The organism is Frigoribacterium sp. CFBP9030 (assembly GCF_034045195.1).
Taxonomy (GTDB): domain Bacteria; phylum Actinomycetota; class Actinomycetes; order Actinomycetales; family Microbacteriaceae; genus Frigoribacterium.
Window position 1 is genome coordinate 1 of the sequence record NZ_JAXCWG010000018.1, and the last position, 42,372, is coordinate 42,372.

The 42,372-nt window shown below is 72.7% G+C and carries 46 protein-coding genes; 24 read left to right on the forward strand and 22 right to left on the reverse strand.

The annotated features are described in order from the left end of the window. Positions 1-103: 103 nt before the first annotated feature. The 3 genes from SOM13_RS14305 to SOM13_RS14315 all read right to left on the reverse strand — a co-directional run bounded on the left by SOM13_RS14305 (position 104) and on the right by SOM13_RS14315 (position 3,522). Entirely contained in the window at positions 104-1,567 is a 1,464-nt protein-coding gene (locus SOM13_RS14305) for a DHA2 family efflux MFS transporter permease subunit (RefSeq protein WP_192058963.1), read from the reverse strand. Between the two features lie 132 nt (positions 1,568-1,699). Then, positions 1,700-2,575, reverse strand: coding sequence for an ABC transporter permease subunit (locus tag SOM13_RS14310; protein WP_243215812.1), 876 nt, complete (start codon positions 2,573-2,575; stop codon positions 1,700-1,702). After that, positions 2,572-3,522 carry an ABC transporter ATP-binding protein gene (locus tag SOM13_RS14315; protein WP_243215813.1) on the reverse strand — a complete coding sequence of 317 codons (951 nt, stop codon included), beginning with the start codon at positions 3,520-3,522 and terminating at the stop codon, positions 2,572-2,574. Before SOM13_RS14315 ends, SOM13_RS14310 begins: the two co-directional genes overlap by 4 nt. A gap of 182 nt (positions 3,523-3,704) precedes the next feature. Between SOM13_RS14315 and SOM13_RS14320 the strand changes: the two genes are divergently transcribed. Both SOM13_RS14320 and SOM13_RS14325 read left to right on the forward strand, forming a co-directional pair. Then, the gene (locus tag SOM13_RS14320; protein ID WP_243215814.1) at positions 3,705-4,409 is read left to right on the forward strand and encodes a DedA family protein; all 705 of its coding nucleotides are present in this window, start codon (positions 3,705-3,707) and stop codon (positions 4,407-4,409) included. Between the two features lie 33 nt (positions 4,410-4,442). Then, positions 4,443-5,096, forward strand: a complete 654-nt coding sequence (locus SOM13_RS14325) for a histidine phosphatase family protein (RefSeq protein WP_243215815.1) — start codon at positions 4,443-4,445, stop codon at positions 5,094-5,096. On the opposite strand, the gene SOM13_RS14330 is transcribed toward SOM13_RS14325, so the two are convergent. Further along, the gene (locus SOM13_RS14330; RefSeq protein WP_320480099.1) at positions 5,093-6,337 is read right to left on the reverse strand and encodes an FAD-binding protein; all 1,245 of its coding nucleotides are present in this window, start codon (positions 6,335-6,337) and stop codon (positions 5,093-5,095) included. The genes SOM13_RS14325 and SOM13_RS14330 overlap by 4 nt on opposite strands. A 55-nt stretch (positions 6,338-6,392) precedes the next feature. Between SOM13_RS14330 and SOM13_RS14335 the strand changes: the two genes are divergently transcribed. The 4 genes from SOM13_RS14335 to SOM13_RS14350 all read left to right on the forward strand — a co-directional run bounded on the left by SOM13_RS14335 (position 6,393) and on the right by SOM13_RS14350 (position 9,570). After that, positions 6,393-6,851, forward strand: a complete 459-nt coding sequence (locus tag SOM13_RS14335; protein ID WP_320480100.1) for a MarR family winged helix-turn-helix transcriptional regulator — start codon at positions 6,393-6,395, stop codon at positions 6,849-6,851. Between the two features lie 269 nt (positions 6,852-7,120). Further along, on the forward strand, positions 7,121-8,539 hold the full coding sequence (locus tag SOM13_RS14340; protein WP_320480101.1) for a peptidoglycan DD-metalloendopeptidase family protein: 1,419 nt from the start codon (positions 7,121-7,123) through the stop codon (positions 8,537-8,539). 95 nt (positions 8,540-8,634) lie between these two features. Beyond that, the gene (locus SOM13_RS14345; protein ID WP_243215817.1) at positions 8,635-9,153 is read left to right on the forward strand and encodes a GNAT family N-acetyltransferase; all 519 of its coding nucleotides are present in this window, start codon (positions 8,635-8,637) and stop codon (positions 9,151-9,153) included. A gap of 57 nt (positions 9,154-9,210) precedes the next feature. After that, complete coding sequence (locus SOM13_RS14350; protein WP_192058949.1) at positions 9,211-9,570, forward strand: hypothetical protein; 360 nt, start codon at positions 9,211-9,213, stop codon at positions 9,568-9,570. Positions 9,571-9,618: 48 nt separating this feature from the next. Here SOM13_RS14350 and SOM13_RS14355 read toward each other — a convergent pair whose 3' ends face one another. The 3 genes from SOM13_RS14355 to SOM13_RS14365 all read right to left on the reverse strand — a co-directional run bounded on the left by SOM13_RS14355 (position 9,619) and on the right by SOM13_RS14365 (position 12,328). Continuing rightward, positions 9,619-10,455, reverse strand: a complete 837-nt coding sequence (locus SOM13_RS14355; protein WP_320480102.1) for a hypothetical protein — start codon at positions 10,453-10,455, stop codon at positions 9,619-9,621. Between the two features lie 162 nt (positions 10,456-10,617). After that, on the reverse strand, positions 10,618-11,310 hold the full coding sequence (locus tag SOM13_RS14360) for a PadR family transcriptional regulator (protein WP_320477781.1): 693 nt from the start codon (positions 11,308-11,310) through the stop codon (positions 10,618-10,620). A gap of 151 nt (positions 11,311-11,461) precedes the next feature. Next, positions 11,462-12,328 (reverse strand): HpcH/HpaI aldolase/citrate lyase family protein, encoded by an 867-nt coding sequence (locus SOM13_RS14365; RefSeq protein ID WP_371740671.1) that lies wholly within the window; start codon positions 12,326-12,328, stop codon positions 11,462-11,464. Positions 12,329-12,534: 206 nt separating this feature from the next. Here SOM13_RS14365 and SOM13_RS14370 point away from each other — a divergent pair, with 206 nt between their 5' ends. The 3 genes from SOM13_RS14370 (at position 12,535) to SOM13_RS14380 (ending at position 16,061) form a co-directional block, all read left to right on the forward strand. Beyond that, entirely contained in the window at positions 12,535-13,938 is a 1,404-nt protein-coding gene (locus SOM13_RS14370; RefSeq protein WP_320480103.1) for a hypothetical protein, read from the forward strand. A 32-nt stretch (positions 13,939-13,970) separates the two neighbouring features. Next, positions 13,971-14,678 carry a hypothetical protein gene (locus SOM13_RS14375; RefSeq protein ID WP_192058938.1) on the forward strand — a complete coding sequence of 236 codons (708 nt, stop codon included), beginning with the start codon at positions 13,971-13,973 and terminating at the stop codon, positions 14,676-14,678. Positions 14,679-14,783: 105 nt separating this feature from the next. Then, positions 14,784-16,061 carry an Nramp family divalent metal transporter gene (locus SOM13_RS14380; RefSeq protein WP_192058936.1) on the forward strand — a complete coding sequence of 426 codons (1,278 nt, stop codon included), beginning with the start codon at positions 14,784-14,786 and terminating at the stop codon, positions 16,059-16,061. 110 nt (positions 16,062-16,171) lie between these two features. Here the strand turns inward: SOM13_RS14380 and SOM13_RS14385 are convergent, their stop codons facing one another. Next, complete coding sequence (locus tag SOM13_RS14385; RefSeq protein WP_320480104.1) at positions 16,172-17,263, reverse strand: alpha/beta fold hydrolase; 1,092 nt, start codon at positions 17,261-17,263, stop codon at positions 16,172-16,174. A gap of 28 nt (positions 17,264-17,291) precedes the next feature. Then, positions 17,292-17,825, reverse strand: coding sequence for a DUF1990 domain-containing protein (locus tag SOM13_RS14390; RefSeq protein WP_320480105.1), 534 nt, complete (start codon positions 17,823-17,825; stop codon positions 17,292-17,294). A 48-nt stretch (positions 17,826-17,873) separates the two neighbouring features. Here SOM13_RS14390 and SOM13_RS14395 point away from each other — a divergent pair, with 48 nt between their 5' ends. Then, positions 17,874-18,458: an RBBP9/YdeN family alpha/beta hydrolase gene (locus SOM13_RS14395; RefSeq protein WP_320480106.1), complete on the forward strand. Its 585-nt coding sequence runs from the start codon at positions 17,874-17,876 to the stop codon at positions 18,456-18,458. 43 nt (positions 18,459-18,501) lie between these two features. Here SOM13_RS14395 and SOM13_RS14400 read toward each other — a convergent pair whose 3' ends face one another. Continuing rightward, positions 18,502-19,800: a M18 family aminopeptidase gene (locus SOM13_RS14400; protein WP_320480107.1), complete on the reverse strand. Its 1,299-nt coding sequence runs from the start codon at positions 19,798-19,800 to the stop codon at positions 18,502-18,504. 106 nt (positions 19,801-19,906) lie between these two features. Further along, on the reverse strand, positions 19,907-20,335 hold the full coding sequence (locus SOM13_RS14405; RefSeq protein ID WP_320477788.1) for a hypothetical protein: 429 nt from the start codon (positions 20,333-20,335) through the stop codon (positions 19,907-19,909). Between the two features lie 161 nt (positions 20,336-20,496). Here SOM13_RS14405 and SOM13_RS14410 point away from each other — a divergent pair, with 161 nt between their 5' ends. The 13 genes from SOM13_RS14410 (at position 20,497) to SOM13_RS14470 (ending at position 33,249) form a co-directional block, all read left to right on the forward strand. Next, positions 20,497-21,483, forward strand: coding sequence for an iron-siderophore ABC transporter substrate-binding protein (locus SOM13_RS14410; RefSeq protein WP_320480108.1), 987 nt, complete (start codon positions 20,497-20,499; stop codon positions 21,481-21,483). A gap of 95 nt (positions 21,484-21,578) precedes the next feature. Beyond that, positions 21,579-22,571, forward strand: a complete 993-nt coding sequence (locus tag SOM13_RS14415) for an iron chelate uptake ABC transporter family permease subunit (protein WP_320480109.1) — start codon at positions 21,579-21,581, stop codon at positions 22,569-22,571. A gap of 98 nt (positions 22,572-22,669) precedes the next feature. Further along, positions 22,670-23,638, forward strand: a complete 969-nt coding sequence (locus SOM13_RS14420) for a FecCD family ABC transporter permease (RefSeq protein ID WP_320480110.1) — start codon at positions 22,670-22,672, stop codon at positions 23,636-23,638. Between the two features lie 135 nt (positions 23,639-23,773). After that, positions 23,774-24,739 carry a tripartite tricarboxylate transporter substrate binding protein gene (locus SOM13_RS14425; RefSeq protein ID WP_192058919.1) on the forward strand — a complete coding sequence of 322 codons (966 nt, stop codon included), beginning with the start codon at positions 23,774-23,776 and terminating at the stop codon, positions 24,737-24,739. After that, positions 24,736-25,347: a tripartite tricarboxylate transporter TctB family protein gene (locus tag SOM13_RS14430; RefSeq protein WP_320480111.1), complete on the forward strand. Its 612-nt coding sequence runs from the start codon at positions 24,736-24,738 to the stop codon at positions 25,345-25,347. The genes SOM13_RS14425 and SOM13_RS14430 overlap by 4 nt, the downstream gene beginning before the upstream one ends. Positions 25,348-25,356: 9 nt before the next feature. After that, positions 25,357-26,898, forward strand: coding sequence for a tripartite tricarboxylate transporter permease (locus SOM13_RS14435; protein ID WP_320480112.1), 1,542 nt, complete (start codon positions 25,357-25,359; stop codon positions 26,896-26,898). Then, positions 26,895-27,899 carry a sugar phosphate isomerase/epimerase family protein gene (locus SOM13_RS14440; RefSeq protein ID WP_192058912.1) on the forward strand — a complete coding sequence of 335 codons (1,005 nt, stop codon included), beginning with the start codon at positions 26,895-26,897 and terminating at the stop codon, positions 27,897-27,899. The genes SOM13_RS14435 and SOM13_RS14440 overlap by 4 nt, the downstream gene beginning before the upstream one ends. Next, on the forward strand, positions 27,896-29,677 hold the full coding sequence (locus SOM13_RS14445; protein WP_320480113.1) for a dihydroxyacetone kinase family protein: 1,782 nt from the start codon (positions 27,896-27,898) through the stop codon (positions 29,675-29,677). The genes SOM13_RS14440 and SOM13_RS14445 overlap by 4 nt, the downstream gene beginning before the upstream one ends. A gap of 3 nt (positions 29,678-29,680) precedes the next feature. After that, on the forward strand, positions 29,681-30,160 hold the full coding sequence (locus tag SOM13_RS14450; RefSeq protein WP_243216509.1) for a ribose-5-phosphate isomerase: 480 nt from the start codon (positions 29,681-29,683) through the stop codon (positions 30,158-30,160). Next, on the forward strand, positions 30,157-31,194 hold the full coding sequence (locus SOM13_RS14455; protein ID WP_320480114.1) for a 4-hydroxythreonine-4-phosphate dehydrogenase PdxA: 1,038 nt from the start codon (positions 30,157-30,159) through the stop codon (positions 31,192-31,194). The genes SOM13_RS14450 and SOM13_RS14455 overlap by 4 nt, the downstream gene beginning before the upstream one ends. A gap of 2 nt (positions 31,195-31,196) precedes the next feature. Further along, positions 31,197-31,949 (forward strand): triose-phosphate isomerase family protein, encoded by a 753-nt coding sequence (locus tag SOM13_RS14460; protein WP_320480115.1) that lies wholly within the window; start codon positions 31,197-31,199, stop codon positions 31,947-31,949. 50 nt (positions 31,950-31,999) lie between these two features. Then, positions 32,000-32,674, forward strand: a complete 675-nt coding sequence (locus SOM13_RS14465) for a GntR family transcriptional regulator (protein WP_192058905.1) — start codon at positions 32,000-32,002, stop codon at positions 32,672-32,674. Next, positions 32,674-33,249, forward strand: coding sequence for a GrpB family protein (locus SOM13_RS14470; protein WP_320480116.1), 576 nt, complete (start codon positions 32,674-32,676; stop codon positions 33,247-33,249). The genes SOM13_RS14465 and SOM13_RS14470 overlap by 1 nt, the downstream gene beginning before the upstream one ends. 53 nt (positions 33,250-33,302) lie before the next feature. Here the strand turns inward: SOM13_RS14470 and SOM13_RS14475 are convergent, their stop codons facing one another. The 10 genes from SOM13_RS14475 to SOM13_RS14520 form a co-directional block, all read right to left on the reverse strand. Continuing rightward, positions 33,303-33,530: a hypothetical protein gene (locus SOM13_RS14475; RefSeq protein ID WP_192058901.1), complete on the reverse strand. Its 228-nt coding sequence runs from the start codon at positions 33,528-33,530 to the stop codon at positions 33,303-33,305. Positions 33,531-33,637: 107 nt separating this feature from the next. Further along, complete coding sequence (locus SOM13_RS14480; RefSeq protein ID WP_243215694.1) at positions 33,638-34,609, reverse strand: AraC family transcriptional regulator; 972 nt, start codon at positions 34,607-34,609, stop codon at positions 33,638-33,640. Positions 34,610-34,938: 329 nt separating this feature from the next. Next, a complete protein-coding gene (locus tag SOM13_RS14485; RefSeq protein ID WP_320480117.1) occupies positions 34,939-35,550 on the reverse strand; it encodes a histidine phosphatase family protein in 612 nt (203 codons plus the stop codon). 331 nt (positions 35,551-35,881) lie between these two features. After that, positions 35,882-36,796, reverse strand: a complete 915-nt coding sequence (locus SOM13_RS14490) for a DNA-3-methyladenine glycosylase 2 (RefSeq protein ID WP_320480118.1) — start codon at positions 36,794-36,796, stop codon at positions 35,882-35,884. Then, positions 36,793-37,452, reverse strand: a complete 660-nt coding sequence (locus tag SOM13_RS14495; protein ID WP_192058894.1) for a DNA-3-methyladenine glycosylase I — start codon at positions 37,450-37,452, stop codon at positions 36,793-36,795. The genes SOM13_RS14490 and SOM13_RS14495 overlap by 4 nt, the downstream gene beginning before the upstream one ends. Continuing rightward, the gene (locus SOM13_RS14500) at positions 37,449-38,123 is read right to left on the reverse strand and encodes a methylated-DNA--[protein]-cysteine S-methyltransferase (protein ID WP_320480119.1); all 675 of its coding nucleotides are present in this window, start codon (positions 38,121-38,123) and stop codon (positions 37,449-37,451) included. The genes SOM13_RS14495 and SOM13_RS14500 overlap by 4 nt, the downstream gene beginning before the upstream one ends. Continuing rightward, complete coding sequence (locus SOM13_RS14505; RefSeq protein ID WP_320480120.1) at positions 38,120-38,620, reverse strand: sigma-70 family RNA polymerase sigma factor; 501 nt, start codon at positions 38,618-38,620, stop codon at positions 38,120-38,122. Before SOM13_RS14505 ends, SOM13_RS14500 begins: the two co-directional genes overlap by 4 nt. Before the next feature lies 1 nt (position 38,621). Continuing rightward, the gene (locus SOM13_RS14510) at positions 38,622-39,158 is read right to left on the reverse strand and encodes a methylated-DNA--[protein]-cysteine S-methyltransferase (RefSeq protein WP_243215699.1); all 537 of its coding nucleotides are present in this window, start codon (positions 39,156-39,158) and stop codon (positions 38,622-38,624) included. 173 nt (positions 39,159-39,331) lie between these two features. Further along, the gene (locus tag SOM13_RS14515; RefSeq protein ID WP_192058888.1) at positions 39,332-39,610 is read right to left on the reverse strand and encodes an acylphosphatase; all 279 of its coding nucleotides are present in this window, start codon (positions 39,608-39,610) and stop codon (positions 39,332-39,334) included. Between the two features lie 148 nt (positions 39,611-39,758). Then, a complete protein-coding gene (locus tag SOM13_RS14520; protein WP_192058886.1) occupies positions 39,759-40,745 on the reverse strand; it encodes an aldo/keto reductase in 987 nt (328 codons plus the stop codon). Between the two features lie 189 nt (positions 40,746-40,934). On the opposite strand from SOM13_RS14520, the gene SOM13_RS14525 reads away from it, so the two are divergent. After that, positions 40,935-41,387 (forward strand): VOC family protein, encoded by a 453-nt coding sequence (locus tag SOM13_RS14525; protein ID WP_243215700.1) that lies wholly within the window; start codon positions 40,935-40,937, stop codon positions 41,385-41,387. A gap of 47 nt (positions 41,388-41,434) precedes the next feature. On the opposite strand, the gene SOM13_RS14530 is transcribed toward SOM13_RS14525, so the two are convergent. Then, on the reverse strand, positions 41,435-42,372 hold a 938-nt coding region (locus SOM13_RS14530), incomplete at its 5' end, for a carboxypeptidase-like regulatory domain-containing protein (RefSeq protein ID WP_320480121.1).

The window sequence follows — 42,372 nt, forward strand, 5'->3', positions numbered from 1 at the left end:
GCCACGCCCGGCGCCCCGGGCGCCACGCCCGGGGCCCCCGGGCGGGCGCTCCACCAGGGGCCCGGCGCCCCGTGAGCGAGGCCACGGGGCGCCAGGGGCGGGGCTAGTGCGCGACGGGCGGGGCGTCCTGTGCGGGGCGGCGGACGAAGAACGCTCCGACGACGGCGAACACCGAGATGATCGCTCCGACGAGGAACGCCGCCCGCACGCCAGCGCCGGTCGCGGCGACGTCGACCACGCCACCGCGCGCGGCGGCCGTCGTCGCGAGGGTCATGACCGTGATGAACACCGCCGTCCCGGCTGCGCCGGCCAGCTGCTGCACAGTGCCGACGATGGCACTGCCGTGCGAGTACAGGTTCGACGGCAACGAGCCGAGCCCCGACGTGAACAGCGGGGTGAACATCAACGCGAGTCCGATGCTGAGGGCGACGTGCGCGCCGAGGATCATCGGGATCGGGGTCGCCTCCGAGACGGTCGACATGAACCACAGCACGGCGCTGACCAGGATGGTGCCGGGCACCAGCAGGACGGTGGGGCCGTGCTTGTCGAACAGGCGACCGACCACGGGCGACAGCAGCCCCTGCACGAGCCCGCCGGGCAGCAGCAGCAGACCGGTCGACAGCGGGTCGAGGCCGTGCACGTTCTGGAGGTAGATCGGCAGCACGATCAACGTGCCGAACAGTGCGATCATGCCGATGCCGAGCACGGTCGCCGAGATGGTGAAGGTGCGCGACGAGAAGGTGCGCAGGTCGAGCAGGGCGCGGTCGTGGCGCTGCAGCGAACGCTGACGCAGCACGAAGACGACGAGCGCGGCGGCGCCCACGGCGAGCGGCACCCACGCCGGCACGGCCGCCTCGGCGCCCTCGCCGATCGAGCTGAGCCCGAACACGATGCCGCCGAAGGCGAAGGCCGACAGGATCACCGACAGCACGTCGAGCGGCACCTTCTTCGGTGTGGTCACGTTCTTCACGCGGGCCGCTCCGAGCGCCAGCGCGGCGAGCGCGATGGGCAGCACGAGGATGAACATGAAGCGCCACTCGAGCACGCTGAGGATGACGCCCGAGATGGTCGGTCCGATCGCCGGAGCGACCGAGATGACGATCGAGATGTTGCCCATCGTGCGCCCGCGGGTCGCCGGCGGCACGAGGGTGAGCACCGTCGTCATGAGCAGCGGCATCATGATGGCCGTGCCCGAGGCCTGGACGACGCGGCCGAGCAGCAGCACGCCGAACCCGGGTGCGACGGCCGAGATGGCGGTGCCGAGGCTGAACAGGCTCATGGCCGTGATGAACACGGGTCGGGTGTTGAACCGCTGCAGGAGGAACCCGGTGATCGGGATGACGACCGCCATCGTCAGCATGAAGCCGGTGGTCAGCCACTGGCCGGCCGTGACCGTGATGTCGAGGTCGCGGGTGAGGCTCGGCAGGGCCACGCCCATGATCGTCTCGTTCAGGATGACGACGAACGCCGAGACGAGCAGGAGGCCGATGACGAGCTTGTTGCGCGCCGCCGTCCCGTCGTCGTCGAGGGGCTCGGTGGTCGTCGCCGGGGATGTCGCGCTGGTCAAATGGGGCTCCTCGAGGGTGACGGCGGGTGTGCCTGTGCGTCCGAACGCACGAGACGGTCCGGTTCTTCCCGATCCGTGAGGATGGGTCGAACCGGACCGTCCAGAGCGCCGAGGAGGCGCGGTGCGGGTGGGTCAGACGTCGCGGCGCTTGACGAGGGCGAGCCCGGCCGCGAACAGCGCCACGACCCAGCCGACGAGCACGAGCAGCGCCTGCCAGGGCTCGAGTCGGATCGCTCCGTCGACGGCGGGAGCGGTCAGCATAGAGCTGCCGTCGACCACGTACTCGTAGATCCGCGAGGCGGCGGTCGGCGGGATGAACTCGTTGAGCGAGTACACCCAGGTGCCCGAGACGAGGCCCATGGCGATCGAGAACAGGATCGGCACCACGAAGACGACTCCGATGGCCGCAGCGATGGCGCCCGTGCTGTTGCGGATGATCATGCCGAGACCGAACGCGATCATGGCCATGAACGCGACCGAGGCGGCCGCGCCGAGCATCGAGAGCCAGTACTTCCCGTCGGCGAGGTCGAGCTCGATGTCGACGCCGCGCAGCAGGGGCACGGCGAGCAGCGACGTGATGGCGAGGCTGATGGCCGAGACGACGAAGGTGCCGATGGCCACGATGATGAGCTTCGCGATGAGCGCCGGGGTGCGGCGGGGCACGGCGGCGAAGGTCGAGCGGATCATGCCGGTGCCGAACTCGCCTGTGATGATCAGCGCGCCGAGCACGGCGGCGACCAGCTGCGCGAAGGCGACGCCGATGGTGGTGACCGACGCCGCGAGCGACTGCTGCTGCTCGGGCGTGGACTCCATGCCCTCGAAGCCGGAGGCGACGGCGCTGAACAGCGCCCCGAATCCGATGATCAGCACGGCGATGATGGCGAAGCACCACACGGTGGAGCGGAGGCTCCGGAGCTTGATCCACTCGGAGCGCAGGACGCCGCCGAAGGTGACCCCGCCCCCGGCGGAGCGCGGACGGGACTGTCTGGTGGGAGCGCTGGTGCTCATCGCTGGGCCCCTTCGGTGGTGGGGGACGCGGCCGTGGTGGGCGCGCCTCCGGCGTGGTAGTCGACCGAGTCTTGCGTCAGGGTCATGTAGGCGTCTTCGAGCGAGCGGACCAGCGGGGTCAGCTCGTGGAGGACGATGCCGGACGCAGCGGCGAGTTCGCCGACGCGCTCGGCGGTGATGCCGCGCAGCTCGACGAGGCCGGGCTCGACGGGGGTGACGGCGACGTCGTGCGTCTGCGCGAGTCGAACGAGGTCGTCGGCCCGAGGGCTGCGGACGCGCACGGCTTCGCCCGAGGCCTGGGCGATGACGTCGCTGACGGGGGAGTCGGCGAGCACGCGGCCCCGGCCGAGGACGATGAGGTGGTCGGCGGTCTGCGCCATCTCGCTCATCAGGTGCGACGAGAGGAACACGGTGCGCCCCTCGCCCGCGAGGTGCCGCGCCAGGGTGCGCACCCAGACGACGCCCTCGGGGTCGAGGCCGTTGACGGGCTCGTCGAGGATGACCGTGGCCGGGTCGCCGAGCAGGGCCGCCGCGATGCCGAGGCGCTGCCCCATGCCGAGCGAGAAGCCGCCGACGCGCTTCTTCGCCACCGATTCGAGACCGGTCAGGGCGATGACCTCCTTGACGCGGGATCTGCCGATGCCGTGGGTCGCCGCCATGGCGAGCAGGTGGTCCGCCGCCGAGCGGCCGCTGTGCACGGCCTTGGCGTCGAGCAGCACGCCGACCTCGTGCAGGGGTGCGGTGTGGTCGGCGTAGCGACGGCCGTTGACCGTGACCGAGCCGGCCGTCGGCCGGTCGAGCCCGACGATCATGCGCATCGTGGTCGATTTGCCGGCGCCGTTCGGTCCGAGGAACCCGGTCACGAGACCGGGCCTGACGGTGAACGACACGTCGTCGAGGGCGAGCTTGGCGCCGTACCTCTTGGTCAAGCCATGGGCTTCGATCATCGGTGGGATGTCTCCTCTGTCGCAGGTCGTGGGGCCGCCAGCGGCGGCCTCGTCCAGAGGTCAGCCTAGGAGCCGGCCCTCACGGGCGATATCCCTCGGGCGGACGAGATCGGGCGCGGTCGGAGTCCTCCGAAGGGACGAGGAGGCGCGGTGTCCGGAGGCGCGGACGCTACAGTCCTCCGGTGACCACCGCCTCCCTCCTCGCCTCCGCCCTGCCCGCCGCCTCGGGCGGATTCCTGCTGTTCGACCCCGAGTCGCTGCTGCCCGCGCTCGGGCCGTGGGCCCTCGCCGGGATCTCGATCATGATCTTCATCGAATCGGGGGTGCTGTTCCCGTTCCTGCCCGGCGACTCGCTGCTCTTCACCGCCGGGCTGCTGCACGAGGCCCTGGGCCTTCAGGTCTGGACGATCGCGCTCTGCGCCTTCGTCGCGGCGTTCCTCGGCGACCAGGTCGGGTACCTCCTCGGCAACCGCTTCGGCCGGCGCTGGTTCACGCCCGACGCGCGGATCCTCAAGACGGCGCACCTCGAGAAGGCCGAGGCGTTCTTCGCCAAGTACGGCGGCGTCTCGTTGATCCTCGGCCGGTTCGTCCCGATCGTCCGCACCTACGTGCCCCTCGCGGCGGGCACGGCGGGCTACCGCTACCCGAAGTTCCTCCTCTTCAACGTCGTCGGCGCCTTCGTGTGGGCCGTCGGCATGGTGGTGCTCGGCTCGCTGCTCGGTGGCATCCCGCTGATCCGCGACCACGTGGACGTGTGGGCGATCGTGCTCGTGCTGCTCTCGGTGACACCCGTCCTGATCGCCGGGCTGCGGAGCGTGCTGCGGGGCCGCCGCGAGCGCGCCGCGGCCGACGCGGCGGCCGGCGCCACCTCCACCGACCGCCGCTGAGGAGTGTCGGAGGCCCCCTCTAGGGTGGTCGGCATGCGCCTCCTCCTCATCCGCCACGGTCAGACCCCCGACAACGTCGTCGGCCGACTCGGCACCGCCGCACCCGGCCCGGGTCTCACCGATCTCGGTCGACGGCAGGCCGCAGCGGTGCCCGCGGCGCTCGCCGACGAGTCCATCGGCGCCCTCTACGTGAGCACGCTGCGACGCACGCACGAGACGGCGGCGCCCCTTGCCGCAGCGCTCGGCCTCGAGCCGATCGAGGTCGCCGGCTTCCGTGAGGTCATCGCCGGCGAGCTCGAGGCGCGCAGCGATCACGACGCGGTGTCGACCTACCTGGGCGCCGTCGTGTCGTGGGTGTCCGGCGATCTCGACCGGCGGCTGCCCGGCTCCGAAGACGGCCATGAGTTCTTCGCCCGCTTCGACGCCGCCGTGGCGGGCGCCGTCGCCTCGGGTCACGAGACGGTCGCGGTGGTCAGTCACGGTGCCGCGATCCGCGGCTGGTGCGGCTCCCGATCGCACGGGTCCGCCGAGTTCGTGGCGCAGCATCCGCTCGAGAACACCGGTGTCGTCGTGCTCGAGGGCGATCCGGCGTCGGGCTGGCGGCTCGTCGCCTGGCAGGGCGCCCCGGTCGGCGGCCCCGAGCTCGACGACGACACCGACGCCGACCCCACCGGCGAGGGCTTCTAGCCGAGCAGTCGGTCCATGTAGGGGCTGCGGAACGTGCCACCCGGGTCGACGTCGCGCATCAGCTCGACGAACGAGCCGAACCGCGGATACCGCGAGACGATCGACGCGGGCGGGAGAGACGTCAGCTTGCCCCAGTGCGGGCGCGGTGCGAAGGGACGCAGCGCCTCCTCGACCCGCTCGACGAGGGCCGCCACCTCGACGGGGTGCTTCCGCCACGTGAACGCGATGGCGAGGCTGTCGACGGGGGTGGGGCTCAACCACAGGTCGTCGCCGGCGACCGTGCGGGTCTCGCAGGTGTGCAGGTGCGGGCGGAGGTCGTCTCCGAGCAGCTGGACGGCCCGCAGCGCCACCGCACCGTCGCCGAGTGCGACGAAGTGCTCGCTCTGCAGCTCGGACCCGTTCGACGGCGTGGCATCGAGGCGGAAGTGGGGCAGCCGGTCGAGCCACGCGCCGACGCTGCCGTCCATCGGCGTCTGCGAGCCGCCCGTCACCTCGGCGTGCTCGTCGACCGGAGCCCGGGAGGCGCCGAAGAGTCGCCGGGGCACCGTCACGTCGTGCGCATCGGCCGGCACCCGGGACTTCACGAGCACCTCGCGGATGCGGTCGTCGAACTCATGGAAGAACGAGACGCTCGCCCCGGCCGACATGACCTCGACGAGGTGGTCGTCGACGCTCGACCAGGGCAGCCCCACGAAGGTGTCCTGCCGCATGCGGTACGAGGGCTCGACGTCGAGGGTGATGCGGACCACGACCCCCAGCACCCCCAGCGCGACGACGCTGCCGGCGAACTCCGCGTCGCCGCGCCGCACCGAGCGGATCGCACCGTCGGGGCCGACGATCTCGAGGGCGGCGACCGAGCCGGCGAGGCTCTGCAGCCGGCGACCCGAGCCGTGCGTGCCGGTCGAGACGGCGCCGCCGACCGAGATGTGCGGCAACGACCCCATGTTCGCGAGGGCGAGACCCTCGGCTTCGAGCGCCTGCGCCACGGCACCGTACGTGGCGCCCGCGCCCACGGTCGCCGACCGGCGGTCGGCGGACACGACGAGGTCGAGGGGGAGGGCCGTGGTCGACACGAGCACCCCGGTGCCGTCGGCGACGTCGCTGAACGAGTGGCGGGTGCCGAGGGCGCGGATCCGCGTCGAGCCGGCCACCGCCTCCTGCAGCTCGGCGACCGACTCGGGCCTGACGATGCGCGAGGCGGAGTACGTGAGAGTGCCTGACCAGTTCCGCGTCGTCGCCATGGCCGCAGTCTGCCCGCCCGATCCGAGTCGCGCCCGTGCGGCCTAGGCTCGGACCGTGACCGACCCCGCACCGACCGGCATCGACGACGTCTACGCCGAGCTCGAGCTGGTCTCGCGCCGGGCCGTGGCCCGGGCGCGTCGTCGCAGCTCGCCGCTGACCTTCGTCGAGCACTCGCTGCTCGACGTCATCGCGGCCGAGCCGGGTCGTCGGGCCATCGACCTCGCGGCCGAGTTCTCGCTCAACCGGTCGACGGTGTCGCGGCAGCTCGCGAACCTCGCCGAGCTCGGGCTCATCCAGGGCGACGACGACCGCGAGCCGCGACGAGGGCGCGCGCTGTCGGTCACGCAGTCCGGGCTCTCGCTCCTCGCCCGGTCGATCGAGGCCAACCGCGAGGCTCTCGCCGCCCGCCTCGAGGGGTGGGAGGCCGCGGACGTCGCGGCCCTCGCCGAGTCGCTCGGACGCCTCAACTCGGCGTACCGCGACGACGAGCCGAGCGGCCGCCCGACGGTCTGACCCGGCCCGCGCCTCCTGCCGTCCGGGGGGCCGCTGCGGTGCCGCTCAGGGGACACCGCGGGGTACATCTCGGCGAACGGGTGTGACTCGTGTGACTCGTGTGAACGCATGAGACACCCCGATTGGGGACAGGCCGCCCTGCGTCAACATTCATCCCAGGCTTTACCCTTCGGTGGTCTGGCACTTAGGCTGAGCGGGTTCCCCGGACTTCGTGCGGTCGCTTCCTGCCTCCCCGTACCGGTGTCGACTTCGAGATTGGTTCCACCTCCGTGACTTCCCCCGCGTCCGCCTCCCACCTCCGGAGCCTGCCCGCCGCCGTCCTGACGGTGCTGCTCGCCCTGGCGTTCGTGGTCAGCGGGACGGTGATGGGCGCCTCGCCGGCGAAGGCCGCGACGTACCCGAGCTGGGACGACGTCCGAGCCGCGGTCGCGAACGAGAACACCAAGGCCGCTCAGATCCAGGAGCTCCAGTCGCTGCTCGGCCAGCTGCAGAGCGACGCCGCGAACGCCCAGGCCGAGGCCGAGGCGAAGGGCGCCGAGTTCGAAGCGGCCCAGAGCGACGCCGACGAGGCCGCATCGAAGCTGGCCGAGCTTCAGAAGCAGGTCGACGAGCAGAACAGGGTCGCCGACGAGAGCGAGCAGCGGGCCGGTCAGGTCTCGGCTCAGCTCGCCCGCACCGGCGGCGGCGACGTCTCGACCCAGCTGGTCGGCGACTCGGCCGGTGCCGGTGATCTGCTCTACCGCCTCGGCGCGATGAGCAAGATCACCGAGCAGGCCGACGGCATCCGCGAGCAGGCGGTCACCGACCGCAACGTGGCCGCGTCGCTGAGCGATCAGGCCGCCGTCGCCGAGAAGGCGCTGGTCGGTCTGCGGAACGACGCCGAGAGCTCCATGCAGGAGGCGCAGGCCGCGTCGGACGCCGCCCTCGCCGCCGTCACCGCGCAGCAGGAGAACGAGGCGACCCTGCAGGCCCAGCTCGCCGTGCTGCAAGACACCACCGCCAAGACCCAGCAGGACTACGAGGCCGGCGTCGAGGCCGAGCGCCAGCGTCTGGCCGCCGAGAAGAAGGCCCGCGAAGAGGAGGCCGCCCGGGTCGCCGCCGAGCTGCAGCGTCAGCAGCAGCAGGCTGCCGCCGCAGCGGCCGAGGCCGCTCGAGCCGCTCAGGCCGCAGCAGCCGCCCGCCCGAGCGCCCCGACCCCGTCGGCCCCGGCGCCGAGCCGACCCTCGACCCCGGCCCCCTCGACCGGTGGCGGTGGCGGTGGCGGTGGCGGCGGCGGTGGCGGCTGGGTCCGCCCGAGCGGCGGCTACATGTCGAGCCCCTACGGCTATCGCATCAACCCGGTCACCGGCGTCTACAAGCTGCACGACGGCGTCGACCTGGCACCGGGCTGCTCGACCCCGATCTACGCCGCGTCGTCGGGCACCGTGAGCTACGCCGGCTACTACGGCGGGTACGGCAACTACGTCCGCATCAGCCACGGTGGCGGCGTCAGCACCGCCTACGGACACATCGTCAACGGCGGCATCCGAGTCGCGAACGGCCAGTCGGTCGCCGCCGGTCAGCTGATCGCCCTCGTCGGCTCCACCGGCAACTCGACCGGTTGCCACCTGCACTTCGAGACGCGCATCAACGGCGGCTCGACCGACCCGGTGCCGTTCATGTCGGCACGAGGCGTCAGCCTGCGCTAGTCGCCGCTCGCGGGCTCCACCCGCGCCTCCTCGCGGACTCGAACCGCGCCTCCTCGGCGGCACGGAGGAGGCGCGAGAAGGAGGAGAATCGTCGGGTGACGAACGCACCCCGTACCGAGCTCCCTCCCCTCCACCTCGAACGCGTCGACTACGACGACCCCCGCGCCCGCGAGCTCCGCGCCCGCATGGACGCCGAGATGACGGCCGTCTACTCGGTCGGCCGCGACCCCCACGAGCCCGCCGAGAAGGCCGCGGCCCGTGACGCCGCACTGACGGTCCACCCCGAGAACGTCCGAGCGACCGTGCTGGTCGTGGCCGACGACGGAGAGGCCGTCGGGCACGCCGTTCTCTACGACCGCGACGGCGAATGGGAGGTCAAGAGGGTCATCGTCGACGGCGCCCGTCGTGGCCGGGGCATCGGTCGGCTCATCATGGCCGAGCTCGACTCGATCGGCCGCGCGGCCGGGGCTCGACGCCTCATCCTGCAGACGGGCGACCGTCAGCCCGACGCCGTCGCGCTCTACGAGAAGGTCGGCTGGACTCCGATCCCGACCTACGAGCCCTACATCACGACCATCCCGACGTCGATCTGCTTCGAGCGGGTGCTCGCCTGAGCGCCGACCGCCTCACGGGTGCTGCGTCGCGGTCGTCGGTCGCTTAAGGTGGGTGCCGTGATCACGCGACGAGACGCCGCCCTGCAACTCGACATCCCGCTCGAGATGGCCAAGCGGCACGGCATCCCCGCCCGGTTGACCGTCGACGAGCTGGTCGAGCTCGAGAAGTCGCCGCCAGCCTGGCTCGTGCAGTCGCGTGCCAACCGCACCGGCAAGCCGGTCTGGGTCGACCTCGCCTGCGTCGTCTGCGGGTTCCACGAGGCCGCCCGGCCCAAGAAGTGGTGGCCCGACTACACCTGGCTCAGCTGCGACGACCACGGCGTCGACGAGCTCCCCGACCCTCAGCCCGGGCTCGCCCGTCGCGAGGTCGCCGGCGTCGGCAGCCGGTTCGTCGCGATCGTCGACGAGCGCCCGTAGCGACGGGGCCGACGGGGCCGGGTCCGTCGTCGGGCCGCCGGGTCGCTGTCAGCCCGAGTACGTCACCGATGCGGGCGCGTCGAGACCCGCCAGCAGGTGCACGTAGGCCTGCCGCACGTCGTCGGCGAGCAGCTGCCGGTGGATGTGCTGATCGTGCCAGTGCCGGAGGTCGTCGGGTGAGACGTCGTCGACATGGTCGGCGACGAGATAGCTGAACGCGTAGGGTTCGCCGTCGTCGTCGAGGGTGCGGCGATAGCCGAGTCGCTCGCCGTCGACGGCGTCGACGAAGACCTCCCACCCCGGGTCGGCCCCGTCGGGCAGCGCGACGTCGACTCGCGGGTGCGCCGAACGGGCGTCGGGCACGGCGACCCGCGTGCCGAGGACGGCTCCGACCACCGGCCCGTCGGGGACCCCTGCAGGAGGCGCGCTCCGGTCGCTGCCGGACGCCACGTCGGTCACGGCCCGCTCCACGGCCGCCTCGAGCGCGCCGTCGAGCAGCTGCAGGCGCGCAGCGGCGCTGCGCAGCCAGCTCTCGAGTGCCGCCCTCTCGTCGGCGGAGAACGGTGCGTCGTCGAACGAGTGCACCGAGAAGTCCGCCGCGGCGACGGTCCACTCCCAGCTCAGCAGCACGCGGGTCAGCGCGGCGGGGTGCGGCAGCACGGCGAGGGTGCCCCGTCGCAGCCCCGGCGCCCAGTGCAGCTCGGGTTCGGGCAGCAGCCGCCGGACCTCCCCTGCCGCGGCCGCCGACGATTCGGGGACGACGAAGTCGATGCGGACCTCACGCCACGGGCTGGCGAGACTCGGCGCGACGTCGTCGTCTCTCCGCACGGTGACCGCCTGCGACATGTCGTCGGGCAGGGGCGGGCGCAGGGTCGAGTCGGTCACGGCGCGAGATTCTGGCACGGCACCTTGCGCGCCCGCCGAGAGCCCGTGCTCCGAGAGCCCGCACCGCGACCCCCGCGCCCCGCGGGCTCGCACCGCTACCCCGTGCTCCGAGAGCCCGTGCCGCGAGGGCTCGCACCCGCCGCCGAGGAGGCGCGGCGCGGGTCAGTCGGCCAGGATCGCGTAGAGCGCGCGCCGGGTCTCGTCCAGCTTCGCGGTGGCGGCGACGCGCTGCGCCTCGCTGCCGTCGTGGTGGAACTGCTTCACGACGCCCATCAGCTTCATCAGGCTGGTCTGGAACTCGCGGTCGGAGTCGCTGGCGTCGTCGGCCGTCGCGGCCCACGCCTTCTCGATCTCGGCGGAGTGCTCGGCGACGTGGGCGCGGCCGGCGTCGGTGAGGCTGAAGACGCTCTTCGACGCGGCCTCGTCGGAGACGATCAGCTCTTCGTCGACGAGCTGCTGCAGCGTCGGGTAGACGGACCCGGGGCTCGGCTTCCAGGCGCCGTCGGTGCGCTCGGCGATCGCCTTGATGAGGCCGTAGCCGTTCGACGGGGCGTCGGCGAGGAGCGACAGGATGGCGAGGCGCACGTCGCCGCGGCGGGCACGGCCACGCCCGCCGCGACCCGGGCCGAAGCCGGGGCCGCCGAACCCGGGGCCGCCGAAGCCGGGTCCGCCGGGGCCGAAGCCGCCGAAGCCCTGGCCGGGGCGGAAGCCGCGCCCGAAGGGTCGACCGAAGCGACCCCGGCCGCCGGAGCCGTGGCCGAACGGGTCGGAGCCGGACGTCGCGCCGCGCTCGTCGGAGTCATGGTGGTGGCGACGAGGGTCGCCGTCGTTCTCGAAGATGGTGTCGGTACCCATGGGGTACTCCTCTCGGGGATGTGGTCTGCTCGTGACAACGTGTCGCGATGCGTCAAAGATATGTCGCCGACTATCGTCTGTCAACCATCTGGACAGATAGAAGGAGGCGCACCCGGGTGGGTGCGCCTCCTTCTGTCCGTGGATCCCCGGGTCAGCTCGAGGGCAGCACGCCGAACGCCGAGGCCAGCTTCTCGATCTTCTGCGCGCGACCCAGGCGGGGCAGGTCGCTGCCGTCGCGGATGACGCGGCCGCGGCTCTCGAAGTCGGCCAGGAAGTCCTGCGCCCAGGCGACGTCCGACGGCGTGGGGCTGATGACCTCGTTGATGACGGGCAGCTGCTCGACGTCGAGGCAGAGCTTGCCGGTCATGCCGAGGGCGACGGCGACCGACGACTGCTCGCGCAGCACCGGGTGGCTGCTGCCGACGGTCGGACCGTCGATCGGGCCGGGCAGACCGCCGATGCGGCTGGCGACCACGAGGCGCGATCGGGGGTAGGCCATCGCCAGGTCGTCAGCGCTGGTGCCGGTGTCGCGGCGGTAGTCGCCGCTGCCGAACGCGAGGCGGTAGGCGCCGCGGGCCTTCGCGATCGCGGGGCTCTCCTCGATGCCGAGGGCGGACTCGACGAGCGCCAGCACGGGGAGCGAGCCGCCGAGCCGGTCGAAGGTCTCGGTGACGTCCTCCGGGGCCTCGGTCTTCGCGAGCATCACGCCCTGCAGACCCGGGAGTCCGAGCAGCGCGTCGACGTCGTCCGACCAGAACTCGGTGGAGTGGTCGTTGATGCGGACCCAGGCCCTGCCGCCGTCGCGCAGCCACGACACCACGTCGGCCCGGGCGGCGGGCTTGCGGGCCGGGTCGACGGCGTCCTCGATGTCGAGCACGATCTGGTCGGCGCGCGAGGCGGCCGCGGAGTCGAAGCGGTCGGGCGCCGTGCCCGGCACCAGCAGCCAGGAACGGGCGATGTCGGGGTTCGGCCGGCGGCGCGCCGCACGGTCGGACGACCCGGGGGTCTGCGTGGGGATGGCCCCCGTCGGAGTGCTGTCGGCGGTGTCGGTCATGACGTCCTCGTCTTCGGTTCGCTCGTCGGTCGGCACCACGCTACCGGTCGCCCCGGTGCGGAGTCCTCCCTCGGTCGGGCGGGCCTCCCGGCCTCGGGAGCCCGCGGGGCGTACCGTTCAGGAGGATCACAGGGCCCGGACCACGGGCTACGACGTACGAGGAGCCTGACATGACGGACGCACGCACTCCCGGGAGCGACCGCCCCGACCACGACCGAGACGCCGACGAGACGACACCGCGCGAGCCCGCGGTCGCCCCGGAGGACCGCCGAGACGAGTCGGACGGCGCCTACGACGACCGCGGGGCGTCCGCACCGGCCGACGCGCCCGCCGTCGACTTCGGCGCCCCGGCGTTCCCGGCGACCGCCCCCGCCGACGCCTCGGAGGCCGGCGCGCCCGTGCCCTCGAACGACCCGTTCGCCGCGCCGGTGGCCGCCGACCGCGACGGCAGTGACGTCCGCGATGGCAGCGACCGTGACGTCCGCGACCGTGACGGCGGCGACCGCGACGTCCGCGACGGCGAGACCGAGGTCATCGAGCCCGTCCCCGCCGACGCACGCGACGACGACGGCACCCGCGACACCCGCGACGCCGACGCGCCGACCGCGGCCGTGCCGCCGATGGTCGCCCCCACGGCTCCGCCCGCACGCGCCTGGTCCGCCACGAGCGGTGACGACAACCAGCGCCGCACGCTGCACGACGACGAGGCCCTCCGGGCCGCCGAGGCCTCGCGCGGCGACCACGGCGACGCGAGCGACCGCGACCGCACCGTGGGCGACGACCGGACCGACCGCGACGGAGACGCCCCCACCGTGGTCGCGCCGATCGCGTCCGACCCGACCCGCGCCTCCTCGGCTGCGGAGCACGGCTCGCGTTCGCGTGACGACGCCCCCACCGTCGCCGGCCCGACTCAGGGTTCCGCCTCGTACCCGGCTCAGCCCGGCACGGGCTCGTACCCGCTCGTCGCCGACGGCGGGATCAACCACGTGGCCGTCCGTCGCGATCTGCTCACGCAGCAGAAGGAGGAGTTCAGCGGCATCCGCTTCGGCGCCGGTCTGCTCGGCTGGTTCGCCGCCACGGGCTTCGGCTTCGTCATCATGGCGATCTACGGAGGCATCGTCGGCGCCTGGGTCGCCGCATCGGCCGACGGCTCGTCGAACGCCTTCACCGGCATGCAGCGGTTCGCCACCGACAACGGCGACGTGCTGTCGATCGTGACCGCCGTCGTCGTGCTCGCCGTCGTGTTCTTCGGCTACCTGATCGGCGGGTTCACCGCCTCGCGCGTCGCCCGCTTCTCGGGCTTCAAGCAGGGTCTGGCCACCTGGCTCTGGGGTGTCGTCGTGGGGCTGATCCTCGCGGTCGTCGCCTACGTGTCGCTCGGCGCGGACTTCTCGTCGCTGGGCGGCGCGACCGCAGCGGACGGCGCGACGGACGCCTCGGCCATGTCGATCGAGTCGATCGTGTTCATCGGCCTCGTCGTGGTGCTGAGCTTCGTCGGCGCCGTGCTCGGCGGCCTGCTCGGGCAGCGCTGGCACCGCAAGGTCGACCGTTTCATCCCGTCCGACCAGGTGTGATTAGCTCGACCCGACCGAACGAAGGAACCACCATGCGCCTCACCTCACGCCCGTCACTCGTCCGCACCGTCCTCGGTGTCGCCGTCGCCGGCGGCCTCGCCCTCTCGCTGACGGCGTGCTACTCGACGTCGGACTCCGAGAGCAACAACACGGCCCCGATCCACCGCGAGAACCCCGAGCTGCCCGAATCGGAGGCCACCCCGCTGGCCGTCGTGCCCGATCTGAGCGGCGGCGTCGACACGCAGGTCGCCGTCGACGAGAGCTTCACCAGCGCGCTCACGCTGCTCGGTCTCACGCCGGCCCCCGTCGGCGACGCGACCTTCGCCGACGGCGCGTTCTCGTTCCCGATCACGGGCGGCAACGTCTCGTACTACGACCCCGAGGGCGAGGTGCGGCCGTACGTGCAGGGCGACATCCAGCACGACGGCTCGGGCATCAGCCTCAGCTCCGGCGACACGGTCGTCGAGCTGACGAACTTCGACATCGACCCCGGTGCCTCGAAGCTCTACGGCGACGTCTCGGTCAACGGCGAGCCGGCCGCCGGGCACGCCTACCTCTTCAACCTCTGGGGCGGCACGCTCGAGCCGCTGCGCACCGAGGGCACCGACGCCGTCCTCGAGGGCACGACGGTCCACGTCAGCTCCGAGGCGGCCGAGCTGCTGAACACCACGTTCGAGACGGACCTGGTGCCCGACGAGCTGCTCGTCGGCGTCGCGACGATCACCGTCGCCACGCAGTAGGTCCTCACCGCACGGACGCACGAGTGATGCCCGGGTCTCGACCCGGGCATTTCTCTGTGCCGAGAGTGAAAGTTCGGGTCACCGAACTTTGTGTAGGGTCGTCGTATGGCGACAGATGACGCACGACCGACGGACACCGAGGAGGCGCGGGTCGACGACCGCCGCGCCCCCGCCCACCCGAGACCCCGCGGTGTGCTGCTCGGCCCGGCCTTCATCGCCGCGATCGCGTACGTCGACCCCGGCAACGTCGCGGCCAACCTGACGGCGGGTGCCCAGTACGGCTACCTGCTGCTCTGGGTGCTCGTCGCGGCGAACGCGATGGCCGTGCTCGTGCAGTACCTGTCGGCGAAGCTCGGCATCGTCACCGGGCAGTCGCTGCCCGAGGTGATGGGTCGGCGCCTGCCGCGCAAGCGCCGCCTGGCCTACTGGGGCCAGGCCGAGCTGGTGGCCGCGGCGACCGACGTCGCCGAGGTGATCGGCGGGGCCCTCGCGCTGCAGCTGCTCTTCGGGGTGCCGCTGGTGCTCGGGGGCGTCATCACCGGCGTCGTGTCGCTGGGCATCCTGATGCTGACGCGCTATCGCGGCGGTCACGTCTTCCAGACGATCATCATCGGTCTGCTGGCCGTGCTGACGATCGGCTTCTGCGCGGGTCTGCTCTTCGCCCCACCGTCGGCCGGCGGCATGCTCGCGGGCATCGTGCCGCGCTTCGACGACGCGCAGTCGGTGCTGCTGGCGGCGTCGATGCTCGGCGCGACGGTCATGCCCCACGCCGTGTACCTGCACTCGGCGCTGGTCCGCGACCACCACGGGGACGTCGCCGTGGGCGCCGACCGTCGGCGGGTGCTGAAGGCCACCCGGTGGGACGTCGTGCTCGCCCTCCTCGTCGCCGGAGGGGTGAACATCGCGATGCTCGTCCTCGCGGCCTCGACGTTGCAGGGGCGGACCGGCACCGACACCATCCCGGGCGCCCATGCGGCGATCACCGAGGCGCTCGGCCCGCTGGTCGGGGTGCTGTTCGGAGTCGGGCTGCTCGCCTCCGGGCTCGCCTCGACGTCGGTCGGGTCGATGGCGGGCGCCGAGATCATGCGCGGTCTGCTGAAGATCCGCATCCCGCTGTTCGTGCGGCGGGTCGTCACGCTGGTGCCGGCGCTCGTCCTGCTCGCGACCGGGATCAGCCCGACGTGGCTGCTCGTGCTGAGTCAGGTCGTGCTGAGCTTCGGCATCGCGTTCGCGCTGGTGCCGCTCGTCCGGGCGACCAGCGACGCGTCGCTGATGGGCGAGAGCCGCAATGTGCTGGGCATCCGCATCGCGGCGTGGATCGCGGTCGGCGTGGTCGTGGCGCTCAACCTCGCGCTCATCTGGCTGACGGTGACCGGGGCCTGAGCCGCGGGCGCCGCGGGCCGAGGAGGCGCGGGCCGAGGAGTCGAGACACGCCGCGCGTCGCGCGGGGGCGCGGCGTGTCGTGACTCATCGACCGAACGGGCCGCGGGGGCTCAGGCGGGGTCGATGTGGGGGCCGTCGTCGGGTGCGACCCCGGCCGCCGCCTTCTCGGCCTGGCGCCGATCGAAGGCGGCCTGCATCGACTCGGCGTGGTCGGTCTTGGCCGCGGCCAGGGCCTCGTCGTCGCCCTTCAGCGTCGCGACGGTCGCCCGCAGCCGCGCCCCGACGGCCTTGGCGAAGTCGCTCGGGCTGGGGCTGAAGTCGTCGCTCTCGTCGCCGTCGCTCGCATCGTCGTAGTGGTGCAGCTGCTCGCCCTCGTCGGTGTCGATGGGCTGCTGAGCGTGCTCGACGCAGAGCTTCGCGACCTCTTCGGCGTGGGCGTGCATGACCGAATGCGCCGCGCCGGGCATCTCCCAGAGTCGTGACGACGGCAGCAGCTCGCCCACTCGTCGCACCCAGTCGCGGGGGGCCACGGCGTCGAACTCGCCGCGGATCACGAGGGTGTCGGCCCGCACCTCCGGCAGGTGGTCCTCGATCGGGTACGTCATCATCTTCGGCAGGATCCGTGAGAACCACCGCACCCCGCAGAGCACGTAGGCGCTGACGGCCAGGAACTTCACTCGCCCCGGCTCGTGCCAGGCGGCCCGCGCGAACCGCAGCGCCTGGGTCACGACGCGGCGTTCGGCGGGGTTGATCACCGGGCCGATCAGCACGAGGGTCGAGAGGTCGGGGCGTCGGCCGGCCAGGTCGGTGACGATCTGGGTGCCCATCGAGTGGCCGACCAGCACGGGGTCGTCGAGCCCGAGGCCGTCGATCGCGGCGCCGACCAGGTCGGCGTACTCGCGGATCGTCAGGGCGTGCCCCGGGTGCGCCACGCCGGCGAAGCCGGGCAGATCGAGCGCGTGCACGGGGCCGAACTCGTTCAGGTTCGGCGCGAGACGCTCGAAGTAGTCGGACGACACCCCGATGCCGGGCACCAGCACGAAGGGCCGCTCGCCCGACTGGCCGATGGTGTTGACGCGCACGTACAGGTCGCCGCTGCGGATCCGTTCGACCCTGACGGTCGTGTCGACCCCCGACGCACGGGCGGCGTCGCGTGCGGCGGCGCGCCTGGAGGAGCCGGCATGGCGGCGTCGGGCGGTCATCGACACAGTGTGGCACGAGCCCGGCGGCTCAGGCGCGGGCGACGACCGGGTCGAGGGCGCGCAGGTTGCGGCGCAGGATGAGCGACAGGGCCAGGGCTCCGAGCGGGCCGGCCGCGCGCATCCACCAGGCGGCGGGGCGCCAGACGACGCGGATGTCGAGGGTGACCGTGCCGTCGGGGTGCCGTCGCACGACGTAGCTCTCGAAGCCGCGCTGCGGGTGGCCGACGAGCGCGGCGTGGATGAATCCGATCTCGGCGGGCGAGTCGACGACGTCGATCACGCGGCAGGCCACCGCGGGGCGGAGGGGGCCGAGGGTCACCGCCCACATGCTCGAGGCCCCCGGCGCGACCCGCGCGGGCACGTCGAGCGGCACGAAGCCCGAGCCGCGGTGCACCTCGAAGCGCAGCACGGCGTCGCCGGCGGTTCGGAACACGGCGTCGCCGCGGCCGATCACCCGCGATCGACGCGTGACCCGGAACCCGTGAGGCGGCGGGGCGTCGAAGCCGATCGGGTCGTCGACGGTCAGGGCCTCGCCGAATCCGCGAGCCGCGTATGACGTCATGGGTCGAGCCTGCCACGACGAGTCGCGTCGACGGGGCAGGATCGACGCGTGACCGCTCCCTCGTATCTCGTGCTGCACGGCTGGCAGAACCACCGGCCTGCGGATCACTGGCAGCATCGGCTGGCCGACGAGCTGACCGCGCGCGGCCTCGTGGTCCGCTACCCGCAGCTGCCCGACGCCGACGATCCCGACCTCGCGGTCTGGGAGGAGAGCGTGCGCGCCGAGCTCGCCGCCCTGCCCGAGGGCCCGGTCACCGTGATCTGCCACAGCCTCGCGTCGGTGCTCTGGCTGCGTCTGCAGACCGGCGACGCGCCTCCTCGGGTGGATCGCGTCGCGCTGGTGTCGCCGCCGTCGCCCGAGCTCGTGGCGGGCCAGAGCATCCGCGCGTTCGTCGCCGGCGAGGCCTTCGACGGGCGGCTCCTGCCCGCGGGTGCCACCGAAGCGGTGGTGGTGGCGGGCGACGACGACGAGTGGCTGCCGCTCGGTCTGCAGGACACCTGGGAGGCGCGGGTCGACGCCCCGCTCCACCTCGTGCCCCGAGGCGGTCACCTCACCCCCGACTCGGGGTTCGGGCCCTGGCCCGAGATGCTCGCCTGGGCGCTCGGCACCCCCGCCGAGGACGCGTTCGCCTGAGCCGACCGTCGGAGCTCCGCCGAAGCGACCGCCCTCGGGGGGCTTAGGCGACGGGGGCGAGGAACGCCGCGGCGGCGCGCGACAGGTACCCGGGGTCGTCGGCGCCGCACAGCTCGCGGGCCGAGTGCATGCCGAGCAGCGGCACCCCGACGTCGATGGTGCGGATGCCCAGCCGTGTCGCCGTGATGGGCCCGATCGTCGAGCCGCAGGGTACGGCGTTGCTCGACACGAACTCCTGGAACGGCACCCCGGCCTGCTCGCACGCCCTCGACCACTCGGCGGCCCCGAGCCCGTCGGTCGCATATCGCTGGTTCGCGTTGATCTTCAGCAGCGGACCGCCGTTCACGATCGGCTGGTTGGCCGGGTCGTGGCGCTCGGGGTAGTTCGGGTGCACGGCGTGACCGGCGTCGGCGCTGAGGCACCACGACGCCGCGAGGGCGCGCCGGTGATCGGTGGCGGTCGCTCCGAGGCCGTCCGAGACGCGGGCCAGCACATCCTCGAGCATCGGACCCGCGGCGCCCGACGGCGTCGCCGAACCGACCTCCTCGTGGTCGAAGGCGGCGAAGACAGCGACGTGATCGAGTTCCGCACCCGCGCCTCCTGCGCTCGCCACGGTCTCGATCAGGGCGACGAGCCCGGCGTGGGTCGACGTGAGGTTGTCCATGCGGCCGGCCGCGAAGAGCTCGCCGTCGAGACCGAGACGTGCAGGAGGCGCGGTGTCGGCCACGACCACGTCGTACCCGGTCACGTCGGCGGGCGCCAGACCCGCTGACGCCGCCAGGTGGCCGAGGACGTCGGCCTCGTCGAGCGGGCCGGCCCCGACGACGGGGTTCAGGTGGCGCTGGGGGTCGAGCTTCAGGCCCTCGGCGTTGACACCGCGATCGAGGTGCACGGCGAGCTGCGGGAACCTCAGCAGCGGGCCGGTCCGCACGAGGCGCGTCTCGCCGGTGCGGGTGACGAGGCGCCCCGCGAACTCGAGGTCGCGGTCGAGCCACGAGTTGAACAGCGGCCCGCCGTAGACCTCGACGCCGGCCTGCAGCCAGCCGCGCGTGCCGGTCGTCGGCTTCGGCTTGAGCTTGAATCCGGGGGAGTCGGTGTGCGCGCCGACCACGCGGAACGGCGTGGTCGCGCCCGCTCCGGTCGGCTCGATCCAGGCGACGACGGCGCCGTCGCGCACGATGTAGCGGGCACCCGGGCCGGTCGGCCAGGCGTCGGTCTCGACGAGTCGGGTGAAGCCGGCCTCGTCGAGACGCCGGGCGGCCTCGGCCGCGGCGTGGAACGACGAGGGGGAGGCGGTGATGAAGCGGGCGAGATCGTCGAGGTGAGGGCGTGAAGAAGTCATCGAAACCAGCATGCACCACCTGGTCGCCCGCGAGACCCCACGAAGTCGCGGAGACCCCGGCGCGCGCGCCGGGGTCTCGGTGACTCCGTGGGGTCTCTCCGCGGGGTCAGCGGCCGCCGCTGCCGCCGCGGTTCGCACCGATGTCACCGCGGTGGGCGCCGGCCTCGGGGTCGTCGGAGCGGACATCCGCCGCGAGGGCGGCGTCCTGCTCGCCCGAGAGCCCTGCCGGGCTCGCCGCGACGTAGTCCTCCTCGCCCGAGAGCGTGCCGCCGAGGGGCTGCGCGACGTCGCCGTCGGGGGTCGCCTCGTCGCCGGTCGCGGGCGCCCCCTGCGTGTCGGTGTCGGTGTCGGCGGTGCCGTCGCGGTCGCCATCGTCGGTGCCGTCGCGGTCGCTCGCGTCGGGGCTGCCGTCGCCTTGGCTGGCGCGGTAGGTCTCGACGGCGGCCGCCTCGAGGGTCGCCTGATCCACGGCGGCGCGCTCGTCGTCGGGTCGTGCGGCGTTCGGGCCGTCGGTGCGGTCGGTGCTCTCGCTCATGGGGGTCCTCTCGTGCTGGGTGCGGTCGACGCTAGGCGCTCGCCGCCGACGGCGCCCCGACGCCCAGTTGTGTTAGGGAAGGCTTACCTACTATGGTCGTCCCCGTTCCAGCCGGTCCCGACCCGGCTCCCCCTCTCGTCAGACGATCGAAGGCTCTCCCCGTGGTTCTCCCTCGCCCCTCCTCCCCGTCGATCTCCCCGTCCGGGCGGTCCCCGATGCTCGTCCGCCTCGCGTCCGCATCGGTCGCCGTCGCCCTCTCGGTCGCGTTGTCCGCCTGCACGACCGGTGTCGGCTCGGCCGCCGACGGCTCCGAGGCCGACGCGTCCTCGTCGTCGTCCGCCCGGACGGTCGCGCACGCCCGCGGCGAGACGGCCGTCCCGGCCGCGCCGCAGCGCGTGGTCGTGCTCGAACCCGTCGCCCTCGACACCACCATCGCGCTCGGCATCGTGCCGGTCGGTGCCGCGGTGCTCAACGAAGCGGCCGGTGTGCCGGCCTACCTGGGCGACGAGGCGGCGTCGATCGAGACGGTCGGCACCGTCACCGAGCCCGACGTCGAGAAGATCGCCTCGCTCGCCCCCGATCTCGTGATCGGCACCGAGTCGCGCCACTCGGCGCTCTACGACCAGCTCAGCGCGGTCGCGCCGACGGTCTTCCTGGCCTCGCAGGCCGACGCCTGGAAGGACAACGTGGCTCTCGTGGGCGAGGCGCTCGGCCGGGCCGACGAGGCGACGGTGCTGCTGGCCGACTACCAGGCGCGCTGCGACGAGATCGCCTCCGAGTTCGACGTCTCGGGCACGGCGCAGCTGATCAGGCCCCGCGACGGCCTGCTGACCCTCTACGGCCCCGAGTCGTTCGCCGGCAGCACCCTCGAGTGCGTGGGCTTCGAGACTCCCGAGCGCGACTGGGAGGACTCGATCTCGGTCGACCTCTCACCCGAGAAGGTGCTCGACGCGACGGCCGACCAGGTCTTCGTCACGACCACCGACGTCTCCGACGAGTCGACGACGCCCGAGGCGATCAGCGACAACGCCTCGGCGTTCCCCGAGCTGCACCTCGTCGACCAGTCGTACTGGATCACCGGGGTCGGTCCGCTCGGCGGTCTGGCCGTGCTCGACGACATCGAGGGCGTCCTGAGCCGCACCCGGTGACGCGCCTCCCCGACGATCGCCGCCCGGCTGGGCGCCGCCTGGCTGAGCGCCACCTGGCTGGGCGCCGCCCGGCGGAGCGACCGCAGGCGAGGGGGATGAGGGTCGGCGTCGGGATCGCCGTCGCCGTCGTCGCGCTGCTGGTCGCCGCCCTGCTGTCGCTCGCGCTCGGCGCCAACGCCCTCAGCCCGCGGCTCGTGCTCGACACCCTGGCCGGAGGCGGCACCGACGAGTCCCGCTTCGTCGTGATCGAGCAGCGGCTGCCGCGCACCCTGGTCGGTGCGGTGGTCGGCGTCGGGCTGGGCGGAGCCGGGGCCCTGATGCAGGCGCTGACCCGGAACCCGCTGGCCGACCCGGGCATCCTCGGTGTCAATGCGGGCGCCGCGGCCGCGGTGGCCGTCGCCGTCGTCTTCTTCGGCGTCGTCGAGATCGGTCAGTACGTCTGGTTCGCCTTCGGCGGGGCGCTCGTGCTGACCGCCGTGGTCTCCGTGCTCGGGTCGGCGGGCCGGGGCCGCGCCGACCCCGTCCGGCTGACGCTCGCCGGTCTCGCGGTCGGGGCGGTGCTCTCGGGCGTCACCACGGGGCTGACGTTGACGAACCCGGATGCGTTCGAGCGCCTCCTCGGCTGGTCGGCCGGGAGTCTCGTCGGTCGCGGTCTCGACGGGCTCGCCTCGGTCGCGCCCCTCGTCGCCCTCGGCGCGATGCTCGCCCTCGTCGTCGCGCCCGCCCTGAACGCGGTCGCGCTCGGCGACGACACCGCGGTGAGTCAGGGGGTGCACCTCGCGCGCACGCGCCTCCTCTCGCTCGCCGCCATCACCCTGCTGGCCGGCACGGCCACGGCGCTCGCCGGCCCGATCTCGTTCGTCGGCCTGATGATCCCGCACGTGGTGCGCTGGGGGATCGGCGTCGACCACCGCCGCATCGTCGTCGGCTCGATGCTGGTCGCGCCCGTGCTCGTGCTCGTGTCGGACGTCGTCGGACGGGTGCTCGTGTCGCCGTCCGAGATGCCGGTCGGGATCGTCATCGCGTTCGTCGGAGCGCCCGTGCTCGTCGTGCTGGTGCGGCGCCGACGCGGGGCCACGGCGCTGTGAGCGGGACGTCGCGGCGCGAGGAGGCGGCCGGCGCCGCCGGCGCCGCCGGTGCCGACCGTCCAGCCGGCGGGCGGCCCGGCCCCGGGCGGCATCGTGTCGTGGCGGTCTCGGTCTCGCTCGTCGCCGCCGCGCTCGCCCTGGCCGTCGTCGGGTCGATGTCGGGCGACTTCGCCGTCTCTCTGCCCGACGTGCTCGGCATCGTCACCGGGTCGACAGAGGGTCTGCCTCGCACGATCGTGCTCGAGTGGCGGCTGCCGCGCATCGCGGCCGCCGCGGTGGTCGGGGTCGCGCTCGGGGTCGCCGGCGGGCTGTTCCAGACCGTGACCCGGAATCCCCTCGCGAGCCCCGACATCATGGGTCTGTCGAACGGCGCGTTCGTCGGGATGCTCGGCGCGCTGATCGTCGTCGGGCCGTCGTGGGAGTCGCGAACCCTCGGAGCTCTGATCGGCGGTCTCGTGACGGCCCTGCTGATCGCCCTGCTCTCGAGCGGGACGTCGGCCGGCGGGTTCCGGTTCATCGTGGTGGGCATCGCGGTGTCGTCGATGGCGGCGTCGCTCGGCACCTGGCTGCTGCTGCAGGTCGAGCTCGACACGGCGCTGTTCGCGTCGGCGTGGGGTGCCGGCACGCTGGCGGGCGTGGAGGCGACGGGGGTCGGGGCGGCGGGCGTGCTCGTGGTGCTCCTCCTGCTCGTTGTGCCGGTGCTGTCTCCGGGGCTCCGGCAGCTGGGCATCGGAGACGACCTCGCCGCGGTGACGGGGGTGCGGGTCGAACGGCTGCGCGCCTCCTCGCTGGTGATCGGCGTCGCGCTGGTCTGCGTGGCCACGACCGTCTCCGGTCCGGTCGCGTTCGTCGCCCTGGCCGCCCCGCAGATCGCGAGGCGTCTCACGCGCACGGCGCACGTGCCGCTGGTCGCGTCGGCGCTGACCGGTGCCGTCGTCCTGCTCGGCTCGGACCTGATCGCGCAGCACGTGCTGCCGGTCACGGTGCCGGTCGGCGTCGTGACGGTCGTCGTCGGCGGCTGCTACCTCGTCTGGCTGCTGTCGCGGGAGCTCAGGAGGCGCGGGTGAGCCTCGTGGGGATCTGACCGGGGGGCTGACCGGGGACCATCGACACAGGGCTGGCGCAAATCCGATAGGATATGCGATAGTTCCTGAAGCGGGTGGTTCGCACCCGGGTGGACCCGATCACTGGAGATCAAGACGATGAAGTCACGTACCCCCCTCGTCGCCGGCCTTGCCGCGGCGTCCCTGCTCTGCCTCACCGCCTGCGGTTCCGCTGCGGGAGGCAGCACCGCCGACGGCGCCCCCACGGGCAACGTCACGATGCTCGTCCCGATGGGCGCCGGTGGCGGCAGCGACCTCTCGGGTCGCGCGATCGCCTCGGGCCTCGAAGGCGGCACCGGCCTGAACGTCAGCGTCGAGAACCGCGAAGGCGGTTCGGGCGCCATCGGTTACTCGTACTTCCTCGGACAGGAGGGCCGCAACGATCTGCTGCTCGCGGCCGAGACGGCGATGCTCGCGCTGCCCGTCACCCAGGACGTCCAGTTCACCTACGAGGACTTCACGCCGATCATGAAGGTCGGCGACGACTTCACTCTGATCGTCGTCCCGGCCGACAGCGAGTACGACACCTGCACCGACGTCGTGGATGCGGCCGCCGACGAGCGCGTCGTCGCCGCGGTGTCGGGATCGACGTCGCTCGACGAGATCGTCTTCACCCTCATCGAGCAGGAGGAGGACGTCGAGTTCGACCGCGTGCCGTTCGAGTCCGGCAGCGAGGTGCTCACGGGTCTGCTCGGCGGCCAGGTGGACGTCGCGTCGCTCAACCCGGCGGAGGTCATCGCCCAGCTCGAGGCCGGCGACCTCAAGGCGCTGTGCGCCGTCGCCGAAGACCGTTACGAGTACGAGGCGCTCGCCGACATCCCCACGGCCGCCGAGCAGGGCATCGACGTGTCGTTCGCGCAGTTCCGCGGCTTCATCGCCCCGGGTGGCATCAGCGCCGAGACCGAGCAGTTCTGGATCGACGCGGGAGAGGCGTACGCCGACAGCGACGCGTACACCGAGTACGTCGAGAGCAACTACCTGCAGCCGAACGCCCAGTACGGCGACGAGTTCGGCACCTACCTCGGCGAGAACACGGCCGACCTCGAGAAGGTGTTCGCCGAGTGACGGCCGTCCACCGCGGCGGACTCGCCGCCAGCGCCGTCCTCGCGGCGATCGGCTCCGCCGCCCTCGTCGGGGGTCTCGGGTACGGCGTGACGGTCGAGGGAGGCGAGATCGGCCCGGGCTTCCTGCCCGCCATGGCCGGCGGCCTGGTCGCCGTGTTCGCCGTCCTCGATCTGGTGGGGCGCCTCCGTCGACGTCCCGACCGGCCCTCCCAGGCCGAGCTCATCCTCGACACGCCCTCCCGGCCCGACGACGGCATCGTCCTCGGCGACCCGCTCGACCCGGGTGCCCCCACGACCAGCACCCAGTCGATCCACTCGCCCCTCGCGACGGACGACGACGGAGTCGACATCCTCGGCCGCACCCAGCGTCAGCGCAACCGCATGCTGGCGGTCGTGCTCGGCCTCGTCGTCGTCACGCTCGCCATGGTGCAGGTGGTCGGCTTCCTCCTCGCCTTCGTGCTGCTGCTCTTCGTGGTCGCCGTCTTCGTGGAGCACCGCCGAGTCCTCCCGTCCGCCCTCGTGGCGGTCGCCGCGGGCGTCGTGACCTACGCCATCTTCGTCGCCCTGCTGCGCGTGCCGCTGCCGCAGGGTCTGCTCGGCCTGATCTGAAGGACGACCATGCTCGACAACCTCGCACTCGGCTTCTCGACGGCCTTCACGCCCGAGAACCTCCTTTGGTGCTTCATCGGCGTGCTGCTCGGAACGATCATCGGGCTGATGCCCGGTCTCGGCTCGACCACCGGCGTCGCGATCCTCATCCCCCTGACCCTCACCCTCGAACCCGTCACGGCGCTCATCATGCTGGCGGGCATCTACTACGGCGCCCAGTACGGCGGCACGATCACGTCGGTGCTGATCTCGACGCCCGGCGAGGCCGCGAGCGTGGTCACCACGCTCGACGGCTACCAGATGGCCAAGAACGGCAAGGCCGGATCGGCCCTCGCGATCAGCGCCATCGGCTCGTTCGTCGCGGCGATCATCTCGCTCGCGCTGCTCATGTGGCTCGCCCCTCCGCTCGCGGACCTGGCCCTCAACTTCGGACCGGTGCAGAACCTCGCGATCATGATCCTCGGTCTCGTCATCGTCGTCAGCTTCGCCGGGGGCTCGTTGTCCCGCGGGCTCATGATGGCGGCGGCGGGTCTGCTCATCTCCACCGTCGGGGTCGCGACCGGCTTCAGCGACGCGCGCTTCACCTTCGGCAGCATCAACCTGCTGAGCGGCATCCCCTTCATCGAGGTGATGATCGGTCTCTTCGCCGTCGGAGAGGTGCTGCACCAGATCCGACGCGGGGCCGACGCCCCCATCCGCACCCGGTTCCGCGACATGGTCATCAGCCGCGGCGAACTGAAGCGCAGCGCCGGTCCGATCCTCCGCGGCAGCGGCATCGGCTTCGTGCTGGGAATCCTGCCCGGCGCCGGCTCGACCCTCGCCTCGTTCATGGCGTACGGCATCGAGAAGCGCGTGTCGCCCCGCAAGGCGATGTTCGGCAAGGGCGCCATCGAGGGCGTCGCCGCCCCCGAGAGCGCCAACAACGCCGCGGCCAACGCGAACTTCGTGCCGACCCTCGCACTCGGAATCCCCGGAGGCGGCACGACGGCGGTCCTGCTGGGCGCCTTCACCGTGTACGGGCTCCAGCCCGGACCCCGCCTGTTCGAGACGCAGCCCACGCTGATCTGGGGTCTTCTCGTGTCGTTCTTCATCGGCAACGTGATGCTGCTGGTGCTGAACCTGCCGCTCGCGCCGGTGTTCGCCCAGATGCTGCGCATCCCCTACGGCTACCTCTATCCGATCATCCTGCTGACCAGCTTCGTCGGCGCCTACTCGGTCAGCAACAACATGTTCAGCGTCGTGCTCGTCCTGATCTTCGGGGTGGTCGGCTGGATCATGAAGGAGCTCGACCTGCCCATGGCGCCGCTCGTGCTGGGCCTCGTGCTCGGCCCGCTGTTCGAGAAGGCGCTCGTGCAGACCTCCGCCATCGGCCAGGGCAGCTTCCTCGTCCTGCTCCAGAGCCCGATCAGCGTCGGCATCCTCCTCTTCGCCGCCGCCCTGATGGTCGGTCCGAAGATCGCCGGGCGCTTCGCGGTCCGCCGCGGCCCCCGTGTCGCAGCGACCGACGATGCCGAGACGCGCGAGCACGCCCGGGAAGAGGCCGGTCGATGAGCCCCTCGCGCGACGACTGGCCCATCGCGGCCGCGATGCTGCAGTTCCCGGCGGTCGACCGCGACGGCACGAGCACCCTCGACGCCGCGCCGGAGGCCTGGCGGGCCTCGTTCGAGGAGATCCGCGAGACGGGCTTCGACCTCGTCGAGATCAACGACAACTGGCTGCGGGTCGGCGATCTGTCCGGCCGGCGTCTCGACGAGCTGGCGGGTGCCGGCCGGGATGCCGGCGTCGACCTCACGAGCGTCTGCGTGGTGCGGTCGAGCGTCATCGACCCCGAGGTCGGTCTCGAGAACCTCGCCTACAGCCACCGCACTCTCGAGGCCGCGGCCCGGCTGGGGGCGGGGGTCGTCTCCGTCGGCTTCCACCGGCCGCTCACGAGCGAGCAGCGGGATCGGCTGTGGTTCTGGACGGCGCAGGGCGAGATCGACGCGCCCGACGACCCCGAGAACTGGCAGCTCGCCGTGGCGCGGATCACGGAGCTCGGGCGGCACGCCGCTCAACTGGGCCTGGACCTGACGCTCGAGATGTACGAGGACACCTATCTCGGCACCGCTGCCAGCTCGGTGCGCCTCGTCACCGAGGTCGGTCTGGACAACGTCGGTCTCAATCCCGACGTGGGCAACCTCGTCCGTCTGCACCGGCCGATCGACGACTGGCGCGAGACACTGGCCGCCACCCTGCCGCACGCCAACTACTGGCACGTCAAGAACTACCACCGTGACGAGGACCCGGCGACGGGCGCCTACACGGCCCTGCCCGCCCCGCTCGAGCTCGGCCTCATCAACTACCGGCACGCCGTGCGCGACGCCGTCGAGGCGGGCTTCCGCGGCACCTTCGTCTGCGAGCACTACGGCGGCGACGGGCTCTCCGTCGCCGCCCTGAACCGGGACTACCTCCGCCGCGTGCTGCCCAGCGCCGAGCGGATGGCCGTCCTCGACGGGCGGGAGGCGCTGGTCGCCTCCGCCGTCACCGACCCGAGAGAGGAGATGGTGTCGTGACCATCCTCGACTACGACGCGACCACCTTCGCCGACGAGGCCCTGGACGGCTTCGCGGCGGCCCATGACTCCCTGCGCCGTGTGGAGGGCGGCGTCGTGCGACGCGCGCCCCTCGCGGACGGCCAGGTCGCCGTCGTGGTGGGCGGCGGCTCCGGCCACTACCCGGCCTTCGCCGGCCTCGTCGGTCCGGGCCTCGCCGCCGGTGTCGCCTACGGCAACATCTTCGCCTCGCCGTCCGCCGGTCAGGTGTGCCGTGTGGCCCGGGCCGCTCAGCGCGGCGGCGGGGTCGTGCTGTCGTTCGGCAACTACGCCGGCGACGTCCTGAACTTCGGCCAGGCCGCCGAGCGCCTCCGGGCCGAGGGAGTCGACGTCCGCGTGGTCGCGGTCACCGACGACATCGCCAGCGGCAGCCGCGACGAGATCGCCAAGCGTCGAGGCATCGCGGGCGACCTCACGGTCTTCAAGGTGCTCGGCGCAGCGTCCGAGGCCGGTCTCGACCTCGACCGCGTCGAGGAGCTCGGGCGACGGGCGAACGACCGCACGCGCTCGTTCGGCGTCGCGTTCTCCGGATGCACCCTGCCCGGCGCGACGGAGCCGCTCTTCACGGTGCCCGAGGGTCGGATGTCCATCGGCCTCGGCATCCACGGCGAACCGGGCATCGGCGAGGCCGACCTGCCGTCGGCCCGCGGACTGGCTGAACTGCTCGTCGGATCGCTGCTCGCCGAGGCCCCGGAAGGCGCCGGAGACCGGATCGTCGTCCTGCTCAACGGACTCGGCACCTACAAGTACGAGGAGCTCTTCGTGCTCTACGGCCACGTCCGGCGCCTGCTCGACGAGGCCGGCGTCACCGTCGTGCAGCCCGAGGTGGGCGAGCTCGTCACGAGCCTCGACATGTCGGGCGTCTCGGCGACCTTCTTCTGGGTCGACGACGAACTCGAGCAGCTCTGGGGGAGCCCGGCCTCGAGCCCCGCCTTCCGGAAGGGAGCCGTGGAGGCGCGGGTCGACGACGCAGGAGGCGGCCCCGGTCTCGAGGCGCCCCCGTCGGTCGCCCCGGCCGACGACGATCGTCATGTGGGCGCCGGTCGGCCCCTGCTCGAGGGATTCGAGCACGTCGCCGAGATGGTCGTCGGCTCGGAGGAGGAGTTCGGCCGTCTCGACGCGGTGGCCGGCGACGGCGACCACGGCATCGGCATGGCTCGCGGCATCACCGCCGGACTGGCGTCGGCCCGCGCCGCCGTCGAGCGCGGCGCCGGCGTCTCGACCGTGTTCGCCGAGGCCGGAGAGGGCTGGGCCGAGCACGCGGGCGGCACCTCCGGTGCGCTCTGGGGCGTCTGCCTCACGAGCGCCGGCGCCGCCCTGGCCGCGGAGCCCGACCTCCGCGACCCGTGGGCGTCGGCCCGGGCCGCTGCGGCGGGGCTCGAGGCCATCCAGCGTCTCGGCGGGGCCGAGGTCGGCGACAAGACCCTTGTCGACGCGTTCGTCCCCCTGGTCGACGCGCTCGGTCGCGCGGCCGACGAGGGGCTCGACCTGCCCGAGGCGTGGGCGCGGGCCGCAGCGGCGGCGAGCGAGGCCGCGGACGCGACCGCGCGCCTCCTGCCCCGACTCGGCCGTGCGCGACCGCTCGCCGAGAAGAGCCTCGGTCACCCCGACGCGGGCGCGGTGTCGTTCGCGCGCATCGCCGGCGTCGTCGCCCGCGAGGTCGAGGCGCAGAGCGGCGCGATCACAGTCGACACGGTCGGAGACACCCCGACCGCGAACCCCATCCACCAGGAGGCCTGAACCGTGAACGAACCGCTGAGGATCGTCGTCGGCTGCGACGACGCCGGCTACGAGTACAAGGAGCGCCTGCGGGCCGACCTCGAGGGCGACGACCGCGTCGCGAGCGTGGTCGACGTCGGCGTCGGGCCCGACGGGCACACGGCCTACCCGCATGTCGCGATCGAGGCGGCCCGCATGGTCGCCGACGGCCGGGCCGACCGGGCGCTGCTGGTCTGCGGCACAGGGCTCGGGGTGGCCATCGCCGCGAACAAGGTGCCCGGCATCCGTGCCGTGACCGCCCACGACGGCTTCTCGGTCGAACGGGCCGTGCTCTCGAACGATGCGCAGGTGCTCTGCTTCGGCCAGCGCGTCGTCGGCATCGAGCTCGCCCGGCGCCTCGCGTCGGAGTGGCTCGACCACCGCTTCGACCCCACCAGCGCATCGGCCGCCAAGGTCGACGTCATCAGCACCTACGAGGCATCCCCGGAAGGATCCGCAGCATGACCGTCAGCACACCCGCCCCCACCCTCACCCACACCGCCGACGGATCGGTGCGCCGCCCCCGCATCGCCCTCACCCTGGGTGATCCCGCGGGCGTCGGCCCCGAACTCGCGGCCCGCCTGCTCTCCGACCCCGCGAACCTCGAGGCGGCCGACATCGTGGTGCTCGCCGACCGCGCCGAGCTCGACGCCGCCGCGGCGGTCGTCGGAGTCACGATCCCGCTCAGCGACGAGCCGCGCCCCGGCTTCGCCACCCTCCTCGACGACGGGTCGGCGCCCGCCGAGCCCATCCCGCCGCGTCAGGTCAGCAAGGAGGCGGGGGAGCGCGCCCTGCATCAGCTGCGGCGCGCCATCGACCTGGCCAACGCAGGGGAGGTCGGCGCGATCGTGTTCACGCCCCTCAACAAGACGAGCCTGCACCTCGGAGGCATGACCGAGGAGGACGAACTGCGCTGGTTCGCGAAGGAGCTGCACTGCGACGGCGTGACGAGCGAGATCAACATCATCCCGGGTCTGTGGACCGCCCGGGTGACGTCGCACATCGGCATCCGCGACGTCGCGGACCGCATCACGACGCAGGGCGTGGTCGACGCCGTCCGCCTGCTCGACGAGCTGCTGCGCGACTCCGGCGTCGCGCGCCCGCGACTGGGCGTCTGCGGTCTCAACCCGCACAACGGCGAGAACGGCATCTTCGGTCGTGAGGAGATCGACGTCATCGCCCCGGGCGTCGCCGAGGCGGCGGCGGGCGGCATCGACGTCGTCGGCCCGTTCCCCTCCGACACGATCTTCGTCGGCGCGCGGGAGCGCTACGACGGCATCGTGACGATGTACCACGACCAGGGTCAGATCGCCATCAAGCTGCTGGGCTTCGACGGCGGGGTGACGGTGCAGGGCGGCCTGCCCGTGGTCATCGCGACCCCGGCGCACGGCACCGCCTTCGACATCGCCGGGACCGGCGTCGCGAGCGTCACCTCGAGTCAGCGCGCCCTCGACGTGGCCATCGCGGTGGCCGGTCGCCGGATCCTCCGTCAGCCCTGACCGTGCTCGTCGGCATCAGCACGAAGGCCTATCTGTCCCGTGCCCGCACCCTCGACTGGCTGGCGGCGGTCGCGGACCTCGCTCAGGGGCACGCTGCCGTGCGGAGCAGCGCGGTCGAGCTCGTCGTGGCCCCCTCGACGCCGCTCCTGGAGGCGGCCGTGCGGCTGCTCGAGGGCACCGGCGTGCAGGTCATGGCGCAGGACGTCAGTCGATTCGCCGGAGGCGCGGTGACGGGTGAGGACGTCGCCTCGCTCCTCGCGGACATCGGCGTCGCCTACGTCGAGGTCGGTCACGCGGAACGTCGCGGGCTCCTCGGCGAGACCGACGCCGTCATCCGGGCGAAGATCGACCGGTGCCGCGAAGTCGGCCTCGTGCCCTGGCTCTGCGTGGGGGAGGAGGCGCGGATCGGCCCCGCAGAGGCCGCGGCGTCGTGCCTGGCGCAGGTCGGTGCGGCCGCCGCCGAGCCGCTGGTCGTCGCCCACGAGCCCGTGTGGGCGATCGGCGCACCCGAGCCGGCTCCGGTCGAGCACATCGTCGGCGTGGCCCGCGCTCTGCGCGCCGGGCTGCCCCCGACCACGCGCCTCGTCTACGGCGGCAGTGCGGGGCCGGGACTGCTGACACGGACAGCACCCGCGGTGGACGGTCTGTTCCTGGGGCGACGAGCCCACGACGTCGCGGCGGTGGCGAGCGTCCTCGACGAGGCGGCCCGCGCCTCCTGCCGGGCTCCGGACGCCTCGTCGGCACGAGGTCGATGACACCGCCTATAGGAAAGACGACACGCCCCGACGTGTGGAACACTGGTCGGATGCCACCCAGTGACGGCCCGCGCCGACCCCAGCGTGTCTCGTTGTCGGACGGCGTCTACGACGAACTGCTGCGCCGACTGTTCGACGACACCCTGCCGCCGGGCACGCCGCTCAACATCGACGCTCTGGCTCGCGACCTCGACGTGTCGCAGACGCCGATCCGCGAGGCGCTGGCGCGCCTGGAGTCGACCGGTCTCGTCACCCGGGCGGCATTGCGCGGCTATCGCGCGGCGCCCCTGCTGACGGGGGCCGAACTCGACGACCTCATGCACGCCCGGGGCGTCATCGAGCCTGCGGTCGCGCGGCTCGCGGCTCCTCGGCGCACCGACGCCTTCATCGACGCGCTCGCCGAGACCCTCACCCGGCTCGCCGAGGCGCCGAAGGGCCCGACCTTCGCGGAGTACCACGCGTACTGGGAGGCCGACGAGACCTTCCACGAGCTCATCGCGCAGCAGGCCGCCAACCCGTTCCTGCACCGGGCGTTCGACTCGCTGGGTGGTCAGGCGCAACGGTTCCGCATGTTCGGCGGGCTGGGCGTCAGCGACGCCGACCACGCGATCCGCGAGCACCGGGCCGTGCTCGAGGCCCTCGACTCGGGGGATGCCGACGCGGCCGAGGCGGCCATGCGGGCGCATGTCGCGGCAGTACGCGGCCGGGCCGCGGCCGAGGCCTGATGGCGACGAACAGCGGGAACCCGCGCCGACCGGATGTCACGACTCTCGAGCTCGTCGGCGGCCCGCAGCCGCTCCACGTGACGCTCGAGCCGTACGACCCTCGATGGGCCGCCGACTTCGTCGCGCACCGCGATCGGATCCTCGAGGCGCTGGCGGGGCAGGAGATCGAGGTGGACCACATCGGATCGACCTCGGTGCCCGGCCTGGCGGCCAAGCCGATCATCGATCTCGTGGTGGTCGTGGCCGACATCACGGCGGAGGAGGACTACCTCGAGCCCCTGCTCGCCGCCGGGTACGAGCTGCGGGTGCGCGAGCCGGGGCACCGACTCGTGCGGACGCCAGCTCGCGACGTGCACGTGCACGTCTACCGACGCGGGGATCCTGCGGTCGACGACTACCGCCTCCTGCGCGATCGTCTCCGCTCCGACGCCGCCGACCGCGCTCTGTACGAGTCCGTGAAGCAGGGCCTCATGACTCGCAGCTGGGGCGACTCGAACGACTACGCCGACGCGAAGGACGAGGTCATCGCTGCGATCAAGACCCGGGCTCGAGCCGCCCGCGACGCGCTCCGCTAGCGCCTGAGACCGGCGCGCAGGCACAGGCGGGCATGCGCGCGGCTGCGGGGCGCTCAGGCCGAGTTCTGGCCGCCGGCCGACCACGACATGCCGCCGGCCTCGCCGCGGGGGCCGGCCTGCTGCCGCTCGGCGTCGGCGTGGGCGCGCACGCCGGCCCCGGGGTCCGCCTCGTCGAGACGGGCGGCGACCGCGCGGTCGCGGCGCTCGCGGACGACGATGGCGATGGTGGCGGCGACGATGCCGACGACCACCAGGGCGATGACGACGATTGCGGTGTTCATGTGACCAGTCCCCTCGATCGGTCCTGTCACCCTAGCGAGCAGGGCCACCCGCCACCAGGGCCGCTCGCGTCCACCCCCCCCGCCTCCGAGGAGGCGCGGTGCGGCGCTCAGAAGCGGCGCAGCGTGGTGCGCGGGTACTCGCCGAATCGAGCGGCGTACGCGGCCGCGAATCGGCCGAGGTTGCCGAACCCCCAGCGCCGTGCGACGTCCGACACGCGGGCGGTGCCCGGCGGCGACGTGAGCAGCTCGGCGTGCGCGCGGTCGAGTCGCACCTGCCGCAGGTAGTTCGTCGGCGACGATTCGAAGTGCTCGTTCATCGCCAGCTGCAGGGCCCGCGGGCTGAGCCCCGCCGCTCGCCCGATGTCGGCCGGCGTGATGGCCTGACCGGCGTGGGCGTGGATGTACTCCGCGGCGAGGCGCACCTTGACGCCGCGCTCGGTGCGGACGCTCGCGGGCAGGTCGAGCGGCCGCCACGGGAACAGCTCGAGCATGGCCCGCACGATGCTGAGCTGCGACTCGAGGCGCAGCAGCGGCTCGGTGGCCGCGTCGACGATGTTCGGGGTGGCCGCGGCGGTGACCGACCGCCACCGTCGGAGGGCGGCGGCGGAGGGGGCCGTCGTGTGGTCGAAGACGATGCGCTGCGGTGGTCCGCCGTGCAGATCGGCGGCGGTCTCCTCGAGGAAGTCCCGGCCCACGCGCACGAGCTGACTGTGCCGGGGGGTCAGCGAGAACGAGTACGGATCTTCGGCGGGCACCAGGAAGGGATCGGCGCCGTGGCTCGTGAAGGTCCGCCCACCATGGTCGATGGTGGCGCTGCCGCGACGGAACCACATGAGCGCGTACTGCTCGGGATACGGCACGGTGCCCTGCAGATAGGCGGTGAAGCGCGTCGTCTGGAGCCCCAGCCGCGAATCGCCGACGGTGACGTAGTGATACGAGAACGGCTCGTCGGCCAGCCGCGCCCGGAAGTCGCGGCCGCCGTGGCGCGACGAACGCACCCGCACCGCCTCGGCCAGGTCCGTGCCGGACTCCTCGTGACGAGAGAAGGTCGAGAGAGGGGCGGGGGGAGTCGTTGGCATCTGTGTCCGGGAGGCGCGGGGCGAGCTGTGAACGAGGCGAGCCGCCTGAGGCGAGGCCGGCGGGGAGGGTCGCGCCTCCGCTCCCTGCCCGTGCAAGCTCGGTCGGAGGTGCGACCCGCCGAGCCATCGAGATGGTCGGCACCCTTCGAAAATACGTCCCCGGAGGGGCGGTGACAAATCAAGAAAACCCCGGTCAGTGGTCGATTTTGCCTAGTCGCTCTAACTACGCCCTCTGACCGGCTGTTTCGGCGATCCCGGTCGATCGCGCGTTCGTCGGTGCGATGGCCGAAAAGCGACGACCTCCGCAGGAGGTGCTCGACCGACGACGCTCAGCGCGAGAGCAGGTCGTCGTCCCACGAGACGGCGACCCAGCCCCGGTCGGGCGACCCCTCGAGGGCGACCACGCCGGTGTTGCGGAGCCCGTGGGTGCGGCTGAACTCGGCGTCGAGATTGTCGGCGGTGTTCGCCGCCCAGACGCAGATCGCGGCCTCGTGCGAGACGATCACCGCGGTGGACGCCGGGTCGGTGGTCGAGACCACCGAGGCGACGGCGGCGTCGTAGCGGGCCACGAATTCGCTGCCGCTCTCGCCGCCGGGGATGCGCGCGTCGCGGTCCGTCCACCACTTCTGCATGGTGCCCATGTACCCGGGCAGGGCGTCGGCGTACGAGAGACCCTCGAGGTCGCCCGCGTCGATCTCGAGCAGGCCGTCGAGCTCGTGGTGCGGCACGCCCAGCGCTGCCGCGGCGACGGCGGCGGTCTCGGCGGCGCGGAGGGCCCGTGACGAGTGCACGGCGGCGATCGGCTCGCCGTCGAGTCGACCCGCCAGGGTTCGAGCCTGATCGACGCCGACCGGCGACAGGGGAGGGCCGGGCGGCCGCGAGCCGATCGTCTGGGCGACGTTGTCGGCGGTCTCGCCGTGGCGGATGAGGAGGAGTCGCATCGGTGCTCTCGGTCGGCTCGGGGGTGGTCGACGCGTCGACACCTGTCGGGTCTCCAGGATGTCCGAGATCCCCGCGGCTGTCATGTCGCCCGGCCCACGTCTTCCGACTGAGTGGCGCTGCTCACTGGTCACATGAAAAGAGATGAGGGGCACGGTCGTGGCGATGCCGCCGTCCGTGCCCCTCGTGCCGATGTTGTCGCAGTTGAGCTTCACGGGCAGGGATGCGAGCAACACCGGCCAGAGAAGACGAAAGAAACGCCTTCGACCCGTGTGACGCTACGCGCCGCGGCGGTGACCGACTCCCAGGTTCGGCGCGCGGTGCGCCGGGCGGCTACGTCGCCTGCGCCGTCGCCGTCGCCTGCGCCGTCGCCGCGGGTGCGGTGGGCAGCACGGCGGCCCAGAGGTGGAAGAGCGCGTAGGCCCGCCACGGCGACCACGCGGCACCGGCGGTCTCGGCCTGTCGCGTGGTCAGGCCGCCGAGCACGCGCCGCAGCACGAGGTCGCCTGCGGGCCAGGCGTCGCGGTCGCCGAGGGCGCGGACGGCCAGGTAGTCGACGGTCCACGGGCCGATGCCGGGGAGGGCCAGCAGCCGGCGCCGCACCGCGGTCGCATCGTCGCCCGGTGCGATGACGAGACCGTCGGCGACGGCCGCGGCGAGGGCCTGAACGGTGCGCGCTCGACTGTTCGTGATGCCGACGGCCGATCGCAGCTCGTCGACGTCGGCGGCGGCCAGGACGTCGGCCCGGGGGAACCTCGTCAGCCCGGTGCCCTCGACGGGTTCGCCGTACGCCGAGACGAGTCGCCCGCTGAAGGTGCGGGCGGCCGCCAACGACACCTGCTGGCCCAGCACGGTGACGACGGCGGTCTCGAAGCCGTCAGGGTTGCCGGTGATGCGGATGCCGGGTCGTGCCGTCACCAGCGGGCCGAGCACGGGGTCGCTCGAGAACGCGTCGTGCACGGCGGCGATGTCGGCGTCGAGGTCGAGCCATCGGCGGACGACCGTCTCGAGCTGGGCGAGCACCCTCTCGTCGTCGGTCGCCACGTCGACCGAGACGCCGTCGGCCGTGAAGGTCAGATCGACCCGGTAGGAGGCGCGGGAGGCCCCGTCGCCCGCCTCGACCAGCCGCGAATGCGAGGCCGCGCCGATGTCGGTGGCCTCGGCCCCGGGGATGCTGTGGGCCGCGAGCAGACCCACGGCGTGCCGGTGGTCGTACTCGCCGACCGCCCGCACGTCGAGACGCGTCACGAGTCGTGGCCCGGAGCCGAGGCTGCCTGCCGGGCGCCCGGCCGCGGGGCGTCGACCCAGACCCCCGACGTGCCGCGTCGGTGGCTGCCCACGAGGTGCGTGTCGACGAGCCCGACGGCCTCCATCAGCGCGTGCATGGTGGTCGGCCCGACGAACGTGAACCCGCGCTTCTTGAGAGCCTTCGACAGCGCCACGGACTCGGGCGACGTCGTGGGCACCTCGGCCATGGTCTGCGGCGACGGGGTCTCGGCCGGTCGGAACGACCAGACGAAGTCGACCAGGCCCTCGTCGGCGCGCAGTCCGACCACGGCTCGCGCGTTCTGGATGGTCGCGTCGATCTTCAGCCGGTTGCGGACGATGCCGGCGTCGCCCATCAGCCGAGCACGATCGGCATCGTCGAAGAGCGCCACGGCGTCGGGGTCGAAGTCGGCGAACGCGGAGCGGAACGCCGGGCGCTTGCGCAGGATGGTCGCCCACGAGAGGCCCGACTGGAACGCCTCGAGACTCAGTCGCTCGAAGAGCCCGCGTTCGTCGCGGACGGGCATGCCCCACTCGTTGTCGTAGTACTCGCGCATCAGAGGGTCGGTCGAGGCCCAGACGGGTCGTGCGAGCCCGTCGTCGCCGATCACGACCGAGGGATCGTCGGCGGGGCTCACGACGTGGCCTCGAGCGCGAGGAGGGTCTGCTTGGCGGCCATCCCCCCACGGTAGTTCCCGGGGGCGCCGTCGCTCCGCACGACCCGATGGCACGGGACGACGACGGGCAGCGGGTTCGTCGCGCAGGCGGTGCCCACGGCGCGGACGGCCTTGGGGCTGCCCGAGGCCCGAGCGACCGACGCGTACGACTCGGTCGCCCCGTAGCCGATCTCGGGCAGATGCTCGAGCACGGTGCGCTGGAACCCCCTCGACAGCCGGCGGTCGAGCGGCAGATCGAACGACCGGCGCTCGCCGCGGAAGTACTCGTCGAGCTGACCCGCCGCCGTGTCGAGGGCGTCGGGCGCCTCGATGATCCGCGGGCTGATGGCCGCGGCCAGCCGGTCGAGCACGGTGTCGAGCCCTTCGACGTCGAAGGCGATCCGCACGATGCCGACGGTCGTCGTGCAGACCAGGAGCCGGCCGACGGGGGAGTCGACCGTGCGGTACGCCACGTCGACGGCGTCGGCGTCCATCGCCGAGCGGACGAACCGGGCGTGCAGGGCGGCGAGACGGTCGTCGCTCGGAGCGAAGCCCCCGAGCCGCTGCCGCAGCACGGCATCGAGCTCGGGTGCGGCAGACCGCGAGGCCTCGCCTTCGGGGATGCTCGCGGCGGTTTCTGGTGTGTCGGTCATGAGGCCCCTGACGGTGCTCGCGGGTCGGGTGGGCTGAGGAGGGTTCGGAGCCGGGCGATGCCGTCGGCCGAGGCGCGGCGGGCGGCGGCCGGGGTGATGCCGGTGAGCTCCGCCGCCTCGGCGTGCGAGAGCCCGACGAGGTGGTGGTGGACGACGGCCCGGCGTTGACCGGGAGGCAGACGGTCGAGGGCGCGGATCAACTCGTCGCGCCGGGCCAGCGCCTCGTCCGCCGGAGGCGCGGGTCGCCGCTCGGGCACGACCTCGACCGGCTGCGGACGACGTGTCGTGGCCCGCGCGATGTCGATCGCCTTGCGGTGCGCGATGGTCACCAGCCACGCCTCGACGTTGGCCGTCTCGGTCAGCGAGGGGTAGGCGACGAGGGCTGCGACGAACGTCTCGGACCAGGCGTCGTCGGTGTCGTGCTCGTCGAGCACCGCACGGCACACGCGCCACACGGTGGCCCCGTGCATCTCGACGACGCGGGCGAACGGCAGCACGTCAGAACAGGCGGCCCGAGGAGGCGCTCTCGGGCTCTTCGAGATCGAGCAGCCGCCGCTTGCGGTCGAGACCCCCGGCGTAGCCGACGAGGGCACCGGCGGCGCCGACGACCCGGTGGCACGGCACGACGATGCTGAGCGGGTTCAGCCCGTTGGCCGCCCCGACGGCCCGGGCGAGGCCGACGTCGCCGAGCTCTCGCGCCAGCTGGCCGTAGCTGCGCGTCTCGCCGTATGGGATGTCGCGCAGCAGGGCCCAGACCCGTCGGCGGAACTCGTTGCCGCGCGGCGCCAGCGGGAGGTCGAATCGACGACGCTCGCCCGCGAAGTACTCGCCGAGCTGGTGCTCGACCTCGTCGAAGTCGACGACCCCGACGCCCGTCGGCGAAGCCCGCCCGAAACCGGCCGGGTCGGGGAGGTTGCGGTGCTCGGCGAAGTACAGCCCGGCGAGGCCGTCTTCGGAGGCCACGAGCGTGAGATCGCCCAGCGGGCTCGGCACGGTCGTATGGACGGTCGGCGGCAGGTCTGTCTCGGTCGTCACGGTCGGCTCCTCACCCTCGGCGATGCTACTCACCCTGTAGACGGTGCTCGAGCCCCGTATGTGAGGTGCCGGTCGGAGATCGTCGCCGCGGTCCGTGCGCGACCCGCGCCGCAGTCCGAGCGCGACCCCGGCGTCGCGCGAGCCGAGGCGTCGCGCGAGCCGAGTCGTCGCCGTCAGCGCCGGGTGGTGAACTCCGTCTCGCCGATGGGGCCGAGCTCCCGTACCTCGACGGAGTCGACCGTCGCCCCCTGCGGGCCCTGCTCCAGCCATTCGAGCATCAAAGCGACGCGGTCGGGACGCCCCTCGATCTCCACCTCGACGTCTCCGTCGGGCAGGTTGCGGACGAAACCGCCCACGTCGAGGCGATCGGCCTCGCCCTCGGTCGAGAAACGGAACCCCACACCCTGCACGAGGCCGTGCACGAGTGCCCGGCGTCTGATCACGTCGTCCATCGCTCGACCGTACCCGCGCCTCCTCGGCCTCGCCCCTCGCGCGGACGTCTCACCCCGCCACGATGTGCACATCACGCCACGAGAAAACGTGGCGGGATGTTCATTTCGTGGCGGGGTGGCGGCTCACCCAGGGACGTCGGTCGCCGTGCTACTCGTCGACGGTCGACATGTCGGCGTAGCGGGCGCCCTTCGGCGCGGCGACGTCGTCGAGCTGGTGCAGCTGCTCCTCCGAGAGGACGATCTCGTCGGCGGCGACGTTCTCGTCGAGGTACGCGCGGCGCTTCGTGCCCGGGATCGGCACGATCCCCTCGCCCTTCGCGAGCAGCCAGGCCAGCGCGACCTGTCCGGGCTTCGCGCCGACGGCACGCGCGACCTCGTCGACCTGCTGCACGATCCGCACGTTCGCCTCGAGGTTGTCGCCCGAGAAGCGGGGGGCGAAGCGTCGGAAGTCGTCGGGCGCGAGCTCGTCGACCGACCGGATCGTGCCCGTCAGGAACCCGCGGCCGAGCGGCGAGTAGGGCACGAAGCCGATGCCGAGCTCACGGACGGTGGGGATGATCTCGGCCTCGGGCTCACGGCTCCACAGCGACCACTCGGTCTGCAGGGCGGTGATCGGGTGCGTCGCGTGGGCACGGCGGATCGTCTCGGGCGCGGCCTCCGACAGTCCGAGGAACCTCACCTTGCCCGCGGTGACGAGCTCGCCCATGGCCCCGACGGTCTCCTCGATCGGCACCTGCGGGTCGACGCGGTGCTGGTAGTAGAGGTCGATGTGGTCGATGCCGAGACGCTTGAGCGATCCGTCGACCGACCTGCGCACGTACTCGGGGCGACCGTCGACCGTCCGCTCGAGCCGCGCCTCCTTGTCCGTCACGTTGCCGAACTTCGTGGCGACGACGGCCTGGTCGCGCCGGCCCTTGAGCGCCCGCCCGAGCAGCTGCTCGTTCGTGTGCGGACCGTACATGTCGGCCGTGTCGAGCAGCGTGACGCCGACGTCGAGCGCGCGGTGGATGACCCGCACCGACTCGTCGTCGTCCGTGCTGTTGCCGGTGTAGAAAGCGGACATGCCCATCAGGCCGAGGCCCAGGCGTCCGACGTCGAGGCCGCCGTCGACCTGGCCGAGTGTCGTGTTCTTCATGACGTCGAGACTGCACCCCCGAACCGACCGGCCGCACAGGCTCGCCGACGCCGACGCCGACGCCGACGCCGACGCCGACGCCGACCGCACCGTATGCCGCGGGTTCCTTGACCGCCGCTCCTGCCGGGGCCATGCTGACCCCACGACCGGCGGCACCGGGCCTTCGGGACGATGGGAACCAGGTGCGTCATGCCCACGATGATCTTCGTCAACATCGCCGTCGACGACCTCGAGGCCTCGAAGGCCTTCTACGAGGCGCTCGGCTGGTCGATCAACCCCGCCTTCACCGACGCGAACGCGGCCTGCATCGTCATCAGCGACACCATCTACGTCATGATCCTCGTCAAGCCGTTCTTCCAGCAGTTCACGAGCAAGCAGATCGTCGACGCGACCGTCGGCAACGAGATGCAGCTCTCCGTCAGCGCTGAGAGCAAGGACGAGGTCGACGAGATGCTCGCCAAGGCGCTCGCCGCCGGCGGCACCGCGTCGGGCAGCCAGGACTTCGGCTTCATGTACAGCAAGTCGTTCGACGATCTCGACGGCCACCACTGGGACGTCATGTGGATGGACGAGGCCGCTGCGGCCGGGGGCGGGCCGACCCTCACCGACGAGGAGCTGCGGGCGGGCATCTCCACGACCTGAGCCGAGGAGGCGCGGTGCCGGTCGACCCGGCACCGCGCCTCCCGAGGTCACTCCCGTTCTGCGGCTCCGGCGCGACGCCGGACGGCCGCCCCCGCGGCCAGCACGAGACCGAGCGCCATCAGGCCGCTCGCGAGACCGATCGGCAGAGCGGGATCGGAGCCGGTGAAGGCGAGCCCGCCGTCCGCGACGGGGACGAGGGGCACGCCGCCGACGCCCGGCACGACGACGAGCGTGCCGAGCGAGATGTCGTCCGTTCCGGTCGTGAAGGAGGTGACCGGTGTGCCGTCGACGACCAGGCGGTAGGTGGTCTCGGGGGTCAGGCCGGTCACGACGAAGGCGCCGGCGTCGTCGGTGGTGGCCGCCGCGACGGGTTCGGCGGAGTCGGCGGGCAGCACCTCGACCCGGGCGTCGGAGACGTGGGCGCCCTCGACGTTGAGCACCGTCCCGCTGACCGACACGACCTCGGGGAGGGGTGCGGGTGCCGGGGTCGGCTCGGGGCTCGGGACCGGCGTCGGCTCCGGTGTCGGGCCGGGCGTGGGTTCCGGGCTCGGTTCGGGGTCGACGGGTGCGGCGGGCTGTTCGAGTTCGAGGGGCGGGTTCGGGGCGCCGGCTGCGGGGGTGGTGAACTCGATGGGTCGGTCGGTGTCGCCGTCGACGATGATCGTGTAGTCGGTCTCGGGGGTGAGGTCGGGTGCTTCGAAGGTGCCGGTGTCGTCGGTGGTGGTCTCGATCGCGACGTCCTGGGTGTCGGTGTCGATGATGGTGATCGGGGTGTCGGTGACGGGGTCGCCGGTGTCGTCGGTGATGGTGCCGACGATGTCGACGGTGTCCGGTTCCGGGTCGACGGGTGCGGCGGGCTGTTCGAGTTCGAGGGGCGGGTTGGGGTCGCCGGCTGCGGGGGTGGTGAACTCGATGGGTCGGTCGGTGTCGCCGTCGACGATGATCGTGTAGTCGGTCTCGGGGGTGAGGTCGGGTGCTTCGAAGG

Coding starts and splice junctions, on each gene's coding strand:
- SOM13_RS14370 (WP_320480103.1), top strand. CDS start 12,535: ATGACGGACGCACGCACTCCCGGGAGCGACCGCCCCGACCACGACCGA.
- SOM13_RS14315 (WP_243215813.1), bottom strand. CDS start 3,522: ATGATCGAAGCCCATGGCTTGACCAAGAGGTACGGCGCCAAGCTCGCC.
- SOM13_RS14375 (WP_192058938.1), top strand. CDS start 13,971: ATGCGCCTCACCTCACGCCCGTCACTCGTCCGCACCGTCCTCGGTGTC.
- SOM13_RS14520 (WP_192058886.1), bottom strand. CDS start 40,745: ATGAAGAACACGACACTCGGCCAGGTCGACGGCGGCCTCGACGTCGGA.
- SOM13_RS14325 (WP_243215815.1), top strand. CDS start 4,443: ATGCGCCTCCTCCTCATCCGCCACGGTCAGACCCCCGACAACGTCGTC.
- SOM13_RS14480 (WP_243215694.1), bottom strand. CDS start 34,609: ATGCCAACGACTCCCCCCGCCCCTCTCTCGACCTTCTCTCGTCACGAG.
- SOM13_RS14310 (WP_243215812.1), bottom strand. CDS start 2,575: ATGAGCACCAGCGCTCCCACCAGACAGTCCCGTCCGCGCTCCGCCGGG.
- SOM13_RS14390 (WP_320480105.1), bottom strand. CDS start 17,825: ATGACGTCATACGCGGCTCGCGGATTCGGCGAGGCCCTGACCGTCGAC.
- SOM13_RS14400 (WP_320480107.1), bottom strand. CDS start 19,800: ATGACTTCTTCACGCCCTCACCTCGACGATCTCGCCCGCTTCATCACC.
- SOM13_RS14405 (WP_320477788.1), bottom strand. CDS start 20,335: ATGAGCGAGAGCACCGACCGCACCGACGGCCCGAACGCCGCACGACCC.
- SOM13_RS14440 (WP_192058912.1), top strand. CDS start 26,895: ATGAGCCCCTCGCGCGACGACTGGCCCATCGCGGCCGCGATGCTGCAG.
- SOM13_RS14515 (WP_192058888.1), bottom strand. CDS start 39,610: ATGGACGACGTGATCAGACGCCGGGCACTCGTGCACGGCCTCGTGCAG.
- SOM13_RS14470 (WP_320480116.1), top strand. CDS start 32,674: ATGGCGACGAACAGCGGGAACCCGCGCCGACCGGATGTCACGACTCTC.
- SOM13_RS14465 (WP_192058905.1), top strand. CDS start 32,000: ATGCCACCCAGTGACGGCCCGCGCCGACCCCAGCGTGTCTCGTTGTCG.
- SOM13_RS14435 (WP_320480112.1), top strand. CDS start 25,357: ATGCTCGACAACCTCGCACTCGGCTTCTCGACGGCCTTCACGCCCGAG.
- SOM13_RS14475 (WP_192058901.1), bottom strand. CDS start 33,530: ATGAACACCGCAATCGTCGTCATCGCCCTGGTGGTCGTCGGCATCGTC.
- SOM13_RS14415 (WP_320480109.1), top strand. CDS start 21,579: ATGAGGGTCGGCGTCGGGATCGCCGTCGCCGTCGTCGCGCTGCTGGTC.
- SOM13_RS14485 (WP_320480117.1), bottom strand. CDS start 35,550: ATGCGACTCCTCCTCATCCGCCACGGCGAGACCGCCGACAACGTCGCC.
- SOM13_RS14380 (WP_192058936.1), top strand. CDS start 14,784: ATGGCGACAGATGACGCACGACCGACGGACACCGAGGAGGCGCGGGTC.
- SOM13_RS14455 (WP_320480114.1), top strand. CDS start 30,157: ATGACCGTCAGCACACCCGCCCCCACCCTCACCCACACCGCCGACGGA.
- SOM13_RS14500 (WP_320480119.1), bottom strand. CDS start 38,123: ATGACCGACACACCAGAAACCGCCGCGAGCATCCCCGAAGGCGAGGCC.
- SOM13_RS14385 (WP_320480104.1), bottom strand. CDS start 17,263: ATGACCGCCCGACGCCGCCATGCCGGCTCCTCCAGGCGCGCCGCCGCA.
- SOM13_RS14425 (WP_192058919.1), top strand. CDS start 23,774: ATGAAGTCACGTACCCCCCTCGTCGCCGGCCTTGCCGCGGCGTCCCTG.
- SOM13_RS14525 (WP_243215700.1), top strand. CDS start 40,935: ATGCCCACGATGATCTTCGTCAACATCGCCGTCGACGACCTCGAGGCC.
- SOM13_RS14360 (WP_320477781.1), bottom strand. CDS start 11,310: ATGGGTACCGACACCATCTTCGAGAACGACGGCGACCCTCGTCGCCAC.
- SOM13_RS14330 (WP_320480099.1), bottom strand. CDS start 6,337: ATGGCGACGACGCGGAACTGGTCAGGCACTCTCACGTACTCCGCCTCG.